The 57,671-nt window shown below is 42.9% G+C and carries 57 protein-coding genes and 1 pseudogene (1 of these 58 cut by a window edge); 13 read left to right on the top strand and 45 right to left on the bottom strand.

Annotated features, from left to right (window positions below):
* Nucleotides 1–1,526, top strand: partial view of a hypothetical protein gene (locus JZY04_RS06115; protein ID WP_122141709.1) — the 3' portion only. The gene continues 241 nt to the left of window position 1, outside the view; only the last 1,526 of its 1,767 coding nucleotides appear in the window; the start codon falls outside the window, past its left edge; its stop codon occupies nt 1,524–1,526.
* A gap of 136 nt (nt 1,527–1,662) precedes the next feature.
* Here the strand turns inward: JZY04_RS06115 and JZY04_RS06120 are convergent, their stop codons facing one another.
* The 34 genes and pseudogenes from JZY04_RS06120 to JZY04_RS06270 form a co-directional block, all read right to left on the bottom strand.
* Entirely contained in the window at nt 1,663–2,712 is a 1,050-nt protein-coding gene (locus JZY04_RS06120) for a mannose-1-phosphate guanylyltransferase (protein ID WP_122141708.1), read from the bottom strand.
* Between the two features lie 16 nt (nt 2,713–2,728).
* A complete protein-coding gene (locus tag JZY04_RS06125) occupies nt 2,729–3,157 on the bottom strand; it encodes a BT0820 family HAD-type phosphatase (protein WP_032530459.1) in 429 nt (142 codons plus the stop codon).
* 22 nt (nt 3,158–3,179) lie between these two features.
* Nucleotides 3,180–4,280, bottom strand: a complete 1,101-nt coding sequence (locus JZY04_RS06130; protein ID WP_122141707.1) for an OmpA family protein — start codon at nt 4,278–4,280, stop codon at nt 3,180–3,182.
* A 7-nt stretch (nt 4,281–4,287) separates the two neighbouring features.
* Entirely contained in the window at nt 4,288–5,607 is a 1,320-nt protein-coding gene (locus JZY04_RS06135; RefSeq protein WP_122141706.1) for a GldM family protein, read from the bottom strand.
* A gap of 9 nt (nt 5,608–5,616) precedes the next feature.
* Nucleotides 5,617–6,129, bottom strand: coding sequence for a gliding motility protein GldL (gldL, locus tag JZY04_RS06140; protein ID WP_065739447.1), 513 nt, complete (start codon nt 6,127–6,129; stop codon nt 5,617–5,619).
* A 123-nt stretch (nt 6,130–6,252) separates the two neighbouring features.
* Nucleotides 6,253–6,828 (bottom strand): hypothetical protein, encoded by a 576-nt coding sequence (locus JZY04_RS06145; protein ID WP_122141705.1) that lies wholly within the window; start codon nt 6,826–6,828, stop codon nt 6,253–6,255.
* Between the two features lie 43 nt (nt 6,829–6,871).
* On the bottom strand, nt 6,872–8,155 hold the full coding sequence (locus JZY04_RS06150; RefSeq protein ID WP_122141833.1) for a carboxypeptidase-like regulatory domain-containing protein: 1,284 nt from the start codon (nt 8,153–8,155) through the stop codon (nt 6,872–6,874).
* 31 nt (nt 8,156–8,186) lie between these two features.
* Nucleotides 8,187–9,422: a hypothetical protein gene (locus JZY04_RS06155; protein WP_122141832.1), complete on the bottom strand. Its 1,236-nt coding sequence runs from the start codon at nt 9,420–9,422 to the stop codon at nt 8,187–8,189.
* A gap of 5 nt (nt 9,423–9,427) precedes the next feature.
* On the bottom strand, nt 9,428–10,132 hold the full coding sequence (locus tag JZY04_RS06160; protein WP_032530464.1) for a YjbH domain-containing protein: 705 nt from the start codon (nt 10,130–10,132) through the stop codon (nt 9,428–9,430).
* 9 nt (nt 10,133–10,141) lie between these two features.
* The gene (locus tag JZY04_RS06165; RefSeq protein WP_005806867.1) at nt 10,142–10,861 is read right to left on the bottom strand and encodes a WecB/TagA/CpsF family glycosyltransferase; all 720 of its coding nucleotides are present in this window, start codon (nt 10,859–10,861) and stop codon (nt 10,142–10,144) included.
* A 179-nt stretch (nt 10,862–11,040) separates the two neighbouring features.
* Complete coding sequence (locus tag JZY04_RS06170; protein WP_032591848.1) at nt 11,041–12,261, bottom strand: glycosyltransferase family 4 protein; 1,221 nt, start codon at nt 12,259–12,261, stop codon at nt 11,041–11,043.
* Between the two features lie 579 nt (nt 12,262–12,840).
* Nucleotides 12,841–13,278 carry an acyltransferase family protein gene (locus JZY04_RS21215; RefSeq protein ID WP_230849658.1) on the bottom strand — a complete coding sequence of 146 codons (438 nt, stop codon included), beginning with the start codon at nt 13,276–13,278 and terminating at the stop codon, nt 12,841–12,843.
* Between the two features lie 170 nt (nt 13,279–13,448).
* Nucleotides 13,449–13,586, bottom strand: a complete 138-nt coding sequence (locus tag JZY04_RS21460) for a glycosyltransferase (RefSeq protein WP_349834517.1) — start codon at nt 13,584–13,586, stop codon at nt 13,449–13,451.
* Nucleotides 13,587–13,596: 10 nt separating this feature from the next.
* Nucleotides 13,597–14,640: a glycosyltransferase family 4 protein gene (locus tag JZY04_RS06180; protein WP_032565963.1), complete on the bottom strand. Its 1,044-nt coding sequence runs from the start codon at nt 14,638–14,640 to the stop codon at nt 13,597–13,599.
* A 5-nt stretch (nt 14,641–14,645) separates the two neighbouring features.
* Nucleotides 14,646–15,284, bottom strand: a complete 639-nt coding sequence (locus JZY04_RS21220) for a hypothetical protein (RefSeq protein WP_333494331.1) — start codon at nt 15,282–15,284, stop codon at nt 14,646–14,648.
* 381 nt (nt 15,285–15,665) lie between these two features.
* Entirely contained in the window at nt 15,666–16,643 is a 978-nt protein-coding gene (locus tag JZY04_RS06190; protein WP_032565964.1) for a hypothetical protein, read from the bottom strand.
* 146 nt (nt 16,644–16,789) lie between these two features.
* Entirely contained in the window at nt 16,790–17,656 is an 867-nt protein-coding gene (locus JZY04_RS21465; protein ID WP_032568690.1) for an acyltransferase, read from the bottom strand.
* 6 nt (nt 17,657–17,662) lie between these two features.
* Nucleotides 17,663–17,944 (bottom strand): hypothetical protein, encoded by a 282-nt coding sequence (locus JZY04_RS06200; RefSeq protein WP_032572015.1) that lies wholly within the window; start codon nt 17,942–17,944, stop codon nt 17,663–17,665.
* Nucleotides 17,945–18,032: 88 nt separating this feature from the next.
* Nucleotides 18,033–19,058, bottom strand: a complete 1,026-nt coding sequence (locus tag JZY04_RS06205; RefSeq protein ID WP_032565967.1) for a glycosyltransferase — start codon at nt 19,056–19,058, stop codon at nt 18,033–18,035.
* Entirely contained in the window at nt 19,021–20,334 is a 1,314-nt protein-coding gene (locus JZY04_RS06210; protein WP_122141704.1) for a hypothetical protein, read from the bottom strand. The genes JZY04_RS06205 and JZY04_RS06210 overlap by 38 nt, the downstream gene beginning before the upstream one ends.
* Nucleotides 20,335–20,450: 116 nt before the next feature.
* Nucleotides 20,451–21,197: a glycosyltransferase family 32 protein gene (locus JZY04_RS06215; protein ID WP_032568687.1), complete on the bottom strand. Its 747-nt coding sequence runs from the start codon at nt 21,195–21,197 to the stop codon at nt 20,451–20,453.
* A complete protein-coding gene (locus JZY04_RS06220; protein WP_050442177.1) occupies nt 21,194–22,129 on the bottom strand; it encodes a DUF6625 family protein in 936 nt (311 codons plus the stop codon). The genes JZY04_RS06215 and JZY04_RS06220 overlap by 4 nt, the downstream gene beginning before the upstream one ends.
* Before the next feature lie 106 nt (nt 22,130–22,235).
* Nucleotides 22,236–23,219, bottom strand: a complete 984-nt coding sequence (locus tag JZY04_RS06225) for a glycosyltransferase family 10 domain-containing protein (RefSeq protein ID WP_032565970.1) — start codon at nt 23,217–23,219, stop codon at nt 22,236–22,238.
* Nucleotides 23,220–23,234: 15 nt separating this feature from the next.
* Complete coding sequence (locus JZY04_RS06230) at nt 23,235–24,194, bottom strand: glycosyltransferase (RefSeq protein ID WP_050443520.1); 960 nt, start codon at nt 24,192–24,194, stop codon at nt 23,235–23,237.
* 115 nt (nt 24,195–24,309) lie between these two features.
* Nucleotides 24,310–24,508 (bottom strand): annotated as a pseudogene (locus tag JZY04_RS21470) (hypothetical protein); the annotation flags it as partial.
* A 153-nt stretch (nt 24,509–24,661) separates the two neighbouring features.
* A complete protein-coding gene (locus JZY04_RS06235; protein ID WP_122141703.1) occupies nt 24,662–26,194 on the bottom strand; it encodes a lipopolysaccharide biosynthesis protein in 1,533 nt (510 codons plus the stop codon).
* A 15-nt stretch (nt 26,195–26,209) separates the two neighbouring features.
* The gene (locus tag JZY04_RS06240; protein WP_032564985.1) at nt 26,210–27,376 is read right to left on the bottom strand and encodes a hypothetical protein; all 1,167 of its coding nucleotides are present in this window, start codon (nt 27,374–27,376) and stop codon (nt 26,210–26,212) included.
* A gap of 86 nt (nt 27,377–27,462) precedes the next feature.
* Complete coding sequence (locus tag JZY04_RS06245) at nt 27,463–28,359, bottom strand: polysaccharide pyruvyl transferase family protein (RefSeq protein ID WP_050442174.1); 897 nt, start codon at nt 28,357–28,359, stop codon at nt 27,463–27,465.
* A 24-nt stretch (nt 28,360–28,383) separates the two neighbouring features.
* Nucleotides 28,384–29,313 carry a glycosyltransferase family 8 protein gene (locus JZY04_RS06250; protein ID WP_032591822.1) on the bottom strand — a complete coding sequence of 310 codons (930 nt, stop codon included), beginning with the start codon at nt 29,311–29,313 and terminating at the stop codon, nt 28,384–28,386.
* Nucleotides 29,314–29,352: 39 nt separating this feature from the next.
* Nucleotides 29,353–29,994 carry an acyltransferase family protein gene (locus JZY04_RS21225; protein WP_333558645.1) on the bottom strand — a complete coding sequence of 214 codons (642 nt, stop codon included), beginning with the start codon at nt 29,992–29,994 and terminating at the stop codon, nt 29,353–29,355.
* Nucleotides 29,994–30,371 (bottom strand): acyltransferase family protein, encoded by a 378-nt coding sequence (locus JZY04_RS21475; RefSeq protein ID WP_370635095.1) that lies wholly within the window; start codon nt 30,369–30,371, stop codon nt 29,994–29,996. The genes JZY04_RS21225 and JZY04_RS21475 overlap by 1 nt, the downstream gene beginning before the upstream one ends.
* Nucleotides 30,372–30,386: 15 nt before the next feature.
* Nucleotides 30,387–30,953, bottom strand: a complete 567-nt coding sequence (gene rfbC / locus JZY04_RS06260; RefSeq protein ID WP_122141700.1) for a dTDP-4-dehydrorhamnose 3,5-epimerase — start codon at nt 30,951–30,953, stop codon at nt 30,387–30,389.
* Nucleotides 30,950–31,840 carry a glucose-1-phosphate thymidylyltransferase RfbA gene (rfbA, locus tag JZY04_RS06265; RefSeq protein ID WP_122141699.1) on the bottom strand — a complete coding sequence of 297 codons (891 nt, stop codon included), beginning with the start codon at nt 31,838–31,840 and terminating at the stop codon, nt 30,950–30,952. Before rfbA ends, rfbC begins: the two co-directional genes overlap by 4 nt.
* A gap of 32 nt (nt 31,841–31,872) precedes the next feature.
* A complete protein-coding gene (locus JZY04_RS06270) occupies nt 31,873–32,391 on the bottom strand; it encodes a UpxY family transcription antiterminator (RefSeq protein ID WP_122141698.1) in 519 nt (172 codons plus the stop codon).
* A gap of 280 nt (nt 32,392–32,671) precedes the next feature.
* Here JZY04_RS06270 and JZY04_RS06275 point away from each other — a divergent pair, with 280 nt between their 5' ends.
* Both JZY04_RS06275 and JZY04_RS06280 read left to right on the top strand, forming a co-directional pair.
* Nucleotides 32,672–32,824: a hypothetical protein gene (locus JZY04_RS06275; protein WP_164932435.1), complete on the top strand. Its 153-nt coding sequence runs from the start codon at nt 32,672–32,674 to the stop codon at nt 32,822–32,824.
* A 224-nt stretch (nt 32,825–33,048) separates the two neighbouring features.
* The gene (locus JZY04_RS06280; RefSeq protein WP_181996267.1) at nt 33,049–35,412 is read left to right on the top strand and encodes a DUF3987 domain-containing protein; all 2,364 of its coding nucleotides are present in this window, start codon (nt 33,049–33,051) and stop codon (nt 35,410–35,412) included.
* 263 nt (nt 35,413–35,675) lie between these two features.
* Here JZY04_RS06280 and JZY04_RS06285 read toward each other — a convergent pair whose 3' ends face one another.
* Nucleotides 35,676–35,924 (bottom strand): DUF4248 domain-containing protein, encoded by a 249-nt coding sequence (locus JZY04_RS06285; protein WP_005779872.1) that lies wholly within the window; start codon nt 35,922–35,924, stop codon nt 35,676–35,678.
* A 191-nt stretch (nt 35,925–36,115) separates the two neighbouring features.
* Between JZY04_RS06285 and JZY04_RS06290 the strand changes: the two genes are divergently transcribed.
* Together JZY04_RS06290 and JZY04_RS06295 are read left to right on the top strand one after the other, a co-directional pair.
* The gene (locus tag JZY04_RS06290; protein WP_032539884.1) at nt 36,116–36,571 is read left to right on the top strand and encodes an HU family DNA-binding protein; all 456 of its coding nucleotides are present in this window, start codon (nt 36,116–36,118) and stop codon (nt 36,569–36,571) included.
* Nucleotides 36,572–36,810: 239 nt separating this feature from the next.
* The gene (locus JZY04_RS06295; protein WP_181996265.1) at nt 36,811–37,260 is read left to right on the top strand and encodes an N-acetylmuramoyl-L-alanine amidase; all 450 of its coding nucleotides are present in this window, start codon (nt 36,811–36,813) and stop codon (nt 37,258–37,260) included.
* A gap of 125 nt (nt 37,261–37,385) precedes the next feature.
* On the opposite strand, the gene JZY04_RS06300 is transcribed toward JZY04_RS06295, so the two are convergent.
* The 4 genes from JZY04_RS06300 to JZY04_RS06315 form a co-directional block, all read right to left on the bottom strand.
* The gene (locus JZY04_RS06300; protein WP_122141695.1) at nt 37,386–39,791 is read right to left on the bottom strand and encodes a polysaccharide biosynthesis tyrosine autokinase; all 2,406 of its coding nucleotides are present in this window, start codon (nt 39,789–39,791) and stop codon (nt 37,386–37,388) included.
* An 11-nt stretch (nt 39,792–39,802) separates the two neighbouring features.
* Nucleotides 39,803–40,591, bottom strand: coding sequence for a polysaccharide biosynthesis/export family protein (locus JZY04_RS06305; protein ID WP_122141694.1), 789 nt, complete (start codon nt 40,589–40,591; stop codon nt 39,803–39,805).
* Nucleotides 40,592–40,732: 141 nt separating this feature from the next.
* Entirely contained in the window at nt 40,733–42,136 is a 1,404-nt protein-coding gene (locus JZY04_RS06310) for an undecaprenyl-phosphate glucose phosphotransferase (protein WP_122141693.1), read from the bottom strand.
* A 454-nt stretch (nt 42,137–42,590) separates the two neighbouring features.
* Nucleotides 42,591–43,511 carry a Tsr19 family tyrosine-type DNA invertase gene (locus tag JZY04_RS06315; RefSeq protein ID WP_181996263.1) on the bottom strand — a complete coding sequence of 307 codons (921 nt, stop codon included), beginning with the start codon at nt 43,509–43,511 and terminating at the stop codon, nt 42,591–42,593.
* 235 nt (nt 43,512–43,746) lie between these two features.
* Between JZY04_RS06315 and mpi the strand changes: the two genes are divergently transcribed.
* Complete coding sequence (mpi, locus tag JZY04_RS06320; RefSeq protein ID WP_005779856.1) at nt 43,747–44,340, top strand: serine-type multi-promoter DNA invertase Mpi; 594 nt, start codon at nt 43,747–43,749, stop codon at nt 44,338–44,340.
* Nucleotides 44,341–44,486: 146 nt separating this feature from the next.
* On the opposite strand, the gene JZY04_RS06325 is transcribed toward mpi, so the two are convergent.
* On the bottom strand, nt 44,487–45,068 hold the full coding sequence (locus tag JZY04_RS06325; protein ID WP_005779854.1) for an HdeD family acid-resistance protein: 582 nt from the start codon (nt 45,066–45,068) through the stop codon (nt 44,487–44,489).
* Nucleotides 45,069–45,160: 92 nt separating this feature from the next.
* On the opposite strand from JZY04_RS06325, the gene tpx reads away from it, so the two are divergent.
* Nucleotides 45,161–45,661 (top strand): thiol peroxidase, encoded by a 501-nt coding sequence (gene tpx, locus JZY04_RS06330; RefSeq protein WP_005779853.1) that lies wholly within the window; start codon nt 45,161–45,163, stop codon nt 45,659–45,661.
* An 84-nt stretch (nt 45,662–45,745) separates the two neighbouring features.
* On the opposite strand, the gene JZY04_RS06335 is transcribed toward tpx, so the two are convergent.
* From JZY04_RS06335 to JZY04_RS06355, 5 genes are all read right to left on the bottom strand, one after another.
* Nucleotides 45,746–46,369, bottom strand: coding sequence for a DUF4840 domain-containing protein (locus JZY04_RS06335; protein WP_122141830.1), 624 nt, complete (start codon nt 46,367–46,369; stop codon nt 45,746–45,748).
* Nucleotides 46,370–46,724: 355 nt separating this feature from the next.
* Nucleotides 46,725–47,366, bottom strand: coding sequence for a DedA family protein (locus tag JZY04_RS06340; RefSeq protein ID WP_044301519.1), 642 nt, complete (start codon nt 47,364–47,366; stop codon nt 46,725–46,727).
* Nucleotides 47,367–47,506: 140 nt separating this feature from the next.
* Complete coding sequence (locus tag JZY04_RS06345; RefSeq protein WP_181996261.1) at nt 47,507–48,943, bottom strand: lipopolysaccharide assembly protein LapB; 1,437 nt, start codon at nt 48,941–48,943, stop codon at nt 47,507–47,509.
* Nucleotides 48,944–49,136: 193 nt separating this feature from the next.
* Complete coding sequence (locus tag JZY04_RS06350; protein ID WP_032542792.1) at nt 49,137–50,876, bottom strand: glutamine--tRNA ligase/YqeY domain fusion protein; 1,740 nt, start codon at nt 50,874–50,876, stop codon at nt 49,137–49,139.
* Between the two features lie 70 nt (nt 50,877–50,946).
* The gene (locus tag JZY04_RS06355; RefSeq protein WP_005779844.1) at nt 50,947–51,759 is read right to left on the bottom strand and encodes a PstS family phosphate ABC transporter substrate-binding protein; all 813 of its coding nucleotides are present in this window, start codon (nt 51,757–51,759) and stop codon (nt 50,947–50,949) included.
* A 285-nt stretch (nt 51,760–52,044) separates the two neighbouring features.
* Here JZY04_RS06355 and pstC point away from each other — a divergent pair, with 285 nt between their 5' ends.
* The 6 genes from pstC to JZY04_RS06385 all read left to right on the top strand — a co-directional run bounded on the left by pstC (nt 52,045) and on the right by JZY04_RS06385 (nt 57,206).
* A complete protein-coding gene (gene pstC, locus JZY04_RS06360) occupies nt 52,045–53,241 on the top strand; it encodes a phosphate ABC transporter permease subunit PstC (RefSeq protein WP_005779841.1) in 1,197 nt (398 codons plus the stop codon).
* Nucleotide 53,242: 1 nt separating this feature from the next.
* The gene (gene pstA, locus JZY04_RS06365; protein WP_005779838.1) at nt 53,243–54,118 is read left to right on the top strand and encodes a phosphate ABC transporter permease PstA; all 876 of its coding nucleotides are present in this window, start codon (nt 53,243–53,245) and stop codon (nt 54,116–54,118) included.
* Nucleotides 54,119–54,139: 21 nt separating this feature from the next.
* A complete protein-coding gene (gene pstB, locus JZY04_RS06370) occupies nt 54,140–54,901 on the top strand; it encodes a phosphate ABC transporter ATP-binding protein PstB (protein ID WP_005779836.1) in 762 nt (253 codons plus the stop codon).
* Nucleotides 54,902–54,981: 80 nt separating this feature from the next.
* Nucleotides 54,982–55,671 carry a phosphate signaling complex protein PhoU gene (gene phoU, locus JZY04_RS06375; RefSeq protein ID WP_005779833.1) on the top strand — a complete coding sequence of 230 codons (690 nt, stop codon included), beginning with the start codon at nt 54,982–54,984 and terminating at the stop codon, nt 55,669–55,671.
* Nucleotides 55,672–56,052: 381 nt separating this feature from the next.
* On the top strand, nt 56,053–56,655 hold the full coding sequence (locus tag JZY04_RS06380; RefSeq protein WP_005820684.1) for a riboflavin synthase: 603 nt from the start codon (nt 56,053–56,055) through the stop codon (nt 56,653–56,655).
* 11 nt (nt 56,656–56,666) lie between these two features.
* Nucleotides 56,667–57,206 (top strand): nitroreductase family protein, encoded by a 540-nt coding sequence (locus tag JZY04_RS06385; RefSeq protein ID WP_122141690.1) that lies wholly within the window; start codon nt 56,667–56,669, stop codon nt 57,204–57,206.
* Nucleotides 57,207–57,671 lie beyond the last annotated feature (465 nt).

Raw genomic sequence — 57,671 nt, forward strand, 5'->3', positions numbered from 1 at the left:
TTCCCGAAAATACTTATTTCTTTAAAGATATCGATCAGCTGAGCAATATTTATAGTCTGATTCTTACTCCGGGAGCTTATGGCTATGTTGTTTATCCATATAAAATAGAAGAACAGTTCAAGCTTTCTGAAAATGAACTGCTGAAAAAATATATCAGTGCCAAAGGGTTTATGAATACCCTTGTTTCTGATGTGCCTTATGAAACAGAGAAAAAGTTGGATGAACTTATCTATACTTCTGATACGACGCTAACGGAATTGAGTACAGAGCCAGAGATATATGATGAATCTCATCCGGTAGGAGAATGGCTGAAAGAGGCTGAATATTACGATTATTACAATGTGAAGAACTTCTATTGTTATTTTGACAATCGTCCGGATACATTGAAACAACGTCAGATCTATACGACTCGTGTTACACAACACTTCCAGTCCGAGGTCGACTCTCTCACTTCTGCTCTTCAACGTGCCTCTTTGGCCTATGTCATAGTTCCTTATTGGATGACTGATGTCTATTTAAGCCAACCGGTTGTGCATACCCGGAAGATCAGTCGTTTGGGATATCCGGGCTATATCATTAATCCTGTGACAGGAATGCCCGAGCTGACGAATAACTGGGACTCTCCGAATGTGATGGATTTCTATCCTTACGATCGTATTAACTATGATCTTGTAGCTTATTGCGGTGATGCGCTTTCCACCAATCGTTTCCTTTCTAATCCGGCAGCATGCCGCCGTTTTATCTATACTGTTTTCGGCTATCCGTCCGGGATGATCCATCGACCGCATAGTATTCATAAACCCAGTGGCCTGAATGTTTATCTTCCGGAGTTCGACTTTAAGGATAAACGTGCATTGGCCCAGTTCGTTAAATCATTGAGTCTTGTCATTGACAGTTTTCGGGTAGATACCACCCATGTTTACGAGAAACTCGATTTATCTTTAACCTTTTCGCATAGTGCGGGCATCCGGAATTCCGGTTTTATTGCTGGGCTGCAATGTTTTGTCGATACGGTTTATTTCGCGGATTTCGATTCCTTGGGGCTGGCATCCAAAGTCATTTACAGTGATGGTTCCATAGATACCAGTTCTGTCATTTCTCTTGTTTCCAATCCGTTTTATCTTTTTCGGATTCCATTCAAACAGATTCAACCCGGAATAAATGATACGAATGTATGGGAGTTGTCCAATTGTGATTATGCTTCCGGGCAATGGGGCCTCTTTTTCTGTATTGATCTTTGTTTGCTCCTGTCAATTGCCGGTTTGATGGTAATGCGGTATATTTCTCCGACTTTTAATCTTTATGTAGAAAGATACCATACTTTTATTGTATTGCTGATGATCACTTTGGTCATGGAGTTTGCTGTCTTTTTTTTCTTTATGGTAGAAGCACTTTCTCCACAGGTGATTTTTTTCGATCTTGAAACTGGAAATATGACTTACTTGGCATTAATAGCTCTTCCAGTGCTTCCCATCCTTCTGTATTTCTTTATATTGAAATTGAATAACCGGGAACAGCTACCCTAAAAAAATGTTCCTCCGACCACGCCTGGCCGGAGGAACACACACAAACAAAACAAATAAAAGCTGCCACGATTCACATCGGGACGCCCCTACGCCCGGCATTAAACCGGGACTTATAAATATTGAAAGGGATCAACATTTATTCTTTTGAAAAGTCTTTGATTCGTTGCTCTTCCGATAATTGGCATATAAGCAGTATATTGTCTTTTTCAGCCACGATATAGTCATTCAGACCTTGTATGACTACCCGTTTCTCTTGTGAAGTATGTACCATGCAGTTCCGGCTTTCGTACATCCGGACATCTGTTCCTACTGTGGCATTGCCTTCTTTGTCTTTGGGCAACAGACTCTGCAGTGCTCCCCAGGTTCCCAAGTCGGACCATCCGAACTTTGCGGGCAGTACATAAATCTCTTCTGCTTTTTCCATCACCGCATAATCTATTGAAATGCTTTCGGCTGTGGGAAATAGTCTTTTTACAGTCTCTTCCTCACGTTCTGTATAGAAGTCGGGATAAATCCGGTCGAAGATCTGTGCTATGCCCGGTGCATAAACCCGCATGACAGCTGTGATTGTTCTCACATTCCATACGAAAATCCCTGCATTCCAGAAATAATTACCTGCCGCCAGATATTTTTCGGCTGTCTCTTTATTGGGTTTTTCCCTGAAAGACTCTACATGGAATATTTCTTTATCCCTTGCTATGGGTTCGCCTGCGGCAATATACCCATAACCGGTTTCCGGACGCCCGGGTTTTATTCCGAGTGTAATGATGGCACTGCTTTTATCCGTAAACGAGAGTGCCTTGTCTATTACTCTGCGAAATTCGGTGGTATCAATCACCACTTGGTCAGAAGGAGTGACCACAATGTTGGCATCCGGATATTTCTTTTTTATTTTCCAACAGGCATACGCTATGCAAGGAGCCGTATTTCTGGGACAGGGCTCTGCCAGTATGTTGTTTTCCGGTATACCCGGCAATTGTTCCTGAACAATGTCTTTATACCTTTCAGATGTGACTACCCACATGTTTTCTTGCGGGCAAAGGTTGCCGAATCTTTCGGCTGTCAATTGGAGCAGTGTTTTCCCACATCCCAATATATCTATGAATTGTTTGGGACATTCCGGTGTACTCATCGGCCAGAAGCGGCTTCCTATGCCACCGGCCATAATTACTACATGATTATTCATCGTTGGTCCTTTCCTTTTATTTGTTACGTTTGCCGAACAGTTTCCCTATCCAGTTTGAATCACCGGTCGATTTCTGTCTGTCAGATAGAACGGGTTCGTATGGTTTTTGTTCATGGATCATCTGGTAGATGGTTCCCCAGTCGGGTAAACCTCCCAAGTTCCGGTCATCAATGAAAAGGTCTGCTTTCAGTTTGCGGGAGAATCCGTGATGATTTTTTTCTTCCTCCGGATAGTCTTTATTGACGGCATAGAAGGAGACCCCCCGCTGCCGGCACCATTCAATGGCTTCTTCAAGTAAATCACCTTCGCGTACAGTCCATAAAATCAGTCGGTGACGCTCTTTGGCCAATATTTTCAGGGTTTCTGTGGCGAATGGAATTTCTTCACCGATTTTCGGATAACGGTGTTCTACGATAGTACCATCAAAGTCAACAGCAATCGTCATGTGATCAGGGTGTATAGGTTGATTATTGTTTATTTTCGGGGATATATACAATCATGGCATTGCATCCCGTTTTGTTTTCATATCCCATTGCTTCCGGAGTCGATTCGGTGATCCGTTCAGGCGCAATGTGATGTTTCTCTATCAATATCTTCCGGATGGCTTCCGAACGACGGCTGCGCAGTTCCCGGTCCGCTTTCTTATCCGTAAGATTATCGCTGAAGGCAATGATCCGAATGCTTGCGTCATTATCCTTCATCCATTCACCTATACCGTCTATCTTCTGTCCCTGTTCTTCACTGACGAATGAACTGAATTCATCGAACATGATGTCGATGGAGAGCGCATCTTTTTGTGGAACGATCATTAAGTTCTGGCCATCCATTATCTTCCGGCGTTCCTGCAATTCCTGTTTCATTTGCTTCATTTCCTCACACAGCATCCCTATTTTTTCTTTTATTTCCATCAGGTCTGCAACCGGCGTATAAAGAGTTCTATCACCCTCTTTGCTATTCTTCCTGTATTTATCTTTGAAGGTATATGCCACTCCAACCGTTAAGTTACTTTGTGTATAAAGTTTGTTGTTCAACTCTTTGCTGTAATATTTAGGCAAAACCTTCAGTCCCGGTTCTATGAATATGCTGAATTTTCGGTTTACATTGTACGAAGCCTGTATCGAGAAGTTGCCCGAAAGAGTGTTTACTCTTGTATATTTCGGGTTATCGTTTCCCAAATCATAGTAATTAAAACCGGCACCCAGAATGGCGGACAGATTAAACCTGTTGAATCCATTGTTCCCTATCAGGGTTAACATATAATCCAGATTCGCGCTGAGTTGGGTGGCTTCTCCATTGTTTTCCATCCGGTTTTTTCCGATTTCGGCAGTCGCTCTGAATCCCGACAGGGGAGTCAGATGCACACCTCCGGAGATTTTACCTCCAACATACATATTGCCCGGTGTCTTGGTCAGCCATTCTCCGCCCAGACCACCGGATACAAACCAGTTGCCTTTCTCAAACTGTTCTCTTCCTGTTTGTTGCTCCTGTGCGTGTGAATTGTAAATCATTAGCAGTAATGTCGCCAGGAGTATCCATTTGTTTGGTTTTAACCCCAATCTATTTGTCATGATCTTATTATATTAATACAACATTTATTGATGCAATCTGTTTCTTTTTGTTTCCCGGACCTGCTACTACGATCGAAGTAATGTAGAATTTATCTCCTTTATCCAGCTGCCTGATCAGTTCCATTTGTCCGGTCGAGAACCTGTTCCCGTTGTTAGGTATTGAAGTCACCGCCTTGCCGTTTCCCTTGATCAGTACCATTTCAAAACTGACCACCTTGTATTCGGCTTTCGGTCCGTCACTGATTGAAGCACCTATTTGTGTCATGTTGGATACTGATTTTTTGTTGATAGGCACATTTCCCCGGTATTGAACCGTTTTTCCACTTTCATCCTTATATAGCACGTAAGGTGTCGGATCGGGTAACGCTTTCACGGTATATTGATATTCTGCCAGCCGTTTGGTTTCCCCGTTCCTTGTCTGGGTGGCGGTTACTGTTGCTGTCCGTGCTTTTTCATCCGGAATGGCCAGGCAATTATTCCCTCTTTTTATTATTTTTCCATTCGTCATGCTGAATGTCACCTCGTTGAAAGGAATACCTGCAGTCAGGATATTCAGTGGATTTTCGTAATTGGTGTACAGAATATTGGTTAGGGCCGGAGTTATTTGTACAACGGGAAGATCCACCGTTCCGTCTCTATTTACTATCATCTGGTCTTCATTGATAAATACAAAGGTCCCGCTTTTTCCGTCTTCCGCTTCTTCATACAGCAATGACCGATATACTTCGTTTACACACAGCAGCACCTCTTCCTGTATTTTGTTGATGAATGTCACTCCACCGATGGCAGGGAGGTAGGAGAACGTCTCTTTTTCCCAGGAAATGCCTGTGCCCGGTCCTTGCGTATCCAGATAAGTGCCGACCAGTTTCCGGTGTGATTCATTTTTAATCAGTGATAGCGTCTCCGCTTTGAATGCTTCCAGTGAGAGCCTGAGCATTTTGCCTTTGCCTCCGGTCACCGACAGGAATACTTCCGGCACAGCATTCAGGTCGTCTTTAGCCTTCAGTTTTCCCGTTTCATATTTTTCTTTGTCCGCTTTCCGCGCAATATCTTCTTTCAGTCCTTCCAGTGTGCCCATCAGTTTCCCTGCTGTTGCATCTATGCTCTGTGCTGATAAGGTTGCCTGGTCATTCCGGCTGTTGTTGATTCGTTCCAGTAAAGTCCGGTTATATTCTTCCAACTGCTCTATTTGTGGAAGATAATCATTATTCATCAGTCCATATCCTTCCAAGACATCCGATGATATATTGATAGCCAGCATGGCAATCAGCACCACATACAGCAGGTTTATCATTTTTTGTCTTGGCGGTAATGTATATTTAGCCATGTGTTTCTGTTATTTCCCTGTTTTCACGTTCATGGCATTCAGCATCTGACTGTATTGTTTGTTAAGCAATTCGATGTATGCTGCCATTTTTTCCATTTCTTTTTTCAACTCTTCCGAATTCATATCGTTCAACGACCTGGCATGTTCGGTCATGCCTTTAATCTGTGCTTCGTATGTTTCATTGAGTTTTCCGATGTTGCTTTCCAATCTCTTCAGTTGCTGTAGATACTTTTCCGTCACCAGCGTGTCTGCTACTCCCGTGTTCGGATTTATGTTTGCGTTTTTGTCATTCAATAACGGAAACACTCTTTCCCATTTGTACTCTCTTGCCGGTTCATCAAATCCGGAGATGAAGAAAATGAATACTTCCGTAAATAATCCGATCATCAATAACAGATTATCATAAGGCATGTGAGCTATTTTAAATACAGCTCCCAGAATTACAAGACAGGCTCCCCAACAATAACAGAGGTTATAGAAACGTTTTCCTGTTCTGCTCGATAAGAATTTACTTAATTTCATTGGTCAATCCGTTTTTGAATTCTCCACAGAGTGTACCGATTTTTGCCCGGTTGATCATTTCTTTTATCGGTATAAAAACGACCGCTGCCAATCAGTGTAATTCTGTGGAGAATCTCTGAGTTATTAGAATTTGTATATTACGCCTACGGTCATCATGCCGGCGGCAAACACATCATCCTTATTTTCCATATCATAGAACTTGGTGCTGATTTTAATTCCCGGTTCTGCAAAGACACTTAGTTTCGAGTTCAGTTTGAAGGCAGCCTGCAGAGAGAAATTACCGCTTATCGTATTCGTTTTCGATAAATTCGGAAAGTCGTTATCAAATGAATAGTAGTTGTATCCCAGTCCGAAAATCGCATTCAGCCGGAACTTGCTGTCTTCATTTGTATAGTTCTTCATCAAGCTCACCATGATGTCTGCTCCGGCACCTGCCGTTACAGCGTTGTATCCGCCTTTCAGCCACACATTACCGGCCTCTGCGTTGACACGCAGACCGATAATCTTGTTTAACCACACTCCACCGGATACTTTACCGCCCAGCATGTTGCTTGCTGAACCGTTTAAAGCCGATAGTCCATTTATACCTCCCGACACAAACCACTCCGGTTTGAACGGATTGTCCTGTGCTTTCATATTTCCGAATGCCATCAGCAATCCTACCAAGAGCAATACTGTTTTTATATTATTCAGCTTCATAATTTAGTTATTTATTAAAAGAATGGTGTTTACAGGATAGATTTTAAACTTTACCTCCCGAGTGCTGGCTTGCTTCCACATTCGTGTAAGTTATCTTCATTCCCGTATAAAATTTCAGAGTAATCGTTACAGTTCTTCCGCCACTGATTTTGAACGTGTATTTCTTTTCGCAATATTTGGCCTGGTTCAGGTAATACAGAATATGGTTACCGCTGATACCGGCCACCAGTTCATGGTTCACTTTATAAGTGCCTGTTGTGCCTTCTTGCGCTTCGATGGCACTGTTGATCATAGCTGCCATTCCTTTTGCATCCGTAGCGTTTACACCGGCATTGGTTAATGCTGTTTCCGGAGTCACTGTATATTCCCATCCGGCTGTTGCCTCAAAGTTGATTTTATATTCAGGGATGGCTGTCATATTCCCTTCGTTACTCTTTTTCTCCTCTTTGTTTGTCTCGCCTATCTGCTCAGATCCGGTAGTCTTGTTACTTTTGATACGCATTGAATACTTACCGGACAGTGTTGCTCCGGCAGGTAATGTAAATGTATAGCTGTTCGATGTCACGTCATAGGCAGCATCAGCCACTTTGTCCCAGCTTTCTCCAGCTCTTGTTGTCACCTTCTGGTTGTACACTTCCACGTCCTCAAATGTGGCATTTTCCGAGGCTTTGTTCACCACTGCCAGTGTGACCGGTTTGGCAAGTGTCACGGCCTCCGTTGTTGCCACTTCGATATTGGCAATAGCCACCGGAGTTTCCACTGTTCCTGTTGTCACGGTAGTTGTGGCGGCTGCAGGCTCTTCATAAGGAGTGATGCTTACGTTGGTTGTTGTTTCAATCGCTCCAGGAGGGACAATTACGGCTGCTTCCGCCTTTGTCATGTCACTGTGCCCTTTGTCTGTTACAATTATTTCTTCTGTCGCTTCGGCATCTATTTCCTTGGCGGGACTCTGCTTGCTTAGTTTTACGCTTAAGCTCACCATGCTGCGGTTCTCCGCATTGTCTGCAATGGTGGCTTGTGCATTATCTATACTCAGGTATCCTTCCTTTGTAAAAGTAACGGTATATGTTTTCTTACTGTCTACCGTCAGTTTGTATGCTCCTTCTGCATCTGTGGTAGCTGTAGCCTCGCCTGCCTTTACTTCCACACCGGGCAGAGCAGTGCTTCCTTCCGTAACTTTACCTGCGATGTAGTACTCTATTGTTTTCTCGGCAGGGTCCACTACTATTTCCGGCTTCTTCTCGTCTTCGCCGAAAGAGCATCCGGTTGTTCCCAAGGTGGTTGCCACCAGCAACACACCTATCTTAAATAAGTCACTTTTTTTCATAATCATTTTTGTCATTAAGAAAATATTAAAATTACTTTTTATTTCTCTCTTTTTCGATACTTCTGATCAGGAAGTATCGTATATATTCCGGTTGGAAGTATCCGCTGCTCCGGTTCTCTGCCGGGCGTGTCTGATAGGTATATCCCATTTTCTTATCGGCATACTCACCCCATGACACCATGCTGTATTCGGCTGCAAAGAATTCGGCCGGCTTGATTCTTATGGCATGGTTCCGGTTCCATTTCTTTCCGGGCAACGGGATGGCAAAATGAAAGCCCCCGTTGACCTCTCCTTCTACGTACATGGCGTATACTCCCACAGCATATTCTCCGAAGTGGCGTGTGCAGTCACCTCTTATCCCGTAGTCTCCGTATAAATACCTTCCGGCCTGTAAATCCAATTGGACATTGAATTGCGGAACATAGAGCGAACCTTTCACGGCCGCGTTGATGCGTTGCCTTGTCCCGATATACCATCCTTCGTCCGTGATGGCCGAATATCCGGTTGTTCCTATCTGTGCGCCCAGTTCCACCCGTCCGTTCCCGGTGCGGTATTTCACTTCCGCCTGTGCGCCGATCCGGTGATTGGTAAAGTTACCTATCACGATACGTCCCAGAAAGTTGTTACGGAACCTTATCTCCTGTGAGAGTGTCATCACACCCGGCCGTATCTTCCGGTATTCCCCTTTCATATTGGTTGCGATGGGGAAAACCACCTGTGCTGTTGCTTCTGCTCCTTTCCATAAAGCCATTTCCACGGCAGGAGACAGATTCACCGTATATGAATATAATTTCTCAAAAGTCGAGTTTTCTAAAGACACTTCCGGATACAGGACGATGTCCGCTTTCCATGCCGAGCGGTTGATCACTTCTGTGCTTTCCTTCAATAACCGCATGGGACGGTCGGTGCTGTAACTCAGGCTCATTCGTTCGTATACCTCTTTCAGCGTTATCTTACCGGCCTTGTAACCGGTTATCAATGTATCCGGCAGACAGATACTCAGTTGTGGAATCCCGTTTCCGTCCAGCGCCACCAGTTCCAGATTTCCGTTACTTATGCCTTCCATTCCGGCGACAATCGCTTTTCCTATTCCGCGATAAGTTCCCCGATATACATTGTCCTCAAAAGCAGCGATGGTTGTTCCCCCGGCTTCGGCTGTCCGGATATTCTCCAGACCCAGCTCCCTGAGTTTACGGGCCACTTGCGCATGGATCATGACAGGGCAGGAGAGGAGCAGGCCGATTATAATTATCAATTTCTTCTTCATACGGATTAATGGATTAAAACGCATTCATATCGTATTCCGGCAGAAATACATTTAAACTCCCGGGTAAATACATTCAGTGAGAGATGTTTCCATAATTTGGCTGCTGCTCCTACGTTAAATCCGTCGGAGTCATACTCGGCCATGACGGACAGTGGTTTGCAAAAGGAGGGAGTATAGCTGAGACCGCCGAATATGCCGTCCTGTAAGATATACTTGTCTTTACTCAATGGGTGATAGTAACCTGCGGTCGCTGCCAGTCGATGTTCGCCTATCCTAAAGTTCTTTGTAACCACTCCGTATACGGACGCGAAATAATTTGTACCCTTGTCTTTGAACGGGTCGTTACTTCCAATGACTACTGCCGGCCAATATTTACCTTCTTTCAGCGGACGTATCCTGACCGATAAAGACCTGTCCTGCTGATTGAATTTGGGCTTTGTAGCCATATAGTCACTTTTCAGCAAAATGCAACGGTAATTCAATTCCAGAAATGAAAAGAAAGTGATGTTCACGAAATAGTTTCCGGAATTATATTTAAACGGATTCAGTTCTTTGGGCAAGTAGTTGCCACCGATCATAAACGTTCCCGTCTGCTGCATCTCGGCGGTCGGAATGTTCATCATCCCCGTTGTCCCCATGGTGTACTGTGCCTTGATTCCTGATGCCATCACCATTACACAGACCGTTAATACTGCTTTTTTTAATCTCATTGATTTATGTTATATGGAGAATTTTTCTTTGGTGATGTTCCATAGGAACAAGGCATTTCCGATGATATACCGGCGCCACATCCGTTTAGGCTCTTTGATCAGGCGATACAGCCATTCCAACCCGTGCTCCTGCCACCAGACCGGAGCACGTTCCACCGTACCCGCAAAGAAGTCGAATACCGCTCCAATGGTTCCTATATGCCCGTTCACCTCCAGTTCATCCAGATGCGCGTACGCCCATTTCTCTTGTTTGGGAGCCGTCATGCCTATCCATAATAAGTCTGGCTTTACCGCATTTACGGCATCTATCATCATTCGGTTTTCTTCTTGTGTAAACTCCGGTTTGTAGGGAGGAGAGTAAGCCTTGATCTGAATATTCGGATATATGGTTTTAGCTTTTTCTTTAATCAGCTTAAGTGTATTCCCGTTGCTTCCCAGAAAGTAGCAAATACCTCCTTTCCGATTCAACCGTCCCATTTCATATTCAAAAAGATCCCATCCGGCGGTACGTTCTATGCTCTCTTTCCGGAGCCACCTGAAAGCCAGCACCATGCTTGCCCCGTCCGGAATCAGTGCTCCGCCTTTAAGCAAGGCTTCTGCAAATTCATCATCTTTCAGCGCCGTATTATATGAATGGGCATTAATCGTGTTTATCAATAATTTACCTTCAGGCAATACCGATAAGTCGCTCCTGTGCTTCAGGAGTGAAACTGTTTTAAGCTTCAACATGTTTTGTGAAAAAGGAATGGGTGGTTATAAGTACGCTACGCTGTTACCTGTCACGAAGAACAGGCTTTGGAATTATGGGGTAAGAATTTCTTTGCAAAGGTATGCTTTTTCCGATAAAGAGGAAAGTATTTATTAAAAAAGATATCATACATATTATTTTTATAGCTTGTATCTTTTACTCATTCTTGTGACAATACTTTTTCATATAGACTGACCATCTGTTTGGCTTTATTGTCCCACGATAGTTCCTCTTGACGGACTCTGCAATTTTCAGACATTTGCTTAAGTACGTCTCTATGGTTAAACAGATATGTTATCTTCTCCGCAAAATCGTTGATGGATTGTTGCGGAGTAGATAGGGGAATTTTTATCCCTACTTGTTCATTAATTGAGTCACCATGTCCACATATGTCGAAACAGATAACAGGAAGGTTATTGTTGATGGCTTCTAAAACAACATGTGGAGTTCCTTCAGCTATGCTGGTAAAAAAGAAAATATCTGCTTTCTGCATGAGTTCCTGAACTTCATTATGTGAGATAACCCCATGCCAGATACATTGATGTGATATGTTCAATTCCATCGCTAACTTTTGATAGGAGTTATTGTTACCACCTACGATATGGAGTTTTATATGTGGATTAGCCTGTCGTGCTATGGCCTTTATCGCTAAAGGCAATTGTTTTCTGAAATCTAATTTACCTACCCAAAGCAAATTTAAATCACCTTTTTCTTTTGTACTGTTTATTATTGTTGTTTTAGGATAACACCCTGTTTCATTTAATAAGGGAGCGTCAATATGAAAATATTTCTTGAAACTCTTCTGAGATTCAGAAGATGCGGATGTTACTACAGAGGCTTTTTTTACAGCTTTTTTTACTCGTTGTGAATATCGTAACTGTAAACCGGTTATGTGATTTTTTAATCTGATGAATAAGTTTGCTTTTATCCCTGCATCTCTTAGATATGCTGTCGGAAATTTTTCTTTAGCATCTACCGGTCCCCAAACAAATGGCTTATCTAGTTTCCAAAGGTATCCGGGTTCTCTAAAGCCAATCATATTTAATTGGTGTACAATATCTATATGTTGTTTGACTATTATTTCCTGTGCCATCTCGTAAGTCTTCCATTGCCATTTCTTATAGTGTTTATAGAAACGCCAATCTCCTTGATTCCAACACATCTTCCGTACTTCTTCCGAAACCGGATTATAGTAAAAGTGCATGTGTTTCCCTTGAGGCAGGGTAGGGAGCACTGCCTCTATTTTGTCTCTGAATTCACCTTCAGTGATAATGTATAGTTCACAATGCCTGGCTAGGTTTATGCACCAGTTCCAGGCCATACCCGGTTCACTGCCCATGTTGGGAGAACAAGCGTAAGCGTTGATAAGGATACTTAGCATTTCTTCATTTGACATACTTTTATTTGATTTTTATAGCATTTTTAAATTCAAAAGGTGCAGAAGACAGGAATTGCAGAAATAGTGATGTCATTACTCTAAGACAATAAGCTGTTATACATATAAAAATAAACACAATTACAGTATTCAAAGGGAAGAGTCTGTTGAATTTATCTGTAATGATATGAAATTGAACAATATATATTTCAAGAGTAAGGCTTGCTATCGTAGTGAGAATTCTTTTCCATCTTGAAGACTGAAATAAAGTTGTACACCAATGATAACTGGCTGTTTTATATGCATAGAAGATGAATAGATGCAAAGGTAATAAGCCTACTATTTGGAAGTAGTATTTATAATCTTGTTTTCCTTTCCCTACATAAAGAATGATAAAGTATAAAACGAACCAAAAGATCGCCCATAAACAGTCTTTCCATAATGATTTTGTTTTTATTTTATCTTTATATAGATATGTCATTCCTCCCATTATCATAATACTGAAGTGGCAAACAAAATGTAAGTTCGTATGGAATATGGAGCCTGTTGCTTTAGGCATGAAATGAAAGTATAGTAAAGATGCTGCTATGGAGAACATAAAAAGTATTTTTTGTACACAGATTTTGCCCCCCCCATAATAGAAATATTGAGATTTCCAAAAATATAAAATAAAATATAGTAAATTGCGATACATTGTAGAAACCAATAGTTATTGGCTATTAGTAAGTTTTTCCACGTGATGGGATCTTTCCAAATAATGGCGGCAATAATACTCCATAAAAAAACAGAAGGCCATAGTCTTTGTATTCTTTTCTTATACCAATTAACAAATAAATCTTGTTTCTTTTCAAATCCCATCATTAGCACAAAACCGGAAACGAAGAAAAATAAAGCATTTCCATGTACTCCAAAAGTAGCCAATGAGGGTGATATATCTTTGTATAAAGGAATAAAATGAGAATTGGTTATAAATATGGCAGCGAGAACTTTTAAGAAGTCCAAATTGTAATATCTTATAGGCATGCGTTATTATTTTTTTCAGTTTGCTTTGTGAGTGTAATTAATACTATTTTATCTTGAATCCTAGTTTTAGTGAGTAGCATGTGTCGGTAAATAGTAATCCGGTCAAATGGTGTGTTATACAAAATGAGGCAATCTTTAACTTAAAAGACAGGTCTTGATAGTCTAAGTTTTTAAAAGTATATTGAACCATTGATGGTGATTACTTCATAATTAAGGAAATATTGAGTTAAGATGCTATTGATGCATCTCTCAATGTATTGAACTATTTTATAGCATGGAAGTATTATGCTGATTTTGTAAGGTTCCATGGGAATGGTTTTATGATTTTAAACTTTGGTATATGTTTCCTAACTGTGCATTGATTGTCGTAACGTTGAATGTTGTTCGTGCTAATTTTAAAGATTCCTTCGCGATTGCTTCCCTCAGTTTCTTTTCTGTTATCATCTTTTCCAGTTGTTCCGATAGTTCTTCTTCATTATTTATTTGAAAGATCAATCCGTTCTTCCCATCTTCCACGATGTCTGGAATCCCTCCCACAGGGGTTACTATGCATGGAATGCCGTAAGCCCAAGCATCCAACATTCCCATAGGAAATCCTTCACCGTCACTTGCCAAGCAATAGATAGAGGTTTCTTGAAAAACTCGTTCTTTTTGCTTATCGGTTATCCAACCAAGAAATGTAATTTGTTTACTGATTCCTAACTTTGCAGCTATTTTTTTCCCTTTCTCAATCTCGCCATTTCCGGCGAATATGACTTTCCATTCGGGATATTTTTGAGCGATTCGTGCAAAGCTTCTTAATAATATTTCATATCCTTTTCTTGGAATAATACTTCCTGCGAATAGAATCTGTTTTTTTTGCAGGTCCTTCCGCTCATTTACTGAAGGGCAAGGGTTATAAAGTATCTCAACGTGTTCGGTTACTCCCAATGCTTCCTTTATCCACCATTGCCATTGTTCGGACAGTACTAATACTAAATCTGCTTTAGAGAATAGTTTTCTATAAAGTATTTGATTGGATGATTCAAATAAAAACTTTTCATTGGAGGGATGGAAATGTAAAATCACTTTTTTCTTCAACCATTTAGCAGGATAGAAAAAAAGTGCTTTTCGTCTGGCTGATTGCGTTGTGGCTATGTGGATATGCACTATATCATAAAATGGCAGTAAGCAAATGTATTCTATCAGAGCAGTTCCTAAATACCATAATTTTCTTACGCTATTTCCATCCCGATGTGTTTCAATCCATTTACAATGAAACTTTTTCCATTGTTCTCCAGTTTCGTGAGCTTTTATAACAGATGTTATACCACCACGAGTTTTTTGGGAAGTGGCAACAACTAAAACTTTAGGTGTATGCATGGGCGTTAAAGTGTTTTTGTGATTTCTTTCCAGTTATATTCACCATCTTTAAATGTTTGGCTAAAGATACGTGCACAGCAACGTAGCAGGTATACTCCCATTAATATGATGCCAAACATGATGATTAAATTCAAAGGAAAAATGGAATTCATTTTGTCTGTAAATAATGATTCTTGTATTAAGTATATCTCAAGGCATAGTCCACCGATAAACTTAATCCACCAACCTACTATTTTGTGTTTATAGCAATATTTTAAGGCATTACTATTACATATTTTATAAAAATAAAATGTAGTCATTAATAGAGGTATTAGAGATAGTATTTGGAGTTCGTCTACAATTGCAATTTTCCTGCCGATAAACAGATAAATATAATAGATGGCAATATTCCCCATTAATTTCAATCCATCCCATTTTAAAGAGTAAGTTTGTTCTTTGCGGCTGATTCCCATCATGGCCCCCATAAGCATGAAGAGGAAGTAATGACACCATTTATAATAAGTATGTCCATACATATTATACTCTATGGGTCTATCTATGGCGATATACCAGATTATACATATCCCAGCTGCTATGACAAATGCCAATTTCAATCTGCTAAGCATATATCGTTGAATGAAATAAAGAGCAATATAATATATCATAATGCAAGTTACAAACCATCCCCTCCATTTATGACCGTGTATCTCATTTCATTATGATAATTAAAGATGAAAGCTCCTACTATTGCCCACGCAAAGACTGTGGGATATATTCTGTTGATACATCTCTTATACCAGTTGTCGAATCGTCCTATTCTTCCTAAAAAAAGAGTGCATCCGGAACAAAAAAAGAATAAAGCATCACCAATAGCTCCACCTGTTGCTAAATCATTAAAATCACCATACAGTAATTTCATGTGCGAATTGGTAATTAACAGTGCTGTTATACATTCAGTATATCTATACTAATATTTTGTTGTTTCATCAATGTGTTGAATTGGGTAAATCTTTTTCAGACAGTCTTCCTTTTCCGGTATATGTAGTTTATTTTTTTAACATGATAGTCCTCATCTTTTTATAACATCTTTGCATACTATATGGGTGATCAGGCATTTTCTTGGTTGATGTTTGTATTTCGTTAATAGCTTCTATCCAATCTTCCAATGTCTTTACTGCATGAAATGCCCGGATACGCTCTTTCGAATGATAAGGGTTACGGGTTATAATTAGTGGCTTTTGCAATCCCTCAGCATCGGCAATTGTGGACAGCCCTACGCAGTAGTTCAGTTTATCCTGACGTAATGGGCAAACCAATGCTTTGGCGTCAGCCATAGCTTGTACCATCATTGGATAGGCATTGCCGTTGTTTTCAGTGATTATTACCTCAATATTAGGAATGTTTTTGCATCGTTCCGGGAGGTTCTCAAAGTTATTGCCCGCATGACTTTTGCAGGTAATAATCTTTAGTGGGACACCGGTATGTCGAAACGCCTCAATCAACGTATCAAAATCGCGCTGCTCCTTGCCCGTACTTACAAAATACCCATTATCTGTCGTGGATACTTTTGCGAAGAAATTCATATCCGCTCCCCATCCGGGTACAGAACATTTCCCTTTCTGTATATATTTGCCTTCAATACTTTCTTGCATCGTCAGTTCTGATAGGAAGAATAAGTGTCTCACTCCTTTTAACAACAGTCGGTAAAGTATCTTCTTGGATCCGTTACCACCGTTTGGTGTATGGTGCAGATAAGCGAAAATCGGAATTCGTATTCCATTGAAAGCTGCCAGCAACAATAACAATTTATGTGCCTGCAGATTCAAATTGGGGATGAATACTATATCAGGCTTATGCCGTTTGATTAAACTCAAGTCATTGAATAAATTGTATTGCTCCTGTTTCCAAATCACTTCATGCCCGTCTTCTTCCATTTCGCATGCTCCATAGAGCCAGTGAGACGGATTTTTCCCTTCTTTCCATAAATCGTGGTTATAGGGTGTACCGATATATAATATTTTCATACTTTTTTATAGACTATGTTGAACCGATTTTAGTTAGCAGTAATTTCCATATCCATTTGCGAGGTTGGTCTATGAGTATGGCAAAAATGAAAAGAATTATTATAAGGAGAATTGTATGAATAATAAATTCATTTATCGATAACTCTTTAATCCACGTACCTATTTGTGAATAATACCAATGAGATACGTTTCCCCCCCCCTTCATGTATAAGATAAATAGGTAACATGGAGCTCGCTACCCAATTTATGATGGAGTTATGGCTGATAGAGAGACTGGCAAAAAACATAAATAGACAGACAGCTCCAACTAAAACGAGAGGTGAAGAGTAAGATGTGGCTAATCTTACATCCCATTGAGTCCCTTGCAAGAGAATGGAAAGTGTTAATGTGATACACAAAATGATTAAATACCTCCTTCTATGTGATGCAATATAGCTCTTTTGTGATATTTTTTGTAGCCCATTTCCAATATAATAGAGTAATATGAAATGTAAAAGACTGTATCCGGAAGCGTCAAAATGTTTATGAAATAAAAAGCCATAACCAACATCAAAAAGTAGTAATATTCCCAATCCGATCCGGTAGTCATGCCGATTAAGCACAGACAACAATTTATTCAATAGGGGCGAGGAGAGCATGAGTAATACATAAATGTCAATAAACCATCCTCCTCCTGATATTGGACCGCTGAATGGTTTTGCTATCCATTCAAATATGGGATGTTCTATTTTTAGGAAGAAAGTATCGGCACATAGGTGAAACAGTTTATAGAAGGCTATAATGTACATTAGCGAGAGAAATGATCGCCAAGATAGCTTAATGCCAAAATAACCGGAGATGAGAACAAATAGGTTTACTCCGAATATTACAGGCGCACATAGCATTGGCGGAATTGTTTTGGGGAGTATTCCCGTAGGAGCAATTCCATGTATAATGACATGATACACTACAATCATAGCCATAGCTACAATGCGTAATAACTCTATGTTCGATTTACGTTGCTGAAAAGCCATTTGACGTTATTGTATAAAATTAAACATACCCTTTATTTCATGTGCCAACCTTTTCGAATAAATCTCTGCACCTGCATGGTTCATGTGGTATGAATCTGAAAATAAATATTTACGATAGATTATATCTTCATCATTGCAATGTGAGATGATTGGAATGTTGTGTTTTTCCGCTAATTCATAGATGGCCGCATAAGTCTGATGGAGATGCTTGTTGCCGCCATAGAATGGAGAGAGGGGAAATACAAGCTGGGTTCCGTTATCTTTGCAATTTGGGATAAACTTCTCCATGAAATACATTTTTGTGCTATCTATCTTTATAATCATTTCGTTGTTCTGTCAATGTGTTGAATTGTATAAATATTTTTTATTTTCTCTGTTATTTTATAAGTTTGCATATTAAATTTATTATGGAAAAAAGTCTGTATTTCATTAGATACATCATCACATAATGCCCTTTGGGCATTAGTCTTATTGGGTATGTATTCCATATTTCTTTCCAAACTTTATCTGTACACATTTGTATAACCAAGCTTCTTTTCTCTGAATATGCCATACTGCTCCTACATATTTGTCGGATATAGAACCGTACGTATCCAATAAACATACGATCTGTGCGTATACCGACTTCATTTATTAAATTATATTGTTTAGTACGGCGGACTATCTCTTGACGTATGTTTAGGAAATATGAAAAACGATCTGTACGTGTTTTTTTTGATAAAGACTTAGTGTTATTGTAATAGTAATAGAAAGTTTGAGGCAGCAAACAAATGCATTTAGCATGACATAATATGTCAATATGCCAGATTAGATCTTCACTGATTAAAATACGCTCTGATTCAAAACGTAGATGATTGTTGGCTATCATTTCGTGTCTGTATAAAGCCACTTTTGCAGACATAGGAACTTCACGATCTTCTTTGACAGAAGGTTCTGAAGCAATCATGTTTAGTAAATATCTATGAATATGAGCTTTATCACGGATAGTTTCTTTCTGTTTAGGCTGTGACATAGGTTTTACTATTCCCTCTTGATTAACAGTTTGAATACCTGTAAATACCGCATCAGCTTGTTCTTCAATAGCAGCTCTATACATGGTTTCATACATGTTTTTATCCACATAGTCATCAGAATCACAGAATGCTATATATTCGCCTTTTGCTATTTCCATTCCACTATTGCACGCCATTCCTAACCCTTCGTTCTTTTTGTGTATTACTTTTATACGGACATCTTGTTTGGAATAATAGTCGCACATTTGTGGACACTTATCCGGTGATTCATCATTAACAAGAATTATTTCTATTTCTTTTAATGTTTGATTTAAAAGAGATTGTATGCAACGGTCAAGGTATTGCTCGACGTTATACACGGGGACGATGACAGATACTTTTGGAGCCATTTTTATTTATATATTTGTTCATGGAAAGCTTTTGTTTACGGAACTTTATTCCGACAAAACATAAGCTGAAAAGAATGAATGGAAAGTAGTAAGCCGAATAGGGTACAGCGTTATACCACATAAAAATATAAGATACACATGCCATAAAAAGACCAATTGATGACCAGTATTTGATAATACTGTCTTTTGTGTTTTGGTAGTATCTATAAAAACGATAAGCTATGAGGGCATAAAATAGGAGGAAGAGTATAAATCCTAACCATCCTAATTCTAATAGAATATATGAAAAAGTAAAGAAAAAATAGAAAGTGGGATAATACATATCAGCCAAAGGTGTTTTGAACAGTTGTGATTGTGTTAATGAGCCTATGCCATTTCCAATTAAGAAAGTTTTAGATTCTTGTGAAAGAATAATGGAGCTCCGTTCTATACAAGTGTTCCTGTTGAAGCTTAACAACCGGTAAGTTCCGGATTGAAGCGCATAATCGTTTTCGAGATACTTGCTCATTTCCTCCTTATCAAAAACCGACTCTACATAGTTTTCGTCATAATAAAGTAAGAGCGCAAACTTCATGATCGGGATCATTGAAAAATATGCTATTACTAAAATAATCACATGTTTAAAATTGAATTTATTTAATAGTACATAACCTCCATATAGCGTAAGTGGCAACAGTATATAAAGTAACTTGATCTCTGCCAGAATACTTGTTGCAAAGCATAAACAACATGCTGCTATAAACTTTTGAATAGATAATCTATGTTGCAAATATTCCATCTCTGCGATAAAGGCGATAACCGTAAGATAGACAGACAACTCTCCATTACCACTGAATGTTCCACCCATAGAATCACCTACTTGTCCCAAAGCAAACTCTACTATCACAAAAAACATATTCCATAAAAAAGACTGATATAAGAGTTTTCGCCCCCATACTATATCCCTTGGTCTAAAATAAAGTAGAATCATATAGGCCATTAAACCATAACGAAAGAATTGCCTGACACCCCATATTGTGGCAGTCATGGGGGTAAAACTTATGAGTGAAGAAATTACTCCTAATATCAATATGCTGTAAAAGATGGATATCACAGCCTTGCCTACATATAATTGCAGATTATTTTTTTCTTTGCGTGGTTTCTCCATAAAGAGAAGAATACATAGTAAAATATCCGGCATTATAGTAATCAATTGGTTGTTCCATATAAATCGATTAATTAAGGAACCGTAAATCACCCACAAAATTGATAAGTGTAGAAGCTTTCTTTTATCCATATTTCAATATATACTTTAGTTTAGCTGTCCAATATTCCTTTTTTATTTTGGTTTGTGATAAATAAATTTTTTTTTAGATCTAATTTGGATGTTTACGTTAATGTACATTGAAAACTTTATCTTCTTAGCATACTGATTGCAGTCTTAATTCCACGTCCCAAGATATTTGTTCTGAAGAAATACCCTTTCCACATCATGAATTTATCTTTCCTGGACATCCAGGTGGCAGAGTAATGATGGATGGTGCGGGTATTTTCCGTTATCTCAAGTTTATTCGACATAAACTCTATAGGACAGAAATAATCCCAAGGATAGACGGTTATGCCCTCTATATTTGTTGGCTTGTCTACTTTACTGTGCATACCATGTTTTTGCAATACATTTGTCACGACAGGAACAATGGGGATTTGCTCCATGTGTCCATCAGGAAAAATGTAATGAGTGTTCTCGTAAAAAGCCATCACTTCTTTGATGATAGGGTGATGTGTCTCTACGGCAAAACCGATACCCACATTTACCATGTCATCTGTTTCCGGTGTGGCGGTATGCTTTTCTATACCCATCCATGCTCCATGGGCAAGGATATCATCCATGCTTTTTATCACCTCAACATCCGTGTCGAAGTAAACGCCACCATGCTCGTAAAGAATCTTCAGCCGGGCATAGTCACTTACGTATGCAAACTTCTTCACATCATAAGCCTCGCTGCTGAAAGGGATGCAATGAACATCATAGTTGTCCTCGTTCCATTCTCTGATTTCGTGGTCTGGAAGAAACTTTTTCCAACTATCGATATATCGCTGATATTCGGCAGGTATAGGATTTCCTCCAAACCAGCAGTAATGAATCGTTTTAGGTATCATGATAGACAGCCTTTTACTTCTTTATGGTTGAATATTATTTTTTTGTAGCCTTTAAAGTGTTCTTTATCGCAGATACCATTGTCGCTGTCTATTTTCCAATATCCTTCTCTCCAATAGTATGCAGTAGTTAGCCAAGGCGTTTTTTTAAAGAACAAGAAGTGGAGATAGGGGAGTTCTCTTCCTTCCGGATCGATAATCTGATGTTTCTTTACGTCGTATGTCCATTCTTTGTCAATCCCATTTTCCGGTCCGGCATGAGGGCTTGTCCAAAACTCTTTGAATAAGCATTTGTTTACTAAAAGTGGATTTAGAAGGTCAAGTACAGTAAAATAATGGATACCGAAAGGTTTTAATAGAAGTCCATGCATGCGATGGATGTATTTGATGAATGGATTTACCATTCCTGACCATTCACCTTCATCAAATGCATAATGCTGATTGTCTACGAGACGTTTCTTCCAATTCTTTATTCTGAAGCATAGCGTGCGCCAATACTCGTTGTTTCTGCAGAGAGTAAAATGGCCTGCAATATGGTAATTATGGGTTGTTAGCAATTCGTAACTGCTTAGCATTTTGTCGTTGATTATCATGGATAAGTCTCCATATACAAGATCCAAATCACCGAATCCCCAAAAATCATAGTCTTTCAGTTCTTCTTGATGAACGATACCTATAAAGGGTTTTAAGTCAGTGAGTTTGTAGGCGCTATTGATGACATAGTTAATTCCAAGCCGGGTTCCAACCAGCTTACAATATTTCTCAAAACTCGTTGAGATAAACTTAGTGTTAGAATAGGTCTGTTGAGGTACAGGGCAGTCTGTATAGAAGATGAAGTCTATATTAGGATTTTGCCCGCATGAATAGAAGTATAGTTCTATCCATCCCGGCCATTGGCCAAAGTAAGGTATAATTTGAGCTACTTTATATTTCATGATTTTGTATATATGAAACTTGGATCCTCTTTTGGTGGTGGAATAGATACTATTATGCCTATTGCTTGGGTGTTATCAATATATGTTATTCTTGATCCGCTTTTCATTAGATGTTGGTAACAATTTCTTTTATCTTATTCTCCAATGTTACATAATATCCCCAAATGATTTCATCTGCCCCAGTGATGAAACGTTTTTGACAAGCGAAGTCCATGTACTTTTTCTTGTCGGCATTTAGTTCATCTATCAGTTTTATTGCATCATTATTCTCTTTTCCCATTTCAAAAAATACTATTGCTTCTTGATTTAACACATTAGGCTCCGGACGGTTATCTGAACCATGATAAATGGGTACACAGCCGGCATATATGGCTTCAAAAAGTTTTTCTGTCACATAACCGTCATAATTAGAGTTTTCCGGGGTCAGGTTAAAACGGTAATGTGTCAGGTATTTCAATTTGTCATCACCGTACTTCAATTTTAGTTCATCATTGTTATGGAACAAGTGACCATCGCAATCTACTTTATCGATATTGCAAAGTTGATTGAATATCTTTTTACGTCCTGTATCATCGTGACTGCATAAGAAAGAACAGAACTTTCTGTTCTCGTATGCATGATTTTTAGGAGAATTCATTTGTTCTATCTGCTGTTTTATTTCATTGTGTGTTGCGGTCGGTGAGAAGACATTCCACATGATCCAGAAAGGAAAGCGCATGTATTGCGGGTGGTTAATCTCGTCGAAACCTAATGACAGGTCAATACGTTTGTCGTCAAGGAAACGATGCAACCATTGTTGCATCGTTTCCTTATGTAAATTCTCCCGTTCTACAAAAATACGTATATCACTACGATCCAGATAATTGAGCCACATGGGTGCAAAAATACTGTAAAGCCCTATTCTGGCTTTAGGGTTATTTTTTAATAAATCACGTTTCTCAATAAAATCGATTAACCAGTAATCCTGTTTACATACATTACACCAATTGTATAAACGTACTTGATGATTATGGGTTGCTTTTAAGGCATTGTGTCGTATTTGAATAATATTTTTCCAATACGTATATTTATTTATAAACTTATTTTTCATCTGGTGGCATTTATTTTAATATCGAATTAGTTTATGGGCTATTGGATAGCATCCTATTTTTATCATCAAATATCCCAATCTCCAGCGTAGACTTTTTACGTCATGGAAAGCTGTATATTCATTTTTTTTGAATTCTCTTTTTATTTCTTCTTTTGTAAGGCATTTATTCATAAATCCTTCGGCGAATATTCCAAGAGAAGAGATTCGTTTTACTTTATTGTACTTATTGTCTATAAGAATTGAGTCCAATTTATCTTTAAACGCCCTTCGCATGCTATAACTTTTACGATTGATTTTATGTGTAATTGAGTCCACATTGATAAAGTAATGGTAGTAGGCCTTGCCGAGATAAGTAACCTTTACTTCTTCATGCTTTAGAATCTGTGCCCATATTAATACATCCTCGCAATAATTAATACCAAAGAAAAACCGGGCATTATATTTTTGATATAGTTCTGTTCTCACCATTTTATTCCATAAGGCACCAAATATTCTGCTTTCAAGAATATCCATTAATACTTGGTTGGCATTAATGGATGATGGCTTTTGTTTTTTGATAATGCCTTGAGTAGCGGAGGAAGGCGCACTTTTATTGATGAAGTAATCGGCTATTACTACATCGGCTTCTTCTGCTTTTGCTTTGTTGTACATTTCTTCAAGCATAGTCGGCTCTACCCAGTCGTCAGCATCGGCATGTATGGAATACTCACCACAAGCATTGTCTACGCCTAATTGACGAGCCATAGCCACTCCCCCGTTCATTTTATGGAAAACTCTTATTATAGGATGGTGGGAGTTGTTGCTATCACTATATTTTGCTGCATACTGATTGCAGATAATAGCCGTGTTGTCTGTAGAGCCATCATTGATCAGTAGTATTTCAAAGTCTTTGAAAGTTTGGGATAATAGTGTTTCTACTATGTAAGAAATACTCTTTTCTGCGTTATATACAGGAATGATTACAGAAATTTTCATAACGTTTTTGAGAACTCTATGTAAGCACTCACTGTTTGACTATAATACCCATAAAGGTACTGTAGCCCATATTGAGTTATATTCTTGATAAAGATAATGGACGCTAACCTAATATAGAATCTTTTTCATCTGCATCAGTTGGCAGACCATCAACTTGGACTTCAACGGTTTTGTTATGCGTATCCTTATACCACTTTTGAAAGAGGTTACAAGGAACGTTGTTCTTTACACAGAATGACTGGAGAGATTCTCCATGAGGTAGGGGCCTCCGTTTGGTACTGAAAGTAAAACCTTTCTAAATCTTCGCTATACATAATTTTTGAATTCTGTTTGCAACGAAGGTAGGCCTTTTAATTTATAGCCTTAAATTGAGTTGTGCTTACAGTTTGGTGTGGTGGCGTTTTTACTATGTGGAAAATATTTTTCCGATGTTAATTCATTGAGATTATATAGATGTTTTTATGCTTTCATTTTATGTTATTGCGTTTAAAAAAGGCTTTGAACTTTTGCTTTACCATTTGTTTGGCGTTGTATCCTAATCCCCATTTGTAAATGATACTTGTAGAACAAATAACAGATAAAGAACACACTGTAAAGAATCTGGAAACTTCATCGTTTGTAATAAGGTTATGTGCTATTAATGGGATGACTGCTGAAAGTGCCATTAGCGATAAGTTCTTTAAGAATATGGAAAAAAAGTATTTTTTTGCTGGGAATTCTGCATATTTTGATAGAATATGCAAATTCGTACAGAACGCTAAGAATAGAGGGATGATAGCTACTAAATAAGCCGAATTAGGGGATCCCCCAAATTTGAGGACAATATATACTAATGGAAAATTTGTAAGATAGATGGAGGATGTCCATAATGCTAATTGTTTCATCTTTCCGATAGCTACTATGCCTTGATCTATCATTTTGTTGGAGTAGCTTATTAGACTAATAAAAATACTTATTTTTATAAAAGTACCAGTGTACTCAGGTACTTCTGTTAGCCATAGTTCTAATACAAAATCTATTTCTATCAATACTGGAATTACTATTATTGAAAGTAAGAAAAGCGTATATTGAGAAATATTGAAAATAAGATCTCTAAATTTATCTTTTTCTCCGGTTCCGTAATATTTCACTAATTGTGGAACAGATGCTGTAATAAAGCCATCAACAAATTGTCCTATTGTAAATATAACTGTAGATGCCAATCCTCTTGCTGCGTTAATGGCGGTATTGAAGAATAGATTTAGTAATACTGCAACCCCTTGAGTGTTGAGTACTGCACTAAAGTGTCCAACTGTTGACCATCCGGAAAAGTGAAGCATTGATCTAAGAAGAGACTTATCTATTTTAAGAGAGAATTTACATTCATTGAATTTTTTGATACAATAGAGTCTATATAGAGAGACGTTGATAATATTTACAGCTAACTGAAGAATTGCATAAATGATTAATTTGTCTCCATCAATAAATACCAGAAGATAAATAATGATGAGTTTTGAAATTACATCAAATATACTTAAAAGCGCATATATGTTAAATTTCTCATGAGCCGTGACCGCAGCTGTATAAGGGGTCTGAGTAATAGTTAACATAACACTGATTAGTGATAATTGATATACCCAATTGGCAGCTTCAATTCTATTAGGATTGATGTTAAGATTATTGTTTAAAAACCATAATCCAAATGTTTCTGTAAGGAGTAAAACTATACAGGCTATTAGTAAATGGGTGAAAAATGCAGTTGAGAATGTTTTTTGTAGTAATGTGGCTTCTCCTTTTCCTATATTTAATGCTAAAAAACGACGGGTACTTGTTTGTAGAATGCTGTTAAGTAATGTGAACATAGAAGTGAATCCACCTACTATATTATATATGCCATAATCACTGACTCCTAGTTTCTCAAGGATTATTCTGGTTGTAAAGAAACTGATGCACATGGTAATGAACATGCGCATATATAAGAATAAAGTGTTTTTGACAATTCGTCTGTTGTTTTCTTCCATAGAACTTTTAAATTACTATTTAAATAGATCGAAAATTTTATTTTTAATTACAGATGTAAATACTCGAAGTTTAAATAGTAAAGTGAGTTGATCTTTATAATAGGGGATTATTTCCTTATAAAAGCTGTTGCTCCTAAAAGTCGCCTCTAAATACATGCGTCGTATATAGGTTTGGCGATGTGTTTTATAATAATCTACATCAAATACCGCGCGATAGTCATCTATTACATTCAAAGCATCTAATGTAAGAAGAGTTCTAATACATTTGAAACATTTGCTATCATTTTGAGATTCATTCACACATACGTTAAGATACTTCTGTGCCGGTTTATAAGAAATAATATACTTCGTTTTCTCTAAGCGATTCGCTTCACTGCCGGCAGAATAAAAGCGTATATTATTTATAGAGGCCATTGATAATGTTAGTAAGTCGTAATGTGCTGAGCCTAACTCTGCATTATGGTTTTCTCTCTTCAAAGTAAATTCCGCATATGAATAACCAGAAGAATAATAATATGTCTTTATTTTATTTTGTATATGGTAAATACAAAATAAGGCCATATATGTGTGATTTTCTGTATGGGAGTAAGTGAGATATTTATTTAAGATCAAATGTAGATTTGTTTCAATAAATATAAAATCAAATCCATACTCTGCGGCGAATGCTTTGGCGATCTGTAACCTTCCTTCCACTAGAGGTGTCCTTAATATATCCGCCGCTTTCATTGAACTACCTGCGTTAAAGAATGCTAATGTGTTAATTCGGTTGTTCTCGGGCGTGTGCTGGGATGTATGTTGCGCTATGGTATATAAAGAATCTACGCCACATGAAATGCCGGTTGCAACAATGCGCCTTTCTCCTTTGATTCCATTTATCAGTGGAGCCTTTATTTGAATCCTGTGTAATGATGGGTTACAGCCCGTTAAGGCATTGATAAAATGAAATTCAAGATTATAATATAATTCATCTGTTATGGGTATATCTGATACTATATCATAACCTTCACAAAGGGCGAAGAACAGAAAACCCCATACAAAAGCGTCTATTCTATCTGTGATCGTATCATTGGCGATTTCTTTATTAAAGGTTGTTTTTATTATTTCTTCGTTTTCATTGATGAAAATCCTTGCCTGAATACTATCTTCAGTCTTAATGATTTCTTGAATTCTTATTTCATTCATTGGTAATTTATGTTTTGAGATAAAGATCTGTTGTTGATATTTATAGTGGATTACACATGATGAACCACTCGAAATTTATTGTGGTCTCACTCTTGTGGAAACAATGGGAATGGCGCTGCGTCAATCAGTGGTTGTAGGTTTATATATCCTTTTTTATATAGAGATTTTGTTGCTAAAATATCAGCGAGACTTGTCTTGGTTCGCATGATGAAAGGTTTTTCGCGATCTGCGTGAATGGATAGAAAGAAATCATGGAATTTAAAATGTCCTCCCATCAACTTTCCCGACAGCTCTATCCATAAATTAGGAATTTCATAGGTCTCACTCATGATAAGCCCGTGCAGTGATGAAGAGGCTATATACTCGCAATCGCAAATCTGGTCAATTATTTCATGCCAATCTTTATAACCCTCCATGCGGATTATTAGTACTGCCGGATCATTCTTAAATTTGCTTAAGGCAGGGTGATTAAAATCACTGTAATGGGGAATGATACCGAGTTTGTATGTGGGAGTTGTATGTTGTGGTGTATAGACTAATTTAGCAAGCATTGCGGGATCTCCATAAACTTCAGGGCATTCTACCTCATTGTTGATGAAGTATTTTCGTGTTAGCGGTCCCCTTACCGCTAATATTTTCATAGGTGGGGTTGAAAGTGATACTGTCCCATCAATAATCCCAGCCCCCCATATGACACTGCGATTATTACCAAGCATGACGGCTGTAGAACCTATCATTATATAATTGGTACTATTGCGATGCATGGATATTGAAGAGGTATAAAGATATGATACCTTTCTGTTGAATAGTCGCTCTACTAAAAAGACATTTATATCGTCTCCCCAATTCCTGTGCATCAATTTGCCCCATGAATAATGTAGACAGGCATTTATGCATATAGGATGACAAAAGAGATCGAGCAGTAGAGTCTTTATCTTTGTAAAAATGATGTTAAAAGACGAGTGTTTATAGGGATCTTTCATGTCTTTAGATGATTGGTGAGGATATTATTGGGTCAAGTGCTCATTATACCTCAGTATATTGAAATCATTGAGTATATTTTTTATATGCTTGTTGAACCGTTGGAATAATGTGAGACGTTCAAAGACGGGGAATCGCTGATGCACATCATACCAGGGAGTAAGTTGCAAGTATTGGCGGTAAAGATATCCGAATGGATGATTGCAATCACGGAACCAAGGTTTTATGGGACATGCAAAATGAATAATGCCGGGATTGCGTTTAGCCTCTTTTAGCTGCGGGAGATATTGGCTGAAAATCTTAGGCTTACGCATAAAATAGAATGTTACCATATTCCATCGGATTGGCAAGGTTTTAATTTTATCTTTGAAGTACATGGCTATTACATCCTGTTCGTTTTGTATTTTGGCGGCAACTGAACGGGTGAAGTTGAAAATCGGTTGGCTGTATTCCAGCATTCTCCATTTCTTTAAATCACAAACCATGACTCCTGAATTGATATAAAGATCGTTCTGTGATAGACCAATACGCTGTTTGTGCAATATACAGTCCGGAATATCCTCAGCGGCAGCTATGACGTTATCAGATAACTCAATATTGTAGAGTTCCGCTATGTCCGCATTGATAACCATGTCCACATCTAAGAACAAGCAACGTTCAGCTTCCTGTGGTAATATGGTGGGAATGTAAAGTTTGTAGTACATCATGGTGCTCCATTGTCCCACGGGTAAGTCTTTGATCTTTGCGTCAGAACAGATATGTTGGGTGAGATAAGAATCATACCTCCTACAAAGTGAAGATATGCGTGATTCCGATTTTTGTGATAAACCGTTAGTCAGTACATACACATGAAATATTTTCCTTCGATTTGTCTCAAAAAGTGAGGTTAGCATGACTGCCGCATGTTGTACATAGCCTTCGTCTGTAACTATGACTATATGATATGGTTTATTCATTAATTGTGTAATATGTCTTGATTTTTGTGAATTTACGATTTAGATTTTAAGCACTCTCATGATTCTTTTATTTATCCAATGCATGCCCAATGAAGATATAATGGTGGAGACAATAGCCAAAATAAAGAAAAGCGGTCTATTGTGTATCATTGTATCAAGTAGTAAGAATATAGTGCCTTGCATTAGATAAATTTCATAATAACAATTTTGTGTAACTTTGATGTTTTTCCTAAAATTAACTCTTTGGAGTATATACAAGGCTAATAAAATGAACAAGATATTTACGAGGTAGAACGAAGCGTACGTATAGCGCCATCGTGATAGCATCTGAATATTGTCTTGAACAATGTCGAGACGGTATGTACAGAGAAACAGCAGTATCAAAGTGATGAAATGCCATTTTTTCACCTTATTCATTTGGTTCATTAGGAGGCATTCGTATTTATAATACCAGAGGCCTATAATAAAACAGGGAGATGCGTTTATCCACCAATGTGGCAGGCCGGCCAATAGCATTCCCGCTAACATGAAAACTATGACAAGGCTCAATGCCGGCAGTTTATATCTGGGAATGAAACGCATTACTATATAAAAAAGTAAATATAAGAGAGTGATTTCCGTGACGTACCAGCTATAGGGTAGGAGCGGATTGGAGGAAAATAATCTTTGAATCGCTTCTATTACCCCCCCCCCCTATGGTTAATTAATCTTAATATTGGTATATATATAATATACGCTGTCAGTAAAGGGATTATAATTTTACTTATTCGGTGTATGCAAAATCCTTCAAGGTACTTCTTGCCTTTGAGACTATAACTGCACATTAATCCATAACCTGACAGAAAGAAGAAGATAGAAACGGAAAGGCTTCCAAATTGACTTTCTGCTGCCCATGCGGGATTATGCATGTAGAATGTAAACAGGTGGCATACGACAACTGCAATGGCTGCGATTAATTTGACCAAGTCCGTTAAATTACGTTTTTCACAAAGGCGGCGGTTGCTACGTTGGTGTTGTGCTATTATACATAGCAGTAGCAAAATAAATGATAAGAACATGGGGCTAAGATTATATTAAGAAATCGGACTGAACACTTCTGTATCGATCTGTTCTTTCAGTCTTTTGTGCCCCTTATCCTTTTCACTAAGTGCTACTTTCTCTCCTGGAATTCTCCAATCGATCCCTAAATCCGGATCATCCCACGCTACGGCTCCTTCGCTTTCCGGATGATAAAACTCATCACATTTATATTGGAACACGGCTTCTTCACTTAATACTGCAAAGCCGTGTGCAAATCCCTTCGGAATAAAAAACTGAAGATGATTCTCACCGGTCAATTCTACTGCTACATGCTGCCCGAAAGTAGGGGAGTTCTTACGGATGTCTACTGCTACATCAAGTACACAGCCTTTAATGACACGCACCAATTTACTTTGTGTGTAGGGTGGTTTCTGGAAATGTAGTCCCCGAATGACTCCATAGCAGGATTGGGACTCGTTGTCTTGTACAAAAGTTACAGGAGTCACCTTTTCATTAAATTCTTTCTGGGAAAATGATTCGAAAAAGTATCCCCGATCATCTTTAAAAAGCCGGGGCTCAATGATTACTAATCCTTCGATGCCTGTTTTTATTACATTCATTTCTGTTTGTCTAATTCGTCTATCACTTTTAGCAAGTATTGCCCGTATTGGTTTTTCAGCATCGGCCCCGCCAGTCGGCGTATTTTATCCGGTGTGATCCATCCTTGTCTTAAGGCGATCCCTTCAAGGCAGGCTATTTTTAAACCTTGGCGTTTTTCAATTACTTCGATGAAGGTGGAAGCTTCGGATAGGGAGTCGTGTGTGCCGGTATCCAGCCAGGCAAACCCACGCCCTAAAAGTTGCATCTTTAACTCCTTGTCATCAAGAAAATGCTGATTAACGGTCGTTATCTCTAATTCTCCACGAGGGGAAGGTTGGATGTTCTGTGCAACTTTAACCACTTTGTTGGGATAGAAGTAGAGTCCTACTACTGCATAATTGGACTTTGGGTTTTCAGGCTTTTCCTCTATATGAAGAACGTTGCCCGATTGATCGAATTCTGCGACTCCATATCGTTCGGGATCGCTTACCCAATAACCGAAAATAGTCGCTTTTTTATCTTCTTCCGCTGTACGCACTGCCTCTTTTAGTAATTGGGTAAATCCGGGACCATGAAAGATGTTATCTCCCAGTACTAAACATACCGAATCGTTTCCAATGAACTCCTGTCCGATGATAAATGCCTGTGCCAAGCCGTCGGGTGAGGGCTGTTCTGCGTATTCGAAACGAACGCCAAAATCTGAGCCATCGCCTAACAGCCTTTTGAATCCGGGTAAATCGATGGGGGTGGAAATGATTAGTATCTCTCGAATACCCGATAGCATGAGTACTGAGATAGGATAATAAATCATAGGCTTGTCGAAAATAGGCAGTAGTTGTTTACTGACTCCCTTAGTAATGGGGTAGAGGCGTGTACCCGAACCACCGGCTAAAACAATTCCTTTCATTGTCTGTCGTTTCTTTTATCTATTAATATCCTTCATCTCACCGCTTCCATCTTTCCCACTCTCTCCACGAACCCTACCGGCATATCCACATGGGCGCAGCCCAGCATATCCAGCCTTACCGCCACCTTGCTTTTGCCGTTGATGGTCACCAGTTCGCCTTCCAGTCCGGTAAGCGGACCTTTGATCACTCGCACCTGTTCGCCGGGGGCGAAGGGGGAGGAGCACACTTCGATGGCTTCTTCGGAGTAGTCGAGCATGAAGCGGAAACGTTCCATCTGCTCGTCGGGGATGACGGCGGGAGTACTTTCGCCGCGCAGCACCATGTAGCGGCTGACGGACGAAAGGGTCAACACTTCGGCACGTTCTGCCGGATCGACGTGTACGAAGATCATCATCGGGATGACCACGCGCTCTATCTTTTTGCGGCGGTCGCTCCATTGATGGATTTCTTCCTGCACGGGCAGGAAACTTTCGATGCCCATTGCCGTCAGGCGGTCACGGGTTTTCTTTTCGTGATAGAGACGGACGTAGGCGGCAAGCCAGGATTTCATGTCGGTTGGGGAGTATGGTTTGAGAAAGTGGGAGGGGCGCTCCCGGATACGCTACGCGGTTACCTGTCACAGTTGTCTGCTTGGGTAAACCGAATCTTACGTTTGATTTTGCTGCAAAGATAGATATAAATTTACTAAATGCAATAAATTGTTCATTAAAATAGAAAAAATAATGAATTTTTAATCTTTGGATTGTACTTTTGTGAGTTTTAATAATTAACATATATTTCAAATTTAATGATTATGGAAAAAAAACTACAAGTTAAAGAACTCGAATGAGTTGCTTAGAGAATTGTCCGGACAGGTGTTTGCTTTGGTGCGTGAGCTTCCCAAACCGCTCTCGAGGGAGGAGATGCGGGAGATGAAACGGTTGTGTCGTTTCCTGAGTAATACGGTGAAGGATCAGGAGCGGAAGCGGGAAGTGAGAAAATAAATTCGGGCGTTAAAAAGAGCCGGGAGGCAGACGGTGAAAGTGGTGTGTGGGTGGGTGTGGAGGCTTTCCGAAGGGACTTTTACGGCGGTTTTAACATTCGGAAGTGTAAAAAGTTTGTTGTTCTTTTGCATCATGGTTCATTGCAGAGGATGCGGAGTGGAAAGGGTTTTGCTTTGTGCGCTTGGCGGCGGATCGGGATTAAAAACATTAAAATTTAATACTCAATGAAGAAGAGAGAGTTTAAAATTTCCTTTTTCCTCCATGTGTGGGAAAAGAAGGCGGAAGAGATTTCGTTGGAAGAGTTTCATAATGACCTCAGGGGAGCACGCTGGAAGGTGCTTGCCGGGTCGTATCGGCGGTGGATGCAGACGGGGATGGCCGAGGAAGCCAAGAAGCTGAAGGGTGCCCTGAATGCAGTGGTGGTAGCCGGCAGGTGCCGGGGCGGACATGCGGCGAACCAGGTGAGCCGGCTGAGCGGACTGGCACTGTTCGACTTTGACCACTGTCCGGAGAAACTGTCCGGGATGAAGGAGAAGGCCAAGGCGCTGCCTTATGTGGTGGAGGCCTTTGTCAGTATCTCGGGTGAGGGCTTGAAGCTGATTGTGTGCATCGATGCGGAGAATGCCGGGCAATATGCGGCGGCTTATCCTGTCGTCGCCCGTGAGTTGGAGCGCGTGTTGGGTCATCCTTGCGATATGTCGTGCCGTGATTTGGGGCGGGCGTGTTACGCTTCGTATGATCCGGAGGCGTATTATAATCCCGCTGCAGAGGTGTTTCCGTGGCGGGAGCAGGCGGACGGACTGCCGCAGGCGGAAGGGGAGTATCCTGCGCAGGCGGTGGACGGAGCTCGTCCGGCAGGCGTCGCTCCCGAAGCGGGGAATGGCTTTATGCAGGCTTTCCTGAATGATTTTGATGTCCGGAATCCGTTTGCGACGGGAGGGCGTCATGCGTTTATGTTGAAGTTGGGACGTTATGCCCGGTATAAAGGTTTTTCGCCGGAGGAAATGCGGCTGTTGCAAAAAACAGTGGTTGAGAAATACGCGCAGGCTGATTTCGGAAGCGGAGAGATTGAGAAAACGTTATTCTCTGGTTATCAGTATGCTTCTGTCAGAAAGGCGGACGCTGTCGGGGAAGAAAAGGGCTCAAAGGCTCAAGGCTCACTTTATACTCCTCACAGGGAAGAGGAGGGAGATGATTTGGAAGATCTCTTGTTCGGAAAAAGTGAAGCTTACAGACGACAGGCGCCTTACTTTCCCGAAGAGGTGTTCGAGCATCTGCCCGAGGTGCTTGCGGAGGGAGTAAAGGTGGCGGGCAGCTATCGGGAGCGTGACATGTTGCTGACGGCGATGGTTGCCAACATCAGCGCTTGTCTGCCCGAGGTGCGTGTTTTGTATGATCAGGTGTACTACTCGCCGCACCTGTATTACATGGTGATTGCCCATGCCGGAGGCGGAAAGGGGGTGGTGTCGCTTGCCGGCATATTGCCCGGAGAGATTCACCGGTATTATGAGAAGCAGAACGAGGATATGCGTCTGGTGTATGATAAGGCTTTCTTCGAGTGGGAGCTGGAGCTGAAAAAGGCGCAGGCGGAGAAGCGTTCGCCGGACTTTTCGCTGCGTCCCAAAGAGCCTGCCCGTAAATTGCTGACACTTTCGCCCAATGTGTCGAAGAGTTTGCTGATCAGTGCATTGGAGGAGAGCGGCAAGTTGGGGTGCTGCATCAACGCTACGGAGCTGGACATGGTGTCGGGAGCTATCCGCAATGAGTACGGAAAGCATGATGACGTGTTTCGGGCGGCTTTTCAGCACGAGGTGGTTTCGGCCGATTTTAAGGTGAACGGGCGCCAGGTGGTAGCCCACCATCCACGCTTGGCATTGTGTTTCGCCGGTACTCCGAATCAGTTGGCGCGTTTCATACCTTCGTTGGAGAGTGGATTGTACAGCCGTTTTCTGATCTATACCGGACAGAGTGATTGGTGTTGGCGTTCGGCCGCTCCCCGGGCAGGGGGTGAAGATCATCAATCGGTGTTTGCCCGTCTGAGTCACAGGCTGTTGGAGTTACACCTGTTTTTGCTTCAGTCTCCCACGGAGGTCACGTTTACGGCTGCGCAATGGGAGGAGCATACGTCTCGTTTCTCCTCTCACCTGTCCGAGGTGGTGAACGAGCGGGATGATTCGCCCGGGGCGATCGTGCTGCGTCACGGATTGATGGCAAGTCGGATAGCGGGTGTGCTCACTGCTCTCCGCAAGGGGGAGTGTGCCTGGGCAATGCCGCAGTATGTGTGTTCGGACGAAGATTTCCATACTGCCATGCTGATGACGGATGTGCTCCTGGAGCATAGCTTGCTGCTGTCTACCAGTGTGCAGAAGAGTGAAACGAACTCCAAACCTCTGAAGCCTTATTTCAGGTTACGGCCGGTATTACAATCTTTTTCAGGAACTTTTACCTTCGCCGAGATGGTAGAAAAGGCGGTGAAAATGGGAATTCCCCAGTCCACTGCCAAGAGGCTTTTTAAGAAGACTGTAGACTTGGAACTCGTTGTGAAAGAGGATGGAAAATATCGTAAGACTCACCGCAAGTGGGCGTAATGATGCTTGTAGAGTGAGCCTTGAGCCTTTGAACCTTCTCAAAGAGGATAGGGGGGAGGCGAATGTATGAAAAAACTCTTAAGCCTTTTCTGAAAAGACTTAAGAGTTTCTACTAAAAGACTTGGATGTTTCGAGGGAAACGTCTAAGTCTTTTTCACGTTTTTCACCACAGAGGACACAGGGTTCACAGAGGAAAAATTTATTTTCCCCGGAACAGGTGTTTAAATTAAAACTCTGTGTCCTCTGCGTCCTCTGTGGTGAGTTCAAGGCTCTCCCAGGTAATGCACTATCAGCCCGACTTCGCGCTTGAGGAAGCTGTGGCGGTATTTGTTGTAATTGACTTCGGACAGTGCCCGGGTCAGGGCAGTGTTTTTACGCATCCAGCGGTAGAGTTTCTGCAGGGCGAGCACCGGGTCGAGGCCCGGGCAGTAAAGTTGTGCAAGTTCGGCTTTGGTGTACGAGCGGATAATGAAATCGGCTTCGGTTGTGTCTTCTTCTTTTCTTTGGTTCATGGTTTTGATTATCTGATTGTTATCTACCGTAAATATACGAAAAAATACCCGGAATACAGCGTGTTTTTATACTCTTTTTTCGTCAAACTTTGTCATCGGCGCTCTTTCCTTGTCATTGGCGCATCGAGGTTGTCGTATCTTTGAAATGTGATTGAAAAACAGATGTTTAACTCTAAAAAGAAAGTACGATTATGAGTAAAGAAGTTACGTATTCGGTAGTGGCGCGCAAGAACATGCAGAAGAAGGATGATCCCGCCAAGTATTATGCCCAGGCACAGGCGAGTGGCGATGTGGGTCTGGACGAGATCTCGACCCGGGTGGAAAAGGCCTGTACGGTGCACTCGGCGGATGTGGTGGCGGTGCTGAAGGCGCTGGAGGATGAAATGGTAGACGGTCTGTCGAGGGGAGAGATTGTACGGCTGGGCAATATCGGCACGTTTCAGGTGGGCCTGAGAAGCAAGGGAGCTGAAAAGCCGGAGGATTTCAAAGCGGCGAATATCAGCAAGGCGAGAGTGAACTTCCGTCCGGGGCCTGTGCTGGCGGATGCGATGAAGACGCTCAGCTTCAGCAAGGTGAGCACCCGGGCGGCGCAAAAGGGCGACGGGGGCGACGGCGACGGGGGGATTGTGGATGACCCGACGGCATGATTTTCACCACAGAGGACGCAGAGGACACAGAGGAGGAATTAAAACTCTGTGTTGCTCTGTGGTGAAACAGAGTGGTGAAAATTAAAAAACTCTGTGTCCTCTGTGTCCTCTGTGGTGAAAACGTAAAACAACTTAATATAGCAAAGCAACGATGAAGAAGTTACAAAGAATCTTGGAATGGGTGATCGCGTTCCTGATGTTTCTCAGCGGGAGGAATGTCGAAAAGTGAAGGAGGGGGTATGAGGAAAATCGACTTAATCGTGATTCATTGCTCCGCAACGAGGGAAGACCGGTGCTTTACGGAGTTCGATCTGGATGTCTGCCATCGCAGGCGCGGCTTCAACGGGCCGGGGTATCACTTCTATATCCGCAAGGACGGGCGGATTGTGTCCACTCGTCCGGTAGAGAATATAGGGGCACATGCCAAAGGGCACAATGCGACGAGTATCGGTATCTGTTATGAAGGAGGGCTGGATGCGAGGGGATGTCCCAAGGATACCCGGACGGAGTGGCAGGTGCATTCGATGCGGGTGTTGGTGAAGACTCTGCTAAAACAGTATCCCGGCAGCCGTGTGTGTGGCCACCGGGATCTGAGTCCGGACTTGAACGCCAATGGGGAGATCGAGCCTGAGGAATGGATAAAGCAGTGTCCGTGTTTTGATGTGTCTGATGATAAAAAATTACATTGATGTTTTAAAATGGAAATTTAACCGCCATAAGAGTTAATTTAATTAACTCTTATGGCGGTTTGGTTTTCATGGCATAAGTGTAACAAATAATTAATTCTTCATATTTTATAAAATCATAGAGATGTCTAAGTGTGTTTTTGGCCGTAACCATATCCATAGCCGTACTTTTTGCCGTACCCGTAGTAGCGTCCGTATTTTCCGTATCCATAGTAATAACCGTATTTCCGTTTTTTCATGTCGAGCCCGTTGATGACGGTACACAGGTTCGGAAGTTTGTTGCCCAGACGAAGATCCTCGAGCAGGGTATAGTCGGCTTTATGCGTATAGTCGGCACGGCATACATAAACGGAGAGGTCGGCTACCCGTGCGATGATCTGTGTGTCGGTGACCAGCCCGATGGGGGCGGTGTCGAGTATCACGTAGTCGAAGTGTCTTTTCAGAATATCGATGGCCTGCACCAAAGCCTGGCGTGCCAGTAGCTCGGTGGGGTTGGGCGGAACTGTTCCACCGGGGAGGATACTCAGGTTGGGTGATATCTCCGAGGGCTGCACCATAGACAGCAGGTCGGTATGCTGCGGATTGGCCAGGTATTGAGTGATTCCTTTCTCTTTGTGCGAAAGGGAGAATACTTTGTTCAGTCCCGGCTTGCGGATGTCGAGTCCCACGATGACTACTTTCTTGCCGAGCAGCGAGAGGCTGATGGCAAGGTTGGTGGCTACGAATGTTTTTCCTTCGCCGCTGATGGTGGAGGTGACCAGGACCACTTTGTTCTCTTCGCCCAGCATGAATTGCAGGTTGGTGCGGATGCCCCGGAAAGTTTCTGCCATCAGGTCGTTCTCGTTTTCGCGGACGGCGATGCTTCCCTGCTTCCCGTCTCCCTCTTCCGCCAGGGGGATGTCCCCGATGATAGGGACGGAAGTCAGTTTCTCCACGTCCGTCCGTCCTTCTATGCGGAACTGGAGCAGGCCCATGACGTAGATGACGGCTACGGGGATGCCTATCCCCATCAGGAGCGCGATCATGTAGACCGTCTTTGTCTTGGGTGAGACGGGATAGTCGTCGGCCATGGCTTCGTCTACGATTTTGGCGTTATTGGCGGTGGCGGCCAGCGCGATGGAGTTTTCTTCCCGTTTCTGGAGCAGCATCAGGTAGAGTCCGGCCTTGATTTCCTGCTGGCGCGAGATGCTGACGAGCTGGCGTTCCTGGGCGGGAGCGTTGCTGATGCGGCGGTTGAACTTGCCGGCCTGCCGGTCGAGGTCGGCTTTGGTGATAAGCAATCCTTCTTTTACGCTGCGGAGGGTGGTCAGGATGTTTTCGCGCATGGCGCGGATGCTGGTATCCAGATTAACGATCACCGGGTTGCTTTCCGAAGAATTGAGCAGCAGGCGGTTGCGCTGGAGCACCATTTCGTTATACTGGCTGATAAGGGGGGGCAGGGACTGGTCGGTCAGGCCGACGTTGACGGGCAACACGGTGTTGACCTTGTCCGGAGCGGAGATGTACTCGGCCAGGTAGCTTACCAGGTTGAGCTGTGTACCGTTCTCCACCCGTTGTTTTTCGTAGGCGGAGTTTTCGCTGACAGCCAGTTGGGCGTCGCTGGCAAGGTCGGTCAGTCCGGCATCACGTTTAAAGGTTTCCAGTTCTTTCTCGGTGCTGAACAGCTCGTCGTTGATGATGCGGATACGTCCGGCGATGAATTCTTCCGTTTTCTCCGCCACTTCGTTTTTGTCGTTGTTGGTGTTCCGGTTGTAGACCTCGATCAGCTTGTTGATGAAGTCCTCGCCCCGGCGTTTGTTGGTGTTCTTTAAGGAGACGATGACGATAGAGGTGGTTTTGGACGTCGGTTCTACACTGAGTGCTCCCGCATAGCCTTTGGCTGTCCACAGGGGATTGCTGACAACGGCGGTGAGCGTCTGCGGCTCTTTGACGGTGACGGAGTCGTGGGCAAGCGTAAACGTGAACGTGCCTGCGGGAGTAGTGAGCAGGGCCGGCAGCTTGGTGAACCGCTTGCTGTAGGCGTCGCCTCCGACGGTTGCTTTCACGTCGAGTGTGTTGCCGGGCGACAGGGTCAGTTCGAATAGGGCCGGACCCGATAGCTTGTCTGCCTCCTGAGGGGTGAGACCTACCCGTACCGGTGAGCTTTTGTAGAGCTCCACGTCATTGAAGCTGCCCGGGGCGGAGTAGGTGGTGTAGAGGTTCAGCTCGCTGACCACATGCTTTATCAGGGTTTTGGAGCGCAGTATCTCGATTTCGTTGTCGATGTTGGATACGGAGCTGACCAGCCCCAACCCCTCGAGCGCGGTGAGGTTTCCTCCGCTGTTGCCTCCTTTTTTGTCGTCTTTGATGACTACCGAAGCCGAGATGTTGTAAACCGGAGTGGTCTGCCGCAGGTGTAGCCACGCCCCCGCCAGGCAGAGGATGATCGAAGCCACGAACCAGGGCCACCGGATGATGTAGCGGAACAGCATGGCGTGGAAGTCTATTTTCTCTTCTTTTTCTTCGTATAGGTCGTCGTATAAGTCTTCTTTCATTTTTAGTCTCTTTATTTGGCGATTGTAATGATTAAACTGGCAAGCGACACAAGCGTGCCTACCACGGAGAACCAGATGGTGGTGCTGGTGCTGATGTCGGCTGTTTTTGCCTTGGTCTTATTGGGCGTGACATACAGGATGTCGTTCTGTTGCAGGTAGTAGTAGGGCGATTGGACGATATCTGCCCGGTTCATGTCCAGCGTGATGATGTGCTGGTGTCCGTCGGCGTCCTCGCGGATCAGGCGGACGTTGTCACGCAATCCGTACACGGTCATGTCGCCTGCCATGGCAAGGGCTTCGAAGAGGTTGACCTTTTCGTTGCTGATGGTGAAAGTTCCGGGAGCGTTTACTTCGCCGATGACAGAGATCTTATAATTGGCCATACGGACGGTGACGATGGGCGATTCTTTGATATAGTCGCTTAACTTCCCTTTGATCAGTGTTTCTGCCTCGCTTTTGGTCAGCCCGCCGATGTGCAGGGTGCCCAGTATCGGGAATTCGATATTGCCCCGGTTGTCTACCAGGTATTGCTGGAGTGCCGGCTGGCTGGTCAGGTTGTTCTGTGAGGCGCTGACGGGAGTTGCTACAGTGAGGTTGAACGGTTCAGCCAGTTCGGGGTCGGTGCAGGACACGACGATGGTGAGCAGGTCCTTCGGCATGATGCGTGCATCATAAAGCTTGGCTTCCGCAACGGCACGCTGCACCTCTCCCGAGTCTTGTAAATAAGGCACTTTCTTGTAGGACTGGCAGGAAGCCAGCAGGATACAGGTTAACGTAAAAAAAAGTAGTCTTTTTGTCATTTATCTTAATTTTAGAATATTACTATATGGGGTTCACCACAGAGGACACAGAGTTCACAGAGGAAGAATTTAAGATCTTTCTATAAACCTGGAAAATAAAAACTCCGTGTCCTCTGTGTCCTCTGTGGTGAACTCTTTGTTTTAATAAGCTTCTTTTTCTCCTTCTAACGCATTTCTTACAGTTTTATATATTATATATAAATCGAGCATGAAGGTCCAGTGCTCGATATACCAGATGTCTCGTTGCACGCGGCCTTCCATTTGCCACAGTTCGTGGGTTTCGCCACGAAAGCCGGTGACTTGCGCCCAGCCGGTGACACCCGGCTTCACAAAATGGCGGACCATGTATTTGTTGATCAGTTGTGAGTATTGCTCCGTATGTTTCAGCATGTGAGGGCGGGGGCCCACTACCGACATGTCGCCCAACAGTACGTTGATGAACTGCGGCAGTTCATCGATGCTGCTTTTACGCAGGAAGTTGCCGAATCGGGTTTTACGCGGATCGTGCAAGGTGGCTTGCAGGGTGTCGCTCTGTGCGTTTACTTTCATGGAACGGAACTTGTAACACCAGAACTCGCGTCCGTCTTCTCCGCTTCGCTTCTGCTTGAAGAAGATGGGGCCCGGTGAGGTGATTTTGATGGTCAGTCCGACGATGATATAGATAACGGGGAAGAGCGTGCACAGGAACAGCAGGGAGAAAACGATATCGAACGCACGCTTCCTGAAGCGGTTTTCGGTGAAACTGAGAGGCTCCTGACGGATGCAGAGTACGGGCACGTTGCCCAGAAGCTCGAAGTACATCCGGCGTTTAAGATAACTGCGTACGTTGGGGACGCTGAAGAAGCGTATCAGGTGATTCTCACAATAATCGATGATGGGAAGTATCTCCTCGCTGCGGGCGGATGGCAGGCAGCAATATACTTGTTCGATTCCTCCCCGTTTCAGATAATCCACAACCTTGCCGGGTTGTCCCAGGTATTTCACTTTTTCGGGAAAGCGACTGCCGGGCTGGTCGTCGAAGTATCCGATGACACGAAATCCGGAAGTGACATCGTCCGTCATTTGATGATACAGTTCGATGATATTGCTGTTGCTGCCTACGAGAATGATGCTGCGGGAGTTTCCTCCATGCTTGCGGTAGCATTTCAGGAGTCTGCGAAACAGCAGACGGTAGCAGACTAACAGCGTGGTGAACGTGAGATAGAATATCAGGAAGAAACGTGCGGAGAGGATACCGAAGTTTCCAAAGGTGAGGGCGCAGGAGAAGAATAGGGCGTGTCCGGCGCTGTTGCGGATGGCGCGCCATACAATTTGTTCGGGACGTACTACGCTGCGATGCAGTATGACGCCCGATGACATGTTGCTAACCAGATAGCATAAGTTGAGTAATACTAAAACCTGTGGAAGTGAGTGTGTAAATGGGTCTGCAAAGAATTTACTTCCTAAGAGTGCGTAGAGAGATAGAAAGATACCATTCAAGAGAATTAAATCTCCGGCGAATACTATCCTTTTTATAACTTTATTAAACCGCAATACCTGTTTCATAATGTATCTATAGGAGTGTATGTAATAGTTGTCAGTGCTTGATCCACTATCATCTTGCTGTGTGCATTACAATTTGTTCCCTTACTTATTAGGTAATAGAATGCAGAATAACGAAAAGATATAAAATATGGCTTGGAGAGGTTAACTAAACATAAAAGAGGGAGTAGCTTATATAACTACGATGTAAAATTATCGCAATTTGGTAACTCCTGTTTGAGTAATTACATCAAACAGGAATTATGACTAATCTTTCTATTATATGAATAAATTATTTCAAACTGATATTTAAACTGATTATTATCCACTTTATTGGAAAAGAAATTATCATTTTGTTTGTGATATTTCAATTTTTATCTCTACTTTTGCAGCGATAAAACAAACAAATCTGTTCTATTACCTAATAAGTAAGGGATTGCTTTGTTCTATTACCTAATAAGTAAGAGAACCATTTATATCACTCTTCTTCTTCCTTCTTTAGTCTCACGGCAGCAATTACTTTTTTATTCGCATTACTCAGTGTTTTATTATCAAAAGAAGCCAGGTAGATGTATGTCACCTTTTCCGAAGCATGCCCCATGCCAGCGCTGATTACTGAAACCGGAACCCCCTTTTGCAGGGCTGTGGTGGCCCAGCTATGGCGTGCTACATAAGAAGTGAGCGGAGTCTTCAGCTTAAGCATTTCAGATATCTGGTTGAGTCGTTTGTTATACACCCTCAGCGCACTTCGGTATTGCTTATGCCCTTCTTCACCGGCTGCGCTAATGACCGGCAGCAGATAGATGGAGTCTGCACAGAGTGCCGCATACTTCCTAAGAATCGCTTTGGCACAGCTTTCTATGATGACCGTAAGCTGCTGCCCCGTTTTCTGACGGAAGTAAACCAGTGTTTTCCCTCTCACGTCTGTTTTGCGGAGGTGCACCAGGTCGACAAATGGGATGCCACGCAGATAGAAGCTCAGCAAGAAGAGGTCGCGGGCAAAATCGAGCTTACTGTTCTTACCCAGATCGGCCTCCAGCAGACGGGAGATGATGGAAGGCGAAATAGCCCGTTTGGCGGTAGGCTCGTTGCCGATGAAAACATTCTCGAATAACTCCCGCGTATTGAGTGAAGTCAGGTTTTGCTCGATGGCCTGATTGCAAATGGAGCGTAACATGCGCATATAGAGCGAGATCGTATTATGCCTTTTCCCACTCAAAAGCAAATACTGTTCGTACTCCTTGATGCTCTCGGGAGTGATCTCTTCAAAAGTAAGTGAATCTTTTCCTGCAAACTTCTGATAACTGTGCAGGGTGTAAATGTAAGTGTTGGCTGTACTGTAACGACCACCTAACTTAGCCTTCTTGGCTAAAGATTTAATGAACTTTTCAATTTCCATTTTCTTGTTTTTTTTAGTGTGTTCAACAACAATGATTCTAATAAAAAAGATTTTGAGCGGTAAGGCAGAAAATTTGCAGGAAATTAGTAAAAAATCAATAGCTCTAAAGGATAGACGAATGAAAGTATCATAAATACCCAAATGATCCGATGAAAAAGGAGAGTAAAAAAGTGTCCCGAATTTGGATGAATAGCCGTTCTTTCGTGGTGTATTAATCAATTAAAAACATGAAATTATGGTAATAGCTTATTTGAGAGTAAGTACGGAAAAACAGTTTTTAGCTAATCAGAAAGAAGAGATTTTGCGATTTGCAGAGAAAAATGGATTGTCGATCGACAAGTGGTACACAGAGACTATCAGTGGAAGCGTAAGCACAAAAGACAGGAAATTATCAGAGTTACTGAAAAGGATGCACCCGGGGGATACACTGATTGTAACGGAGATTTCGAGGCTGAGCCGTACATTGCTCGAGATTATGACTATCCTGAATTTCTGTATCAAGAAGCAGGTGGTGCTTTATAGCACCAAAGAAGGCTATGTGTTTCAGGACGACATCAACAGTAAGGTGCTGGGATTTGCATTCGGGCTGATGGCGGAAATCGAAAGGAACCTTATTTCGATGCGTACCAAAGAAGCACTTGCACGTAGAAAACAGGAAGGAATGACTTTAGGCAGAAGAAAGGGGGATACGCCTAAAATTAAATTGCTGAGTGCCAACAAGCGGGTACTAACCAGAGAACTTGACAAAGGAACTACTTACTCGGAACTGGCGGAAAAAATGGGGGTGTCCAGAACAACATTATTCCGGTTCATGAAAACGATGTATTAGTGAATGATGAATGATTAGGAGAGCCATGATTCACCACAGATTACACGGATTCTCACAGATTAATAATTTATTTTACTGAGAGTTAAATTAAAATATCTGTGTTAATCTGTGTAATCTGTGGTGAATATGAGTTCATTCACTGTTTATCATTTATCGTTCATCGTCGATGATCGTTTATGAAGGCTTTTCAGTTCGAAGGAGAGCATGACCCGGAAGAAACCGATGATCAGGAAGGTGAATGCCAACATGTATATAACGTAAAGTGCACCCACGGCCGGTTGCCAGAGTATGATCAGCGAACAAATGATGGCAAGGATACCGAAGCCCATGTACCATCCCCACTCACGGGTTCCATAACGTTTCAGGTCCATGGAATAGCCTGTGGCAGAGAAACCGCGGAACATCATCCAGAAAGCGACAATGAACGGTATGACTTCCATGCTGAGCAATGGATAGGCTACCAGGTAAATACCTAAGATCAGGTCGATAATACCTCCTGCGAGATACCATCCCCAGGACGAGATGCTTCGCCGGTTGCTGATGGAAAAGATGATTTCGATAATACCACTGATCAGCATGGAGATGCTGAAGATAACGCTGAGGGCAATGTAACTGCTTCCCGGTGCAAACAGCAGGCAGAGAGCTACGATGATGTACAGAATACCTAAGATAAGAGATAACCACCAGTTTTTGACTGCGTGTTCCATCTCGTCGAATAAAGTTTTCATATCAATTCTATTTTTAGATTATTGTCCCACGTGAACAAAGTAAGCGTACCGATTGTTTAGAATATAGTAAATAAAACTTAGAGATAACAATTATGGCAACAACAAATTTCAAAGGACAACCGGTAAAGCTGATTGGCGAATTTATACAGGTTGGAAAGGTGGCTCCCGATTTTGAGCTGGTGAAAAGTGATTTATCTTCTTTCTCACTAAAAGATTTGAAAGGTAAAAATATAGTTCTGAATATTTTCCCAAGTATGGATACCGGTGTCTGTGCTACTTCGGTGCGTAAATTCAATAAGATGGCAGCGGGATTAAAGGACACGGTGGTATTGGCCATTTCGAAAGACTTGCCGTTCGCTCAGGGACGTTTCTGCACGACGGAAGGCATTGAAAACGTGATTCCATTGTCCGATTTCCGTTTTTCGGACTTTGACGAAAGCTATGGAGTGAGAATGGCCGACGGACCGCTTGCCGGATTGCTGGCACGTGCGGTGGTGGTGATCGGAAAAGACGGGAAAGTGGCTTATACGGAACTTGTTCCGGAGATTACTCAGGAACCTGATTATGAAAAGGCACTGGCTGCCGTGAAGTAATCTGTGTAGGAGAAGATTTAGGAAAAAATAAAGTCCGTGTTCACTCCAAGGAGGTGGGAACACGGACTTTTTCATGTGGAATTGTTACTTCTTTTTAGTCATATCGAAGTCGAACTGTACTTTAGAAGTCGGTATAACCACATCTGCCAGTTTAATCTCGTCGGCATTGAGCTTCATCTTCAACTGATTGTTTTTGTAAGCGAAGCTGCCTTTTTCCGGAGAAGAAATGGTTACGGTTACGGTCTGACCATTTTCACCTTCTGTAGCAGAGGGTAACTGGAGGGTCAGTGGTTCCGGTTCGAATGCAAGGTAGATACTGTCTTTCTCTGTATTGAGAGCCGGCTTGTAACCTACTTTGTATTTTACGTCACCGATAGCTTTGATAATGGCTTCTGCTTTGTCTTTGTCACCGATAATAGAGATGATAAGGTCGTCAACCGGCAATTTGTCGAAGAAAACGGTATCATTCTTTACTGTCGCATTGACATCCTGTCCCTTGGGAGTCTCACCTTCACCGGCATTCTCTCTGCCTGCAGGAGGAGTAACTTGGGTGATCAGTACTTTCCCATTATAAGTGCCTGCCACGTCACCGGTCGATGGAAGAGGAAGCGGAGAGTTGTCATCGTCGTCACAAGAAGACAAGGTTACAACTGAAAAAGCAATCGCAAAAGCATAAAAAAGTTTGGATAGATTAAATTCTTTTTTCATTTTCTTAAACATTAAATTTGTTATATAAATCAGTCGTTCATCAACCAACTGTAAGGCCTAGGAGTTGTTTTTTGATGAATTGTTGATTAACTGGTTTGGTGTACGTACAATAGGTAAATGCAGGGAATATAAATATACTGCATGGAAGAGGAAAAAAAAAGAAAGTTTTTTTTGAGGGAGGGATGAAGGCGGAGTTTTACCACAGAGTAACACGGAGTAATACAGAGTGATAGAGAGTAATGCAGAGTAATACAAAGTTCTTAGAGTTCACTGCCATTCGTTATCGATAGATTAAGTTCACTCTGTGTTGCTCTGTGTTACTCTGTGGTGAATGCTGATTCTTGCTGTGGAGGCACTATTTCTTTTTCTTCATTCCTTTGTAGATAAGGAAGCCGACGATGAAGACTCCGATGGCAATGAAGCAATAGCCCAGTTCGTGGCTGTATTCGGTAACTTTGGCAAGCAGCTGCTCTTCGCTTTCAATGCCGGGGACGGTGGACAGATAGTATCCGATGGCGGCAAGGATGGTGTTCCATAATCCTGCACCTAAGGTGGTGTAGATAAGGAAGGTGTGCAATTTCATGCGGGCAAGTCCGGCAGGGATGGAAATCAGTTGGCGGACTGCAGGGATCAGACGGCCGATGAAAGTGGACAGTGCTCCGTGCTTGTCGAAATATTCTTCGGCATGTTGCACTTTGGCTTCATCGATCAGGCACATGTGCCCGAAACGGCTGTTGGCGAATTTGTAGACGATGGGACGTCCCAGCCAGCGGGCCAGATAGTAGTTGATAAGGGCGCCGATATTGGCTCCTATGGTGGCAAAAAGCACTACCAGGTAGATGTTCAATTCTTCGTTGACTGCTGCTTTGTAAGCTGCCGGAGGAACTACCACTTCGGATGGAAAAGGAATAAAAGAACTTTCAATGGCCATTAAGAGTGTAATGGTCCAGTAATTGAGGTGGTCTAAACACCACTGAATGAAGGCTACAGATTCCATTTGTTTAATTTAGATTGAATTTAATATAGTTTTGGTTTTTGATTTACCACAGAGGACACAGAGGGCACAGAGTTTTTATTATCTTAGTTTATTAAGAAAAAAGATTTCTCTGTGTCCTCTGCGTCCTCTGTGGTGAATAATTATTTTTCGTCTTTTAAGAAATCATCCAGTTCACGGAGCATCTGTTCTCCATCCGCTCCCATTTCCAGGATCATATTCCGAAGCGATTCGAGATTGATGGAGTTGCCACACATCTCGTTGTATTTCTTGAATCCTTCGTGGTCCTGAAGTACAAGGCATACAGAAGCCAGTTGTTCGCAGACTTTGGGATATTCGGGATCTTCCTCCAATACTTGCTCGAAGCAAAAACGGGCATTCTCGAGCATACGGTATTCGAGGCTGTAATTACCGATTTCCATCCATGTGTCGGCTTCGGGGGCATAACGGAGAGCCAGTGCCCATTCTGCACGGGCCTGATCGAAGTTGCCCTCTTCCATGTAAATGCGTCCCTCAAGCAGATAGGGCTCTGCATCCTGTGGAGCCAGCTCTTTGGCCAGCCGGCAAAGGCGGTGGGCTTCTGCCGAGTCACCCAGATGGGAGGCACAGACCGCTTTGTTTGAATAGATATCGGACAGTAACGGAGAAGAGCCGTTGCCGCTTTCTTCAATTGCCTGAAGGGCCAGGCGGTAGCTCTCGGCGGCTTCTGCCCAGTTCTCCTGATGGGCATAAGCCAATCCGATGAACATGTAGGTGAATTCGGGAGAGAGCGTTTTATATTCCAGTGCTTTCTGATACTCTGCGATGGCTCCTTCGATATTTTCAAGGTGAAACAGGCTGTGTGCTTTGATGATATGGGCTTCGCCGAATTCTTCATCGGCTGCGATAGCGAAGTCGCAGGATTCTACGGCCTTATCAAAATCTTTGGTGGCGAACTGACATTTGGCCAGCCCCACCCAGTAAGCCGGGTTGTATGGGTTCTTGTCGATCAGCTTGTTGTAGAAGAAGGTGGCTTTTTCTATATGTGCCGCTCCGGCTGCTCCATAACAATCGGCGGTGGCTGCCAGAAAATCTTCGTCGTCCTTATACAGTTCTATCCCCCGCGTAAGCCACTGTATGCCTTTTTCCGGATAGCCTAAATCGGTATACAGGTAGACAACATCGACCAGAATGCCGAGTTCGTTTTTCTCTTCCTCTTCTATGCTGTCGAGTATTTGGTCGGCATCGTCCAGCTTGCCTTCGTTCAGCAACAGTTCGGCTAAAAGTAGTTTGACGTTGGCGGAGTAGGTGTCGGTGATAAGGTCGGCCACTTCCCGGGCTTTCCGGGGTTGGTTGAGATCCAGAAACAGGTAAGCTTGTTCTACCATGAGGTCGGTATGCCCCGGATGAAGTCCGAGTCCGTACGAAATGACTTCCTGGGCTTCCTTGAACCTGCGTTCGGAGGCGTATTGATCGGCAATATCGGCCAATTGGTCACCATCCATATAGGGAGACTGGTTGTTGGCTTTTAATGTTTCGTATTGCACGATCATATTATGTAATTCCCGCTCTCTTTCGGACGGGGAGTTCTTTCTACCCAATTTAATTAGTAATTATACAGTTAATAATAATTTGATTCGGCGGGAGAAGGTGTGTCATAATTCTTTTTACCACGGAGGACACAGAGTTCACAGAGGAAAAATTTATTTTCCCCGGAACCGGTTTTTAAATTAAAACTCTGTGTCCTCTGTGTCCTCTGTGGTGAGTTTCGGCATACACTCTCTTGCCAAAAAGCTATTTATTGATTTTTCCCCAGGTATCTTTCAGTCCCACGGTGCGGTTGAATACCAGATGACCGGGCGTAGAATCTTTGTCTACATTGAAATAGCCGATACGTTGGAATTGCAGATAGGAAAGTACGGGCAGGTCGGCCACGTATTTTTCTATGTAGCAACGGGTCAGAGTGGTCAGTGAGTCCGGGTTGATCATTTCCTTCATGGCTTCGAGAGCATCACAACCTTTCGCCTCACGGATGGCAGCCATCTCGTCACGCGGGTTTTCTACTTTCCAAAGGCGGTCGTACAAGCGTACTTCTGCCGGCAGGCAGTGTGCGCAGCTGACCCAATGGAGCGTACCTTTCACTTTGCGGTTGGCATCCGGCATACCGCTTTTGGTATTCGGGTCATATTCGCAGTAGACTTCGGTCACCGTACCGTTTTCATCTTTCTTGCAGCCTGTACATTTCACGATGTAGGCGTTCTTCAGGCGCACTTCCTGTCCCGGAGTCATGCGGAAATATTTTTTCGGCGCGTCTTCCATGAAGTCTTCGCGCTCCATCCACAGCTCGCGGCTGAACTCGATGGTATGACTTCCGGCAGTGGGATCTTCGGGGTTGTTAATGGCATCCAGTTCCTCAACTTGTCCTTCGGGATAGTTGGTAATGATCAGTTTCACCGGATTGAGCACGGCAGATACACGCGTGGCACGGGCATTCAGGTCTTCGCGTACAGCGCTTTCGAGCAGGGCGAAATCATTGAGGGCGTCGTAAGTGGTGTAGCCGATTTTGTCGATGAACTTACGGATGGATTCGGGAGAGTAGCCGCGACGGCGGAATCCGCAGAGGGTCGGCATACGGGGATCGTCCCAATCGTTGACTAGGCCTTCTTTGACGAGGATAAGCAGGTTACGCTTACTCATCAGGGTATAATTGAGGTTCAGTTTGTTGAACTCTGTCTGGCGGGGGCGGTTGTCGTCCAGATCCTTGCCTTCTTTCAACCAGTCGATGAACAGATCGTAAAGAGGGCGGTGAGGTACGAACTCGAGCGTACAGAGTGAGTGGGTGACTCCTTCGAAATAGTCGCTCTGACCGTGTGCGAAGTCGTACATCGGATAGGCTTTCCATTGGGTTCCGGTGCGATGGTGTGCCACATGCAGAATGCGGTACATGATCGGGTCGCGGAAGTGCATATTGGGGCTGGCCATGTCGATTTTGGCACGAAGCACCATGGAGCCTTCCTTGGCTTCGTCGCTATTCATCTTTTCGAACAGGGCAAGGCTCTCTTCGATCGGACGGTTGCGGTACGGACTCTCGACACCGGGTTGGGTGGGAGTTCCTTTTTGTTGGGCAATCTGTTCTGAGGTCTGTTCGTCTACGTAGGCTTTGCCTTCTTTAATCAGAGTGACGGCAAAGTCCCATAACTGCTGGAAATAATCCGAGGCATAATATACGTTGCCCCACTGGAAGCCCAGCCATTGGATGTCTTCCTGTATGGCTTCTACATATTCCATATCCTCTTTCGTCGGGTTAGTGTCGTCGAAACGAAGGTTGCACACACCACCATGTGCAGCAGCGATGCCGAAGTCGAGGCAAATAGCTTTGGCGTGCCCGATGTGCAGGTAACCGTTGGGTTCCGGCGGGAAACGTGTTTGTACTCTTCCTCCGTTCTTTCCTGCTTTCAAATCATTTTCTACTGCCTGTTCAATGAAATTAAGGCTTTTCTTTTCGCCTGCCTCTTCGTTTTTTATATCTGTCATATCTGTCATTATTATAAAAGCTCGTAGCTAATAAGTTGCTGCAAAAGTAGGATATTTTTTTTGTATAACCTTATTTCACGGGTATATATCCACTCTTTTTTATAATATCCTGTCCCTCGGGAGAAAGAATAAACTCGAGCAGGGGAGCGATTTGTGCTTTGTTCTTTACGTCATAATAATAATAGAGGGGGCGGACAATGGGATATGTCTTGTTGGTGGCGTTCTCTACGGTGGGACCGGCATAGTGTTCTCCGTCATATGAAACGGACAGGGTTTTGATGCGTGGAGACACATAGGCGAGTCCTACGTAACCAATGGCACCTTTGGTCTGGCTGACCGACTGGATAATGGCTCCGGTGGCAGGCATGGAAAGGCTGCTGCTCATATAATTTTTGTTTTTGAGGACGCTCTCCTTAAAGAATTCGTAGGTACCGGAAGAGGTTTCGCGGGAGTAAACCACTATTTTGCGGTCATCGCCTCCCACCTGTTTCCAGTTGGTTATCTTGCCGCGGAAGATGTCTTCAAGTTGCCGGCGGGTGAGTTGCTTCACCGGATTGGACGGGTGGACAACAACGGCAAGCGCGTCATAGGCAACGATCACTTCGTCTATGTCCCGTTTGGCAGCTTTGGCTTTCATCTTTTCGCTGAACTTAATGGGGCGTGAAGCCATGGCGATGTCAGTGGTATTATCCAACAGGGCGGAGATACCCACTCCTGTACCACCTCCGGTGACGGTGACACGGGCATCGGGTTCCCGGTTCATGAAGCGTTCGGCTGTTTGCTGGGCTACGGGCAATACGGTGTCACTGCCTTTAATGCGTTGGGCATTGGCATTCAGTGCTGCGAGGGAGAGGGCGGCGAATAAGATAGTTCTAACTTTCATATGATTGAGTTTTTATTTCTTTCACCACAGATTACACAGATTTTCACAGAACTTTTAATCTTACATACCAACGGGATTAATTATTGATCTGTGAAAATCTGTGTAATCTGTGGTGGATTCTATTTTATGTGCAAATAAAGCAATAGTGTATTACATTCTTGTTTCAAAACGTTCGATATTCCGCCTTGTAACATAAATGTAACACCTTTGAAACACTTCCTTCAAACGGTATTCACACATCCTTAATACTTACTCTGTTTCTTTGCATCATGAAAATCAGATGGTATGAAAAAGGTTTTTGAAAGGATTATAGAAGGAATTTTGACCTGTAGCGGATTTGTAACGAGTATTACGATCCTGCTGATTGTGCTTTTCCTTTTTACAGAGGCATTCGGGCTGTTCAGCAGTAAGGTTATCGAAGAAGGGTATGTGCTGGCACTGAACAAAGATAACAAGGTCAGTGAACTGACACCGATGCAGATTAAAGATGTTTTTGATGAAGAGATCACCAACTGGAAAGAACTGGGTGGTGAAGATCTGCCGATCCGGGTGTTCCGTCTGGAAGACATCACGCATTACTACTCGGAAGAAGAACTGGGAGAGGCATACGAAAATGCCGGGGCAAAGATTATGGAGTTGATTCAGAAGACGCCCGGAATCGTAGCTTTTATTCCTCAGAAGTTTGTAACTCAGCCGGATGCGGTGCATTTTATAAAAGATAATACCATTTCCGTGAAAGATGTGTTTGCCGGAGCGGAATGGTTTCCCACGGCAACACCGGCACCCCTGTTCGGCTTTCTGCCGCTGATTACCGGTACGCTTTGGGTGAGCCTGTTTGCCATATTGATTGCTTTGCCGTTCGGGCTGTCGGTGTCGATTTATATGTCCGAGGTCGCCAACCCGAAAGTGCGCGGTTGGCTGAAGCCGGTCATCGAGTTGTTGAGTGGCATTCCTTCGGTTGTATATGGTTTTTTCGGGTTGATCGTGATTGTGCCTCTGATTCAGAAGGTATTCGATTTGCCGGTAGGTGAGAGTGGACTCGCCGGAAGCATAGTGCTTGCCATCATGGCATTGCCCACGATTATAACGGTGACTGAAGACGCGATGCGTAATTGTCCCCGTGCGATGCGTGAAGCGAGTCTGGCACTCGGGGCTTCACAGTGGCAGACCATTTATAAAGTGGTGATCCCTTATTCTATTTCAGGCATTACTTCGGGGGTGGTGCTCGGCATCGGACGTGCCATCGGCGAGACGATGGCTGTTCTGATGGTAACCGGAAATGCGGCCGTGATTCCGACTACGATTCTCGAACCTTTGCGTACGATCCCCGCCACCATTGCGGCCGAACTTGGAGAGGCACCGGCAGGGGGACCACACTATCAGGCTCTTTTCCTTTTAGGAGTCGTGCTGTTCTTCATTACATTAATCATCAACTTTAGCGTGGAGTATATTTCATCTAAGGGCGTAAAACGTAGTAAGTAATATGGAAATACTGAATAATACAAAAGCTAAAAGGCGTTCGCAGGGCATCGCTTTCGGCATATTCCGGTTGCTGAGTTTATGCATTGTGCTGATTCTGTTTGCGATTTTAGGGTTCATCATTTACAAGGGTATCGGTGTCATCAGTTGGGATTTCCTTACATCGGCACCTACCGACGGGATGACGGGAGGAGGTATCTGGCCGGCTATCGTGGGCACATTCTATCTGATGACAGGCAGTGCGCTCTTTGCATTTCCGGTGGGAGTGATGAGTGGTATTTACATGAACGAGTATGCGCCGAAAGGAAAACTGGTGAGGTTTATCCGTGTGATGACCAATAACCTGAGCGGCATTCCGTCGATTGTTTTCGGCCTCTTTGGTATGGCTTTGTTCGTTAATTATATGGACTTCGGAGATAGTATTCTGGCCGGTTCATTGACATTGGGCCTGCTTTGTGTACCTTTGGTGATCCGTACCACGGAAGAGGCGCTGAAGGCGATACCGGACAGCATGCGTGAGGGAAGCCGTGCATTGGGAGCTACCAAGTTACAGACCATCTGGCACGTGATTCTGCCTATGGGGATGCCGAATATCATAACCGGACTGATCCTTGCCTTGGGACGTGTGTCGGGAGAAACGGCCCCGATCCTGTTCACGTGTGCGGCATATTTTCTTCCGCAGTTGCCGACAAGCATTTTAGACCAGTGTATGGCGCTGCCCTATCATTTGTATGTGATATCGACCAGTGGCACGGATATGGAGGCACAGTTGCCTTTGGCTTACGGGACGGCTTTGGTATTGATTGCGATCATACTCCTGGTGAACCTGCTGGCCAATGCTTTACGGAAGTATTTTGAAAAGAAAGTAAAAATGAATTAGTGACGGAGTACAACAAAAAATATGGATACAACAGTGAAAATTGATGCGCGTGACGTGAATTTCTGGTATGGTGACTTCCATGCACTGAAGGGAATCAGTATGCAGATTGAAGAAAAATCTGTAGTCGCGTTTATAGGTCCTTCCGGATGTGGAAAATCTACTTTTCTGCGTCTTTTCAATCGTATGAACGATTTGATCCCTGCCATTCGCCTGACGGGGGAAATCCGTATAGATGGTGAAAATATCTATGACAAAGGAGTGCAGGTAGACGAACTTCGTAAAAACGTAGGCATGGTGTTCCAGCGTCCTAACCCTTTTCCGAAAAGCATTTTCGAGAATGTAGCTTACGGATTGAGGGTGAACGGAGTGAAAGATAATGCTTTTATCCGGCAGCGGGTGGAGGAGACCCTGAAGGGTGCCGCCCTCTGGGATGAAGTGAAGGACAAACTGAAGGAATCGGCTTATGCTTTATCCGGCGGACAACAGCAACGCCTTTGTATCGCCCGTGCGATGGCTGTATCTCCTTCGGTGCTGCTGATGGACGAGCCGGCTTCGGCACTCGACCCTATTTCGACGGCAAAGGTGGAAGAATTGATTCATGAACTGAAAGAACGGTATACCATTGTGATTGTGACGCACAACATGCAGCAGGCCGCCCGTGTCAGTGATAAGACGGCATTTTTCTATATGGGACAGATGGTGGAGTTTGGCGATACAAAGAAGATCTTTACGAATCCGGAGAAAGAAGCCACCCAGAATTATATTACCGGACGATTCGGGTAACCTGTGATTTTTCGGCGCAGATCGTCGAAACATGGTTTTATATTGTATATTTGCTTAATAATTAATTTAATACATAGAGTATGGTGAAGTTTATAGAATCAGAACTTGTTCTGCTGAAAAAGGAAATAGACGAGATGTGGACATTGGTTTACAATCAGCTGGATAGAGCAGGAGAGGCTGTACTGACACTGGATAAGGAACTGGCCCAGCAGGTGATTGTCCGTGAGCGCAGAGTGAATGCTTTTGAGTTGAAGATAGACAGTGACGTGGAGGATGTGATTGCCTTGTATAATCCGGTCGCTATCGATCTTCGCTTTGTGTTGGCTATGTTGAAAATCAATACGAATCTGGAACGTTTGGGCGACTTTGCCGAGGGAATCGCACGTTTTGTGCTGAAGAGTGAGGAGCCTATTCTGGATGGAGACTTACTGAAACGCCTTCGTCTGGAAGAGATGCAGAGACAGGTGCTTTCTATGCTCGAGGTGGCCAAACGTGCGCTGAACGAAGAAAGTCTCGAACTGGCAACTTCCGTATTCGCTAAAGATAATTTATTGGACGAGATTAATGCCGAAGCTACGGCGATATTGGCTGATTATATCAGAGAGCATCCCGAAAGCACGCTGTCTTGCCTGAATCTGGTAGGGGTATTCCGTAAGCTGGAGCGTTCTGGCGACCATATAACGAATATTGCCGAGGAAATTGTCTTTTTCATAGACGCTAAAGTCTTGAAGCATAGTGGCAAGGTAGAAGAGCATTATCCCGATAAATAATAAATCGCAAATTTTTAAACAAAAATTAGTGCTACTTAAAAAAATGTCATATATTTGTCTCCTGTAACGGTTCGGTTACAGGAGTTTTTTTTGAAATGATAATAAATCCAAAGAAAAATCAAAAAGATGTTATATGACATGTTTTTATATTTGGTTCATAACGAGAAAAGCACCTATATTTGCACCGTTATCCTGAAAACAATCTTTTTACCTTAAAAAAAAACTAATACCTATTGAAAACTGAAAAGCGGGGCTTTGTGAAAAGCCCCGCTTTTTTATGTTTATTCACTCACTCTCTCCCATTTTCTTTGTATCTTTGACCCCCGTTGATGCGCGTATGCATCTTTTTGAATGGTAAATCCTAATATTAAAAATAGAACTATGTTTTCCGGAATCGTAGAAGAGTACGCTACCGTTGTAGCACTGGTGAAAGACCAGGAGAATATACATTTCACACTGAAGTGTTCGTTTGTAAACGAGTTGAAGATAGATCAGAGTATCTCGCACAATGGAGTCTGTCTGACTGTGGTCAGCATGACGGAAGATACCTATACAGTGACTGCCATGAAAGAGACACTGGACCGTTCGAACCTCCGGTTGCTGAAGGTGGGGGACAAGGTGAACGTGGAACGCAGTATGATGATGAACGGACGTCTGGACGGACACATTGTGCAGGGACATGTGGATCAGACTGCCGAATGTATCGGTATAAAAGATGCGGACGGAAGTTGGTATTTCACGTTTAAATATGCTTTCGACAAGGAAATGGCTAAACGTGGCTACATCACCGTAGATAAGGGATCGGTAACGGTGAACGGTGTCAGTCTGACGGTATGCAATCCGACGGACGATACTTTCCAGGTAGCGATTATTCCATATACTTACGAGCATACCAATTTCCACACTTTTGAGGTAGGCAGTATTGTGAACCTTGAATTTGACATCATCGGCAAGTACATCAGCCGGATGATTCAATATAAATAGCAGGACCAGGTATGAACGACTTTCTGCAATTGGTAAATGCCCGGCAAAGTGACAGGGCCTATGATAAATCACGTCCTGTGGAACCGGATAAGCTGGAACGTATCCTCGAGGCAGGACGTTTGGCACCTTCCGCATGCAATGCGCAACCCTGGAAGTTTGTGGTAGTAACCAATCCGTTATTGGCGGAGAAGGTTGGCAAAGCTGCTGCGGGGTTGGGAATGAATAAATTTGCTAAAGATGCTCCTGTGCACATACTGATTGTAGAAGAGTCGGCTAACATAACGTCCAGGCTGGGCGGCAAACTGAAAGGGAAGCATTTTCCGCAGATCGATATAGGCATTGCGGTTGCGCACATTGTGCTGGCTGCCGAAAGCGAAGGGTTGGGATCGTGCATACTCGGCTGGTTTGACGAGAAAGAGGTGAAGAGCCTGACCGGTATTCCCTCTTCGAAACGTGTGTTGCTGGATGTGCTGATTGGCTATCCGGTGAAGGAGAAACGGAAAAAGATCCGAAAAGAAAAGGAGAAAGTTGTTTCTTATAACAGCTATTAATGAACTGAATAATCTCTGATTCACCGACCCGAACACCCCCGTCCAGAACCGCATTTCAACCGGGACGGACCGTCGAGAACCCGCTGCAACCGGGACTACGGTTGCCGGAACCGTCACCGTGGGGAGCGGTGGAAGTCACCGTGAAACGTGCTGCCAATGGGCGTTTCACCGTAACACGGTGCTAAGAAAAGAATATATTAAAAGAGAAAGAAGAAGAAGGAGAAGAAGAGAAAGCAGAGCTACTCCCGATCCTCCTTTCACCTCAAGCACGGAACGTCGTGTGTAGCACTCCGTTTGGGAGAAGTGAACGGAATGACGGTATCATCGGAGGTAAATGGCGGCAGGGTGAACGGCCTCTGCCGGCAGGAGACATTCACCACAGAGGACACATTCACCACAGAGGACACAGAGGACACAGAGTTTAATTAGCTGCGCTCAATCTGTTTTCAGACAAAAGAACACACG

It is taken from the genome of Bacteroides sp. 11BF (assembly GCF_019633765.1).
Lineage (GTDB): Bacteria > Bacteroidota > Bacteroidia > Bacteroidales > Bacteroidaceae > Bacteroides > Bacteroides hominis.

Bases quoted from the DNA above. Each gene is read 5' to 3' on its own strand.
- pstB (WP_005779836.1), top strand. From the start codon at position 54,140: ATGGATACAACAGTGAAAATTGATGCGCGTGACGTGAATTTCTGGTAT.
- JZY04_RS06230 (WP_050443520.1), bottom strand. From the start codon at position 24,194: ATGAAAATTTCTGTAATCATTCCTGTATATAACGCAGAAAAGAGTATT.
- JZY04_RS21465 (WP_032568690.1), bottom strand. From the start codon at position 17,656: ATGGCTTTTCAGCAACGTAAATCGAACATAGAGTTATTACGCATTGTA.
- JZY04_RS06225 (WP_032565970.1), bottom strand. From the start codon at position 23,219: ATGAAAAATAAGTTTATAAATAAATATACGTATTGGAAAAATATTATT.
- JZY04_RS06245 (WP_050442174.1), bottom strand. From the start codon at position 28,359: ATGAAAGATCCCTATAAACACTCGTCTTTTAACATCATTTTTACAAAG.
- JZY04_RS06235 (WP_122141703.1), bottom strand. From the start codon at position 26,194: ATGGAAGAAAACAACAGACGAATTGTCAAAAACACTTTATTCTTATAT.
- JZY04_RS06125 (WP_032530459.1), bottom strand. From the start codon at position 3,157: ATGACGATTGCTGTTGACTTTGATGGTACTATCGTAGAACACCGTTAT.
- mpi (WP_005779856.1), top strand. From the start codon at position 43,747: ATGGTAATAGCTTATTTGAGAGTAAGTACGGAAAAACAGTTTTTAGCT.
- JZY04_RS21220 (WP_333494331.1), bottom strand. From the start codon at position 15,284: ATGATATATTATATTGCTCTTTATTTCATTCAACGATATATGCTTAGC.
- JZY04_RS06220 (WP_050442177.1), bottom strand. From the start codon at position 22,129: ATGAAATATAAAGTAGCTCAAATTATACCTTACTTTGGCCAATGGCCG.
- JZY04_RS06200 (WP_032572015.1), bottom strand. From the start codon at position 17,944: ATGGAGAAGTTTATCCCAAATTGCAAAGATAACGGAACCCAGCTTGTA.
- JZY04_RS06335 (WP_122141830.1), bottom strand. From the start codon at position 46,369: ATGAAAAAAGAATTTAATCTATCCAAACTTTTTTATGCTTTTGCGATT.
- JZY04_RS06215 (WP_032568687.1), bottom strand. From the start codon at position 21,197: ATGATACCTAAAACGATTCATTACTGCTGGTTTGGAGGAAATCCTATA.
- JZY04_RS06120 (WP_122141708.1), bottom strand. From the start codon at position 2,712: ATGAATAATCATGTAGTAATTATGGCCGGTGGCATAGGAAGCCGCTTC.
- JZY04_RS06300 (WP_122141695.1), bottom strand. From the start codon at position 39,791: ATGAAAGAAGACTTATACGACGACCTATACGAAGAAAAAGAAGAGAAA.
- JZY04_RS06350 (WP_032542792.1), bottom strand. From the start codon at position 50,876: ATGACAGATATAAAAAACGAAGAGGCAGGCGAAAAGAAAAGCCTTAAT.
- JZY04_RS06240 (WP_032564985.1), bottom strand. From the start codon at position 27,376: ATGAATGAAATAAGAATTCAAGAAATCATTAAGACTGAAGATAGTATT.
- JZY04_RS06135 (WP_122141706.1), bottom strand. From the start codon at position 5,607: ATGGCTAAATATACATTACCGCCAAGACAAAAAATGATAAACCTGCTG.
- JZY04_RS06205 (WP_032565967.1), bottom strand. From the start codon at position 19,058: ATGGCTCCAAAAGTATCTGTCATCGTCCCCGTGTATAACGTCGAGCAA.
- JZY04_RS06310 (WP_122141693.1), bottom strand. From the start codon at position 42,136: ATGAAACAGGTATTGCGGTTTAATAAAGTTATAAAAAGGATAGTATTC.
- JZY04_RS06290 (WP_032539884.1), top strand. From the start codon at position 36,116: ATGAGTAAAGAAGTTACGTATTCGGTAGTGGCGCGCAAGAACATGCAG.
- JZY04_RS21215 (WP_230849658.1), bottom strand. From the start codon at position 13,278: ATGCCTATAAGATATTACAATTTGGACTTCTTAAAAGTTCTCGCTGCC.
- JZY04_RS06355 (WP_005779844.1), bottom strand. From the start codon at position 51,759: ATGAAAGTTAGAACTATCTTATTCGCCGCCCTCTCCCTCGCAGCACTG.
- JZY04_RS06190 (WP_032565964.1), bottom strand. From the start codon at position 16,643: ATGAAAATATTATATATCGGTACACCCTATAACCACGATTTATGGAAA.
- gldL (WP_065739447.1), bottom strand. From the start codon at position 6,129: ATGAAATTAAGTAAATTCTTATCGAGCAGAACAGGAAAACGTTTCTAT.
- phoU (WP_005779833.1), top strand. From the start codon at position 54,982: ATGGTGAAGTTTATAGAATCAGAACTTGTTCTGCTGAAAAAGGAAATA.
- JZY04_RS06145 (WP_122141705.1), bottom strand. From the start codon at position 6,828: ATGAAGCTGAATAATATAAAAACAGTATTGCTCTTGGTAGGATTGCTG.
- JZY04_RS06280 (WP_181996267.1), top strand. From the start codon at position 33,049: ATGAAGAAGAGAGAGTTTAAAATTTCCTTTTTCCTCCATGTGTGGGAA.
- JZY04_RS06270 (WP_122141698.1), bottom strand. From the start codon at position 32,391: ATGAAATCCTGGCTTGCCGCCTACGTCCGTCTCTATCACGAAAAGAAA.
- JZY04_RS21475 (WP_370635095.1), bottom strand. From the start codon at position 30,371: ATGTTCTTATCATTTATTTTGCTACTGCTATGTATAATAGCACAACAC.
- JZY04_RS06160 (WP_032530464.1), bottom strand. From the start codon at position 10,132: ATGAGATTAAAAAAAGCAGTATTAACGGTCTGTGTAATGGTGATGGCA.
- JZY04_RS06250 (WP_032591822.1), bottom strand. From the start codon at position 29,313: ATGAATAAACCATATCATATAGTCATAGTTACAGACGAAGGCTATGTA.
- JZY04_RS06130 (WP_122141707.1), bottom strand. From the start codon at position 4,280: ATGACAAATAGATTGGGGTTAAAACCAAACAAATGGATACTCCTGGCG.
- rfbC (WP_122141700.1), bottom strand. From the start codon at position 30,953: ATGAATGTAATAAAAACAGGCATCGAAGGATTAGTAATCATTGAGCCC.
- JZY04_RS06180 (WP_032565963.1), bottom strand. From the start codon at position 14,640: ATGCATACACCTAAAGTTTTAGTTGTTGCCACTTCCCAAAAAACTCGT.
- JZY04_RS06305 (WP_122141694.1), bottom strand. From the start codon at position 40,591: ATGACAAAAAGACTACTTTTTTTTACGTTAACCTGTATCCTGCTGGCT.
- JZY04_RS06170 (WP_032591848.1), bottom strand. From the start codon at position 12,261: ATGCTAAGTATCCTTATCAACGCTTACGCTTGTTCTCCCAACATGGGC.
- pstC (WP_005779841.1), top strand. From the start codon at position 52,045: ATGAAAAAGGTTTTTGAAAGGATTATAGAAGGAATTTTGACCTGTAGC.
- JZY04_RS06325 (WP_005779854.1), bottom strand. From the start codon at position 45,068: ATGAAAACTTTATTCGACGAGATGGAACACGCAGTCAAAAACTGGTGG.
- JZY04_RS06155 (WP_122141832.1), bottom strand. From the start codon at position 9,422: ATGAAGAAGAAATTGATAATTATAATCGGCCTGCTCCTCTCCTGCCCT.
- JZY04_RS06340 (WP_044301519.1), bottom strand. From the start codon at position 47,366: ATGGAATCTGTAGCCTTCATTCAGTGGTGTTTAGACCACCTCAATTAC.
- JZY04_RS06295 (WP_181996265.1), top strand. From the start codon at position 36,811: ATGAGGAAAATCGACTTAATCGTGATTCATTGCTCCGCAACGAGGGAA.
- tpx (WP_005779853.1), top strand. From the start codon at position 45,161: ATGGCAACAACAAATTTCAAAGGACAACCGGTAAAGCTGATTGGCGAA.
- JZY04_RS21460 (WP_349834517.1), bottom strand. From the start codon at position 13,586: ATGGAACCTTACAAAATCAGCATAATACTTCCATGCTATAAAATAGTT.
- JZY04_RS06165 (WP_005806867.1), bottom strand. From the start codon at position 10,861: ATGTTGAAGCTTAAAACAGTTTCACTCCTGAAGCACAGGAGCGACTTA.
- JZY04_RS06315 (WP_181996263.1), bottom strand. From the start codon at position 43,511: ATGGAAATTGAAAAGTTCATTAAATCTTTAGCCAAGAAGGCTAAGTTA.
- JZY04_RS06380 (WP_005820684.1), top strand. From the start codon at position 56,053: ATGTTTTCCGGAATCGTAGAAGAGTACGCTACCGTTGTAGCACTGGTG.
- JZY04_RS06385 (WP_122141690.1), top strand. From the start codon at position 56,667: ATGAACGACTTTCTGCAATTGGTAAATGCCCGGCAAAGTGACAGGGCC.
- JZY04_RS06285 (WP_005779872.1), bottom strand. From the start codon at position 35,924: ATGAACCAAAGAAAAGAAGAAGACACAACCGAAGCCGATTTCATTATC.
- JZY04_RS06210 (WP_122141704.1), bottom strand. From the start codon at position 20,334: ATGGATAAAAGAAAGCTTCTACACTTATCAATTTTGTGGGTGATTTAC.
- JZY04_RS06150 (WP_122141833.1), bottom strand. From the start codon at position 8,155: ATGAAAAAAAGTGACTTATTTAAGATAGGTGTGTTGCTGGTGGCAACC.
- rfbA (WP_122141699.1), bottom strand. From the start codon at position 31,840: ATGAAAGGAATTGTTTTAGCCGGTGGTTCGGGTACACGCCTCTACCCC.
- pstA (WP_005779838.1), top strand. From the start codon at position 53,243: ATGGAAATACTGAATAATACAAAAGCTAAAAGGCGTTCGCAGGGCATC.